The following is a 57671-nucleotide window of genomic DNA, read 5'->3' as shown; positions in this document are numbered from 1 at the left end:
GACACGCTGGTCGACCACATCTGGGCCTGGCGTGCCGACCACGGCGGTGCGGCCACCGGCTGGAACGTCAACACCGGCGCGACCGGCGTCGAGGTGAACGGCGACGACGTGCTCGCCACCGGGCTGTTCGTCGAGCACTACCAGAAGTACGAGGTGCTCTGGAACGGCAACCGCGGTCGCACGATCTTCTTCCAGAACGAGATGCCGTACGACGTGCCGGACAACGCCTCGTGGCAGAGCCCCACGGGCGCCGGGTACGCGGCCTACAAGGTCGCCTCCGGGGTGACGAACCACGAGATCTGGGGCGGCGGCGTGTACTGCTTCTTCAACACGAACCCGTCGGTGCACGCGGACCGCGCGTTCGAGACCCCGACCACCTCGGGCATCCGGGCGCACGGGCTCGTGACGGTCTCCCTCGGTGACACCGGGACGATCTCGAGCGTCATCAACGGCGTCGGTGGATCGGTGCCGACGCCCGCGGGCAACACCGCGCCGAACCGCGTCGCGTCGTACAACTGATGCGCGCCGCAGCAGCAACACGGCGACGGGTCGTCGCGCTCACCCTCGCCGGCGCCGCCGCGGTCTCCCTCGGCGCAACGCCCGCCCTCGGGGTCACGACGACCGCCGAGGCCGCCACGGGGCAGGTGGTCTGGTCCCAGGACTTCGACGGTGCCGCCGGCAGCGCACCGGACCGCTCGGTCTGGGCGAACGAGACCGGTGGAGGGGGCTGGGGCAACAACGAGCTCCAGACCTACACGGACTCGCGGGCGAACTCGGCGCTCGACGGGCAGGGCAACCTGGTCCTCACGGCGAAGCGGGAGGCCGACGGCTCGTACACGAGTGCCCGCCTGACGACCCAGGGGCGGTACACGCCCCGGTACGGCCGGGTCGAGGCGCGCATCCAGATCCCCCGCGGCCAGGGCATCTGGCCGGCGTTCTGGATGCTCGGTTCCGACCTGCCGCAGAGCGGCTGGCCGGCGTCCGGCGAGATCGACGTGATGGAGAACGTCGGCAAGGAGCCGGCGACCGTCCACGGGACCGTGCACGGCCCGGGCTACTCGGGTGGCCAGGGCATCACCGCCAGCTACCAGCACCCGCAGGGCTGGTCGTTCGCGGACACCTTCCACACGTTCGCGGTGGACTGGAAGCCCGGCTCGATCACCTGGTCGGTCGACGGTGTCGCGTACCGGACGGTCACGACCGCTGACACGAACGGGAACCCGTGGGTGTTCGACAAGCCGTTCTTCATCGTGCTGAACCTCGCGGTCGGTGGCAACTGGCCCGGGTACCCCGACGGGTCGACGTCGTTCCCGCAGCAGATGAAGGTGGACTTCGTCCGGGTGATCGACAACTCCTGAGCGAGGACGAGGCAGGACCGCAGCGGGGTCGTCGGCGCGAGCCGGCGGCCCCGCAGCCGTACCGGACAGCACGCACGACCGCTCGATAGACGGGGCACACGCGCCGTCAGCCGGACGTCACACGTCGCCGGTAGCGTCCGGGCATGGCACCCGAGCGCGGCAGCACCGAAGCCGGCGGCACCGACCGCAGCAGCACCGATCGCCGTCGCCTCGTCCTGCCCGGGCAGTACGGACCCCTGTTCGACGACGGCGGCCCCGCCCTGGTCGTCGAGGCCCGCGAGTTCTTCACCGCGCGCCCGGTGCACCGCGCCAAGGCACACCTCTGGCTGAGCGCCCTCCGGCACCGCGTCCGCGAGCTCGGCGACCGCGCCGAGCACGTGCAGGTCGACACCCTCCGGGAGGCGCTGGTCGGCCGCGACGACCTCGACGTGGTCGACCCGCCCTCCCGGACCCTCCGCGCCCAGGTCCGGCACTGGGGCCGCGGGACCGAGGTCCTGCCGAGCCGCGGGTTCGTCACCGACGAGGCCGAGTTCGCCGAGTGGGCGGCGCAGGGCACCGGACGGTTCCGGATGGAGACCCACTACGAGCGGGTCCGCCGGCGCGAGGGCTGGCTGATGCAGTCCGGCAAGCCGATCGGCGGGAAGTTCAGCCTCGACGACCAGAACCGCGAGCCGCCACCCCGGGGTGCAACGACGCTCGGACTGCCGGACCCCTGGTGGCCGACGGAGGACGACATCGACGACGAGGTCCGGCACGACCTCGACCGCTGGGAGCGCGACGGGGTGGCGAGGTTCGTCGGCCGCGACGACACCCGCCGCTTCGCCGTCACCGCGGACGAGGCCCGACAGGCCCTCGACGACTTCGTGCAGGTCCGGCTCGGTGACTTCGGCCCCTTCGAGGACGCCACGCTCACGAACGACTGGACGATGGCGCACTCGCTGCTCAGCGTCCCGATGAACCTCGGCGTGCTCGACCCGTTCGAGGTCGTCGAGGCCGCACTCGTCGCGCACCGCGACCACGACGCCCCGCTCGCGAGCGTGGAGGGCTTCGTCCGCCAGGTCGCCGGCTGGCGCGATTACGTCTGGCACCTCTACTGGTGGTTCGGCGACGACTACGGCGCCGAGGAGAACGCCCTCGGTGCGCACGAGCGGCTCCCCCGCTGGTGGCAGGAGCTCGACGCGTCGGAGATCGACGCCGTCTGCCTGTCCACCGCGATGGAGGGCCTGCACGACCACGGCTGGCTCCACCACATCCAGCGGCTCATGGTGCTCGGCAACTGGGCCCTGCAGCGCGGGTACGACCCGGTGCACCTGACCGAGTGGTTCACCGACGTGTTCGTCGACGGCACCGACTGGGTGATGCCCGCGAACATCATCGGCATGTCCCAGCACGCCGACGGCGGGATGGTCGCGACGAAGCCCTACGCGTCCGGCGGGCGGTACATCGACCGAATGTCGGACCACTGCGGTGGCTGCCGGTACGACCCCACGAAGCGGCTCGGCGAGGACGCCTGCCCGTTCACCGCCGGCTACTGGGCGTTCCTGTCGCGCACGGAACCGGCGCTGCAGGACAACCCGCGGATGATGCGGCCGCTCCAGCAGATGCGGCGGCTCACGGACCTCGACGAGGTGGTGGCCCAGGAGACGCGACGCGGCACGCCCTGACCGGCCGTCCGGTCCGTCGGGACCGTGTGACGGACGGGAGGCGCGGTGCGGCGCTGCCCCGCGCCTCCCGTCCGACGTCCGCTCACCGCCCGGACGGGGCACACCGGTAGGGTCGGCTCGTGGCCAGCAACGACGCATTCGACGACCGCTACGACCTGCGCGAGTTCGCGCCGACGACCGACGACCAGGGGGCGCCGACGCCGGAGACCGAGGCGTGGATGCGCGCCGTCGGGCTCGGGTTCCACGAGCCGCACCCCGACGCCGAGGGCGCTGCCCGCATGGCGTCGCACTTCCTCGAGGACCAGGAGACCTTCCTCGGCGCGTACCTGCGGGATCCCCTCCCCGGGTCCGTCGACGAGACGTGGCCGGCCGGCACGTTCACGTGGTTCCGCAAGCGGCTCAGCTGGGGCGACGGCGCCTCGATCGACACGCAGGCGATCTCCGCCGTGACCGTCCGACCCACCGAGCGTCGGCGCGGGATCCTCCGCCGGATGATGACCCGCGCCCTCGAGCGCGGCGTCGCCGAGGGGTACGCCGTCGCCTCGCTCACCGCGTCCGAGGGCACGATCTACCGGCGGTTCGGGTTCGGCTGCGCGATCCGCGAGCGCGCCGTCCGCGTCCGCCGCGAGCGCGCGCTCCCCCTGCTCGCCCCGACGACCGGCACCGTCGCCGTCGTCACGCCGGAGTGGCTCGCGGGCGGCGTCGGCCGCGCCGTCTTCGACCGGTTCGACGCCCGTACCCCGGGGTCCATGGTGCGCAACGCCGGCACGTGGCCGATCGTGTTCGGACTGCGTGACGGCGAGGGCAAGCCCGCGACCGACGTCCGCGCCGCGGTGCACCGGCCCGCCGGCGCGACCGCCGCCTCGGACGTCGACGGCTACGTGACGTGGCGCGTCAAGGAGGGTCGCGGCGGCACCGACACCGTGCTCGAGGTCGTCGACCTGGTGTACGCCACCGACGCCGCGTACCTGTCGCTGTGGGAGTTCCTGCTGTCGATCGACCTCAACGACGTCGTCCGGTACACCCGCTCGCGGCTCGACGACCCGGTCGTCGCGGCGCTCGGGGACAACCGCGCCTACGACGTCGAGCACGAGGAGGACCACGTCTGGCTGCGGGTGCTCGACGTGCCGGCGGTGCTGACCTCGCGTCCGTACGCGGTCGACGGGTCGATCTCGCTCGCGGTGTCCGACACGATGGGCTTCGCCGCCGGCACCTACCGTCTCGACGTCGTCGACGGACGGGGCACCGTGACCCGGACGGCCGACGACGACGGTGGCGAGGCGGACCTGCGGCTCGACGTGGCGGACCTCGGCGCGGTGCTCATCGGGTCGGTGTCGCCGGTGACGCTCGCGGCGGCGGGCCTCGTGCACGCGGACGACCCGGCGGCACCGGCGGTGTTCCGGTCGATGCTGGTGCCGGCGCGGGTGCCGCACGGGATCACGTACTTCTAGGCGACCCGGGAGGCGCGAGGACTCCGCCGGGAAGCCGGTCCTCGCACCTCCGGCGACGTCACTCCAGCAACGACTGCACGGCGTTCCAGAGGTCGAACTGCTTGCCGCCCGTGAAGAACGCTCCGGCGCGCTTGAAGCGGTACTCCGTGGCCCCGGGCATGCCCGCGCCCTGGAGCCGGACGAGGCCGACCGGGCGACCGTCGTCGGCGCTCGTCACGGTCCAGTCGGACGGGGCGCCGACCGGTGTGCCGTCGCAGGTCACGACGTACCGGTGCCCCGTGTCGGTCTCGACGTCGAACCGCGGCACGTGGTCGAGGTCGGCGTCGCGGTCCTGGGGTCGACCCTGCACCGTGACCGTGCTGATGTTCGCCTGCACCACCCTGGTCTCCTCCTGACCGGTCACCCTCGGCCGGCCTCAGGCCGGGTTCGCCTTGAGCAGCCGGGTCACGGCGATCATGGCGCCGCCCACCACCGCCGGGATGCCACCGCCGGGGTGCACCGACGCGCCGACGCGCCACAGCCAGGGCTTCCACGGGTCGTTGTACGACGGGCGGTGGAAGGGTCCGCTCAGCCACGGCGGACGCGCTGCCCCGTAGAGCGCGCCGTGGGGTTCGCCCCCGCCGCCGTAGTACTGCGGATCGAGCACGACCTGCTCGTCGAGCAGGTCCGTGAGGGGCCGGTCGAGTCCCATCGCGCTCGAGACCCGGTCGACCTCGCGTCGGACGAAGGGGTGCTCCACCGTGTACCGCCCGCCGTCCGCGGGGGCGGTGAGCAGGATGCCGAGGGTGCTGCGCGGGTTCGGGTACACCTCACCGGCGCGGTACTGGTTGACGAACACCATGGTGTCCGCCGGCTCGTCGCCCGCCTCGAGGCTCCGGTGGAGCGCGGCGGGCTTCGTGGGCAGCACGACGCTGTGCGTCGCGAGGGCGTCCGGCAGCTCCTCCCGCAGCACGCCGTACACCGCGACGGCCGAGCAGGAGAGGGTGCGGGCGCGTCGACGGGGAACGGTGGGGATCCGCGACGGACCCGTCAGCGTGGTCAGCCGGTCGGCGTCGAGTGCGCTGACGACCAGGTCGGCGCGGTGGTGCCCGACGTCGGTTGTGACGGACCCACGCTCGATGCGGGTGACGGCCTCGCCGGTGCGGACCTCGACCCCGGCCGCCTCGGCCAGCCGACCCAGCGCGAGCACGATCTCGTACACACCGCCGCGCGGCACCCAGGCCCCGGTCTCCGCCATGATCGCGGGCATGCTCGCGTAGAGGGCGGGGGTGCGCGACGGCGAGACGCCCGCGTTGAGAGTGTGGATCGCGATGATCTCGCGCAGCCCGTCCGGCAGCCACGGCAGGCTGTCGAGGTAGGCGCGCGTGGTGAGCCGCGAACCGTACACGGCCAGCAGCCTGCGGAGCGCGGGCAGCGCGGCCCGGTCGAGCGGGTCGGCGAGCAGCAGCTCGGTCACGTCGTCGGCGAGCGGCGCGTGCAGGTCGGCGAAGCGTCGCCACGCGGGGTACCACGGGTGGTCGGGTGCCACCGGCAGGGAGGTCTCCTCGCCGTCGTGGTAGTACCGGCCGACCTCGGGCATCCGCACCAGGTCGAGGCCGCCGACGTCACTCGTCCGGTCGGCGGGACGCGCGCCGTCGCCGAGTCGCCGCAGCAGCTCGTCCCACACCGCGGGGAAGGTCACCAGCGACGGCCCGGTGTCGATGCGGTCCGCCCCGAGCTGGATGCGGCGACTCTTGCCGCCGAGCTCGGCGGAGGACTCGAGCAGGGTGACCCGGTGCCCCGCGTGCGCGAGCAGCGCGGCGGCGGTCAGTCCGCCGATCCCGCCGCCGACCACGACGATCCGGCTCATGCGCGGCCTCCCAGGACGATCGAGACCATGAGCAGCACCCCGGCGAACGAACCCGCGATGTAGGGGAACGCGACCGACAGGCGGTAGAGGCGGTGCCCGGTCTCCGGTGTCGGGTCGCGCAGCAGGGACACCACGAGGATGCCGGCGATCAAGAGGTTGACGGCGGCCACGGGCACGCTCACCACGGCGAACAGCGCCGTGGAGACGAGCCACCACACCCCGCTCCAGACCGCGGTCCCGCGCGCGCCGAGCCGCACCGCGGTGGTGGTGATCCCCGCGTCACGGTCCTCGACGATGTCCTGGACCGCGTCGAAGGCGTGCTTCGCCACGCTCCACGCCATCAGCCCGAGGGCAGCGGGCCAGACGGGCGTCACCTCGAGGGCAGCGGGCACGATGACGAGCGGCAGCGCGTAGGCCGCGTTGCTCAGCGAGTCGAGGAAGGGCCGTGCCTTGAAGCGCAGCGGCGGTGCCGAGTAGAAGACGAAGACACCCACGTAGAGCAGGATCGCGACGTTCGCGAGCGGCGGCAGCGTGAGGGCGAAGAGGACGAGGAACGGGACGTTGACGGCCGCCACGGCCCAGGCGATGAGGCGGACCTCGGACTGACGGATCCGCGCGCCCTCGATGGAGCCCTTGCGCGGGTTGGCCGCGTCGGTGTCCTGGTCGTAGATGTCGTTGACGCCGTAGATGAGCAGGTTGAACGGCAGGGTCAGCCACAGGATCACCGGGAGTGCCCGGAGGTCGAACAGCGAGCCGGTCAGCCAGACGGCGACGAGCCCGGACCCGATCGTGTTGATCCAGAGCACCGGTCGCGAGATGTGGACGAGGCGGCGCACGGCCAGACCGAGCCCCGACGGTGCGGTACTCGACATCGTTCCACCACCGTCTGTCACGAGGTCGAGCGTACGCGCCGCGGGTCGGCACCGCGTGACGGTGCCCGGGCCACACTGGTCGGATGCGCATGATGCTGCTCACCGCAGGCACCCGAGGCGACGTGGAGCCGTTCACTGCGCTGGCACGGCACGCCGCCGCCTGCGGTCACGAGGTCCGGCTGGCACTGCCCGACGACGCCGTCGCACCCGCGGACGTGGACACCGTGCCCCTCGGCCTGGACGCCCGTCGGGTGCTCGCGCCTCCCGGACGCTCCCCGATCGCGATCGCACACCACGTGCGCTCCGAGGTGCGGCCCGCGATGCGGCGCATGTTCGCCGCCGCGGTGCGGGAGACCGTCGCCTTCGACCCCGACGTGGTGGTGCACCACCCGCTGATCCTCAGTGCCCCGATGGTGACGGACACGCTCGGCGTGCCCCGCGTGCTGGCGGAGTTCGCGCCCGTGGCGACCCCGAGCGCGCGCTTCCCCGCCGCCGGCGGCCCGACGGCCACCCGAGACCTCGGCTCGGGCAACCGGACCAGCTACGCCGTGCCGCGCGCCGCCGCACGCCTGTTCGACGCCGACGTCGCGCGTGCCGCCGCCGGGTTGCCGGGAGGTCGTGGTCCCGCCCGGCGGTCGTCCTCGCGAGCGACCCTGATGGCGGTCAGCCCCGCGCTGCTGCCGCGTCCGGACGACTGGCCGGAGCGCGTCCACCAGACGGGTGCCTGGTACGAGGACGGACCAGCCCCGACCGCCGACCCGGCCGTCGCCGCGTTCCTCGATGCCGGCCCCTTCGTCGTGGCGTCGCTCGGTTCGATGGCCTCGCTCGGTCCGTCGGCCGACGGGGAGGCATCGGCCCGCGGACGTGCGGTCGTCACGGCCGCCCGGTTCCACGGTCTCCGCGTGTTGCTCGTCACCGGGTGGGGCGGCCTCGCGCTGCCGTCGGAGTGCCGCGGTCCGGACGTGCTCGCGGTGCGCTCGGCACCGTTCGACGCGGTGTTGCCGGGTGCGGCCCTCGCGGTGCACCACGGCGGTGCCGGCACCTCCCACGCGGTCGCCCGGGCCGGGGTGCCCGCCGTCGTCGTGCCCGTCACGGCCGACCAGCCGTTCTGGGCCGCGCAGCTGCACCGGCAGGGGCTCGCCGCGGCGGCGGTCCCGCTGCGGCGCCTGTCGGCCTGGACGCTCGCTTCGGCGATGGGCGATGCCCTGTCCCGCCGCGAGCGGGCCGCGGAGGTGGGTCGGCTCGTGCGGCGGGAGCACGGCGTGCGGCGGGCGGTCGACGTGCTCGAGTCCCTCTGAGGCCCCGTCCCACCGTCCGTCCGCCGACCGCGGAGGGGTCAGCGGTCGAACAGGCCGCCGAGGAAGTCGTTCCCGAGGTTCGACGCCTGCTCGCCCAGGCCGGATGCCTGCTCGCCCAGGCCGGATGCCTGCTCGCCGAGGCCGCTCGCCTGTTCGCCCAGGCCGCCGAGGAACTGCTCGCCCTCGGCCGCGAAGCCCTCGACCCCGCCGCCGAGGTCGGCCAGGCCGAGGTCGCCGATGCCGGACGCGATGCCCTCGAAGTCGACGCCGAGGTCCGCGGCTCCGGCGAGCACCGGCGCGGCGGCCGCACTGACGACGGCACCACCGGCGACCGCCACGGCCAGGCCGCCGACCGCCATTGCACCGGCTCCGACCGCGGCGCCGCCGGCGAAGGCACCACCGCGCCCGCCCGTCGACCGGCCGGACCCGCCGAGCACACGACGGATGAGCCCGGGGCGGGACATCTCCCCGCGGGTCATCGCCCGGGCCATGCCGCCCGACGAGTCGTCGCGCAGGTGCTCGTGCGGCGGCAGCTCGGAGTTGAGTCGGTCACGGACCTGCTGCCGCTGCGCCGGCGTGAGGCGGGCGAACGCGTCGTGGTGGACCTGTTCGAGCTGGTCGGGGTTCGACGTGCGGAGCAGGTAGTCGTACTTCGCCAGCGCGACCTTGTCGGGGTCGGCCTGGCCGTGCTGCTGCGGTCGGCCACCGTGCTGCGGCTGCCCGTACTGCTGCTGGTGGGGTTGCTGCTGGCCGTACTGCTGCTGCTGGGGCTGCCCGTACTGCTGCTGCTGTCCGTGCGGGCGCTGCTGCTGCGAGCGGTCGTCGCCCGTCAGCTTGTCCGCGGCCGTGCGGACGATGTCACGCCAGTCGCTCCCGCCCGAGGACGGCTGCTGGTTGCCAGCGGCGGCGTTCCCCTGACCGCGCTGCTTCTGCATCTGCTTGTCGATGACCTTCGAGGCCATGCCGAGGATCCGGTTGAGGTTCGCCATGCACCAACCTTTGTGTCCACACATGTGAGCACTCAGCGACCCACCCGTGCCCGAGCCGCCGAACTCCTGCACATCTGCTGATCCCGCCCGCTCGCGGGTACGTGTCGAACCACGGTCCCGACGTCGAACCAGCCCCGGCGCGTGGTTCGACGTCGCATCCGTGGTTCGAACCACGTACACGCCCACGCCCGCGCACGCGCACGCGCCGGCGCCCGCGCACGCGCACGCCCCCGCGCGGCGGTCAGGACAGCACGCGCGCCAGGAACGCGTTGCGGAACCGCCCGGCCGGGTCGAGGCCGCGCGCGAGGGCTGCGAAGTCGTCGAGCCGCGGGTAGGCCTCGTGCAGTCGCTCCACGCCCGCCGCCGACACCTTGCCCCAGTGCGGCCGGGGGTCGAACGGCGCGAGGACCGCCTCGATCCGCTCGACCGCCGAAGCGACGGCCGCCGGGTCGCGCCGGAACGTGAAGTGCAGACCGACCGACCGTCGACCGGTCGAGGGCGCGAGCCAGGCGGTGTCCGCCGCGATCGTCCGGACCTCCGCGGCGATGAGCAGCGGTGCGAACACCGGCTCGAGCGGACGCAGGGCATCGAGTGCCGCGACGGCGTGCGCCGCGGGGATCAGGTACTCCGCCTGGATCTCCGCCCCGGTGGACGGCGTGAAGGTCGACCGGAAGTGCGGCAGCCGCTCGGCCCAGGGGCCGGGGACACCGCCCTGCTCGGTGACGCTCGCGGCGTCGTTCTCACCCGGGTGCACCGGTCCGTCGGCGCGGCGGGCACCGAGGGCGACGAGGTCGACCGCGGGCCCGGGCTCGTCGACGCGGTGCTTCGTCCACACCTGCCGGGCGCCGCGGTCGTCGAACGAGGTGAACATCGACACCGAGTAGGCATCGGACATCACGTCGTCGAAGTGGGCCGACACGGCGTCCCACGGCAGGTCGAGGTGCACGGTCGTGGCGACCTGGAACGTCGGCTCGATCGCGAGCTCGACCGCGGTGACGACACCGAGCGCCCCGAGGGCCACCCGGTGCGCGTCGAGGGCGTCGTCGGGCGACGAGGCGTCGACCCGGTCGACCGCGCCCGAGGCGCGGACGACGTCGAGACCGACCACGGCCTGCGCGAGCGAGGGGTTGCGGACGCCCGAGCCGTGCGTGCCCGTCGCGACCGCACCGGCGACCGAGATGTGCGGCAGGGAGGCGAGGTTCGCGAGGGCCCAGCCACGGGCCTCCAGTCCGGACGCCAGCTGACTGTGCGTCATCCCGGCCGCGACGCGCACGACCCGGCGCGTCTCGTCGATGTCGAGCAGCTGCGGGAGACCGGCGAGCGTGACCTGCACGGCGTCGGTGTCGGCGATCTCGTTGAACGAGTGCGTCGATCCGAGCGCCGTCAGGCGCGGCGTGGCCGCGACGAGCTGCTGGAGCTCCGCCACCGAGGTGGGGCGTTCCAGCGCGGAAGCACGGTAGGTGACGTTCCCCGCCCAGTTGGTGCGCGTCGTCGCGGCCACGGTCACGGTCCTAGAACCCGCGGTCGAGACGGTGCCACGCCTGCTGGAGGCGCAGCTCGTCGCGGAAGCCGCGGGCCGTGGTGTGCTCGTCGATGACGAGGAACTCGGTGCCGACCATGGTCGCGAGGTCCTCGACGACCTGCAGGCCGACGGCCGTCGTCATCACGGTGTGGTGCGCGGCGCCGGCGGTGAGCCACGCCTCCGCGGCGACGGGGAACGACGGACGCGGCTCCCAGACGGCACGGCCGACGGGGAGCTTCGGCAGGGCCTCGGTCGGGGGCACGACGTCGACGACGTTCGCGGTCAGGCGGAAGCCGTCGCGGGTGTCGGAGAGCGCGACCACCACGGCCTCGCCCGCGTCGGCCGTGAAGACCAGGCGCACCGGGTCGTCCTTGCCGCCGATGCCGAGCGGGTGGATCTCGAGCGTCGGCGTCGAGGTGGTGAGCGTCGGCGAGACCTCGAGCATGTGCGCGCCGAGGATCTTCTCCGCGCCCGGGGTGAGGTCGTACGTGTAGTCCTCCATCAGGGAGGCACCGCCGGGCAGCCCCGCGCCGGCGACGTTCATCGCGCGGACGAGGACGGCGGTCTTCCAGTCGCCCTCGGCACCGAAGCCGTAGCCGTCGGCCATCAGCCGCTGGACCGCGAGGCCGGGCAGCTGCTTGAGCGTGCCGAGGTCCTCGAAGTTCGTGGTGAACGCGGCGGAGCCGTTCTGCTCCAGCAGGGCGCGGAGGCCGAGCTCGATCGCGGCGCCGTCGCGGAGCGCGGCCCGGCGTGCACCGCCGTCGCGCAGGTCGTCGACGACGTCGTACTGCGCGTCGTACTCGGCAACCAACGCGTCGACCGCTGCCGTGTCCGCTCCTGCCGCTGCGACGGCGTCCGCGAGCTCGTTCACGGCCCAGGTGTTCACCTGCACGCCGAGCTCGATCTCCGCCTCGGTCTTGTCGCCCTCGGTGACGGCGACGTAGCGCATGTTGTCGCCGAAGCGCGTCAGCTTGAGCTCCCGGACGGCGGCAGCACCGGCCGCGGCGCGCGTCCAGTTCGCCACCCGCTGCTGCACGCGGGGGTCGGAGACGTGCCCGACGGCCGTCGCGTGCCGGACCCCGAGACGCGCCAGGGCGTACCCGAACTCGCGGTCGCCGTGCGCGGCCTGGTTGAGGTTCATGAAGTCGAAGTCGATGTCGCCCCACGGCAGCGCGACGTTCGCCTGCGTGTGCAGGTGCAGCAGCGGCTTCGTCAGCGCCTGGAGGCCGCCGATCCACATCTTCGCCGGGCTGAACGTGTGCATCCACGTCGTGACGCCGATCACCCGGTCGTCCGCACTGGCCTCGATGAGGGCACGGCGGATGCCGTCGGCGTCCTTGAGGACCGGCTTCCACACGAGCTTCACCGGCAGCGCGCCCGCGAGCTGCGCGTGCACGGCCTTGCTCTGCTCCTCCACCTGGCGGAGGGTCTCCTCGCCGTACAGGCCCTGGGAGCCGGTGAGGAACCAGACCTCGTAGCTGTCGAGGGTGGCCTGGGGGTTCACCTGCGTCATCGCATGGCTCCTTCGGGGTTCTGTCCGTAGACGTTCTGGTAGCGGTCGAAGAGTCGATCGACGTCGTCGGGGGCGATCGGCACGAGCTCGCCGCCCTGCTTGGCGATGTGCACCGTGCGTGCGACGTCCTCGCACATCACGGCGGCCTTCACGGCGTCCTTCGCGTCCTTGCCGATCGTGAACACGCCGTGGTTCTGCATCAGCACCGCGCGGGAGCGGTGGCCGCTGAGCGTGTCGACGACGCCGCGGCCGATCGAGTCGTCGCCGATGATCGCGAAGGGGCCGACCGGGATCGGTCCGCCGAACTCGTCCGCCATCGCCGTGATCACGCACGGGATCTCCTCGGCGCGGGCCGCCCACGCCGTCGCGTAGGTCGAGTGCGTGTGCACGACGCCGCCGACCTCCGGCATGTTCCGGTACACGAAGGCGTGCGCGGCGGTGTCGGAGGACGGGCCGTGCGCGTTGCCCCAGCCGTCCGCCGGGACGCCGTCGAGGGTGCAGACCACCTGGTTCTCCGGGGTCAGGTCGTCGCTCGACACCCCGCTGGGCTTGATGACGAACAGGTCGGTGCCGGGCACGCGCTGCGAGACGTTCCCGCCGGTCCAGATCACCAGGCCGTAGCGGACGAGCTCGCCGTGCAGGGCGGCGACGCGCTCGCGGGCCGCGGCGACGGCCGCCTTCGTCTCGTCGGTGGGCGCTTTGGTCATCGGGTCGGCTCCTTCTGGTCGGTCGCTGCTGTCTGCTCGGCCGGGAGGCGCGGCTCGGCCCCGTCGGTCGGCTCGCCCTGGTCGGCGGACACGTCCGGGTCGGTCGGCTCGCCCTGGTCCGTCGGTGCGCCGGTGCGGGTCGCCGCTGCCGCCACGTCCTGCACGGGCAGGGCCGCGCGGTACCGGCCGAGGTAGTCCTGGAACCCCTCGACGTCCCGCTGGTCGGGCTCGGCGACGTGGACGGCGTCCCCGCCGAACACCGTGTCGGCGAGGAAGTCCGCGAGCGACCGGTCGGTGTGCTCGAGGTAGGCGGCCAGGACGGCGATGCCCCAGGCGCCGCCCTCACCGGCGGTCTCCTCGAGGGCGACCGGCACGCGGAGCGCCGCGGCGAGCAGGCGCTGCGGTGCCCCGGGCGTGCGGAAGAGCCCGCCGTGCGCGGTCATCCGGTCGACGGCGACGTGTTCGCCGTGCAGGACCTCCATGCCGATCGCGAGGGTGGCGAAGGCGCCGTGGACCTCGGAGCGGACCAGGTTGCCGAGGGTGAACCGGGCGCCCGGTGTGCGGAGCAGCAGCGGTCGGCCGTCCTCGACACCGGTCACGGGCTCGCCGGCCAGGTAGTTGAACGAGAGCAGACCACCGGCGTCCGGGTCGGCGTCGGCCGCCTCGGCCAGGAGCGTCGCGTAGACGTCGTCGATGCTCGGTGCCGTGGTGCCGGCGCGCTCGCCCGCCGCCTCGGCGAACCGGCCGAACACGCGTGCCCACGCGGCGATCTCGCTCGCACCGTTGTTGCAGTGCACCATCGCGACGGCGTCACCCGTGGGGGTCGTGACGACGTCGAGCTCCTCGTGCGGGGTGGACAGCGCCCGCTCGAGCACGACCATCGCGAAGATGCTCGTGCCGACGCTGACGTTGCCGGTCCGGGGGGCCACCGCGTTCGTCGCGACCATGCCCGTGCCCGCGTCGCCCTCGGGCGGGCAGAACGCCACGCCGGGCTGCAGGGTGCCGGTCGGGTCGAGCCACGCGGCACCCTCGGCGGTGAGCGCACCCGCGTCCTCGCCGGCGACGAGCACGTCGGGCAGCAGTGCGCGGAGGTCGGGGACGCGCTCGCCGAGCAGGTCCTGCGTGGTCGCGAGCATGCCGACGTCGTAGTCGCGGCGGCCGGGCTCCCCCGGGGCGCTGTCGACCGGACCGGACTCGATCGGGAACATCCCGCTCGCGTCGCCGACGCCCAGGACGTCCTGGCCGGTGAGCATCCGGTGCACGTACCCGGCGAGGGTGGTGATGCCGGCGAGCTGGGCGACGTGGGGCTCCTCGTCCAGCACCGCCTGCACCAGGTGTGCGATCGACCAGCGCTGCGGCACGTTGAAGTCGAGCGCGTCGCTGAGGCGCTCGGCCGCGGGGCCGGTCGAGGTGTTGCGCCAGGTCCGGAACGGGACGAGCAACTCGCCGTCCTCGTCGAACGCCAGGTAGCCGTGCATCATCGCGGACACACCGGCGGCGCGGAAGGTCGTGGGGCGGACGCCGAACTGCCGCTCGACGTCGGCGACCAGGTCGGCGTAGGCCGCGCGGACCCCGGTCTCGACGGCGACGAGAGGGTAGGTCCACCGGCCGTCGACGTACTCGTTCTCCCACTCGTGGGAGCCGCTCGCGATCGGCCGGAGGTCCTCGTCGACCAGGACCGCCTTGATCCGGGTGGAGCCGAGCTCGATGCCGAGGGTCGTGCGGCCGTGTTCGACCTGCTGTCGGCGGTCGTCGCTCATGTGTCCTCCCGAGACCTCGTCGTCCTGCGTGAGCGCTCACATCCTGGCACGTGAGCGCTCACGCCTGCAACGCGACGGCGCGCCGCCCTGCTCGTACACGCCAGACCCTCCCGACGCCCGCCCGCCGCCCGCCCGCCGAACGTGCCGTTTCCGTCACCCTCGACGCCACCCGGCGACGGATCCCGCCCGCTCGACGATCCGCGCGCGGCGTGTCCGACCCGCTCGGCGCCCGCCGCCGCCCGCATCCCCGCACGCACGCCCGCCCGCTCAGAACCGTGGATCCGCCCGCCGAGCTCCCGCCGAACGGGCCGTTTCCGTCACCCTCGACGCCGCCCGGCGACGGATCCCGCCCGCTCGGCGATCCACACGCGGCATGTCCTGCCCGCTCGGTGCCGGACCCACTCCGCCCGCCTCGCCCGCATACCCGCACCCGCCCGGAACCGTGGGGCGCCGGCCGCCCTCCCACTGAGCGGGCCGTTCCCGTCACCCTCGACGCCGCCCGGCGACCGATCCCGCCCGCTCGGCGATCCACACGCGGCGTGTCCTGCCCGCTCGGCGCCGGACCCACTCCGCCCGACTCGTCCGTGCCGACCCGCCCGGGTCGTGCTCGCCGAGGTCCCACGACTCGCCGCTCGTGTGCGGTCGGGGTCCCGAGGAGCAGGGCGCGCGCCGCCGAGATGCCGTAATTGCGGAACCCGGGGAACGAGGACGACGGCGAGAACGAGCACGACGACGAGCGCGCCGCCCGCGGCCCTACGCGCCGACCGTGCTCTCGCGCACCACCAGGGACGGCGTCACCGACACCGACGCGGGCCGGCCACCGGCGACGAGCTCGAGCAGCGACCGCCCGGCGATCCGCCCGAGTTCGTCCAACCGCATGTCGACGGTCGTCAGCGGCGGACGACTCGCCAGCGCCACCACGTCCCAGTCGTCGTAGCCGGTCACCGCGACGTCACCGGGGACGCTCCGCCCGGTCTCGCGCAGCCGGTCGCACACCCCGCGGGCGATCTGGTCGTTGCCGCACACCACCGCGTCCACGTCTGCCGGAGCACGGTCGAGCAGGTCCACGGCCTGCCGCCCCCACCGCTCCGACCACTCGCCGTGCATCGGCTCCCCCACCATGCGGTCCCCGAGCACCGACCGGGCTCCGGTCGCACGGCTGACGGCGGAACGGGCGTCGGCCGGGCCGGAGACCACGGCCACCCGCCGCCGCCCGAGTGCCAGCACGTGCGCCGCAGCGTCGGCCGCGCCCCCGGCGTCGTCGAGGGTGACCGACACGTCCGACGCCGAGGTGGACGGGGTCAGCGCGTAGACGACCGGCACGGGGACGGGGACGTCGATCGGCGGGCGGGCGTCGGCGGAACGGCCGGTGACGATGATGCCGTCGACCCCGCGGGCGACGAGCGAGCGGAGGTAGTGGGCCTCGCGGACGTGGTCGTCGCGGGTGTCGGCGAGCAGGACCATGACCTCGCCGGCGGACAGGGCGTCCTCGGCCCCGAGCAGCACCGGCATCGTGAACCGTCCGAACGAGTCCGTCGTGACCATGCCCACGGTGTACGTGCGACCGGACGACAGCGCACGAGCCCGGGCGTCGCCGACGAACCCGAGCTTCTCGGCGGCGTCCTTCACCCGCGCTCGGGTCTCGTCGCGCAGCTGCCCCGTGTCGTTCAGGGCCTTCGAGGCGGTCCCGATCGACACCCCGGCGAGCGCGGCGACGTCGGTGATGCGGGCGGGGCGGCCACTGCGGTCCTGGGGCACGGCAACGTCCTTTCCGGTCGGTGGTCGCGGTCCGAGCATACGACCGGCGAGTCTTGTGCAGCCGCGCGGCCTGCCGTAGCGTCAGCTCCGGAAAGCGCTTTCCGCTCGGATCGCCGCTCGCCGGACGCAAGGAGGCGCCATGACCACCACGACCGCGACCGCCAGTGGTGCGCACACCGCGACCCCGGCCCTCCCGACCGAGGACGCACACCTCGCACTCCGCCCGCTGCCCGCCGGGCAGGCCCGCATCACCGGCGGCTTCTGGGCACTCCGTCAGGAGCGCAACGGGCGGGACGCGATCCGCAGCGGGTACCGGCAGCTCGAGGCCGCGGGCAACTTCCGCAACCTCCGCATCGCCGCCGGCGACGAGCAGGGCGAGGCGGTCGGCCCGATCTTCATGGACTCGGACGTCACGAAGTGGCTCGAGGCGGTGGCGTGGGAGTACGGCCGCGCCCCGGCCGACGACCTGCTCGAGCTGCAGCGCGAGGTCACCGCCCTGTACGGCCGAGCACAGGCCGAGGACGGCTACCTGGACTCGGTGCAGCAGGTCCGCGGCGCGGGCGAGCGGTACACGGACCTCGAGTGGAGCCACGAGCTGTACTGCGCCGGGCACCTGTACCAGGCGGCCGTCGCCCAGCACCGGGCCACGGGCGACACCGGGCTGCTCGAGATCGCGATCAGGAACGCCGACCACCTGGTCCGCACGTTCGGCGACGGCACCGCACCGGACGGCACGCCGAAGCTGCACGACATCGACGGCCACCCCGTCGTCGAGACGGGCCTCGTCGAGCTGTACCGCGAGACGGGCACCCGCGCCTACCTCGACCTCGCCCACTGGTTCGTCGACGCCCGCGGGCACGGCATCATCGAGCGCGCCGGCGGCGAGCCGACGTACTTCTCCGACCGGGTGCCGGCGCGCGAGGCGACCACCGTCGAGGGGCACGCCGTGCGCGCGGTGTACCTGGCAGCCGGAGCGGTGGACGTCGCGATCGAGACCGGCGACACCGAACTCCTCGCTGCGAGCGAGCGGCAGTTCGCCGACATGCAGGCGACGAAGGCGTTCATCACCGGTGGGCTCGGCGCGCGCTGGGACTGGGAGGCGTTCGGCGACCCGTACGAGCTCCCGACGGACCGCGGCTACGCGGAGACCTGCGCCGCGATCGGCGGGATCCAGTGGGCGTGGCGCCTGCTCCTCGCGACCGGGAAGCCCGTGTACGCCGACGCGATCGAGCGCCTGCTGTACAATGCGTTCCTGCCGGGCGTGAGCCTCGCCGGCACCGAGTACTTCTACGTGAACCCGCTGCAGCACCGCGACGCGGCCCACCGGGACGAGAACCGCTCCCCCGCGCACGGCCGCCGCGGCTGGTTCGACTGCGCGTGCTGCCCGCCGAACATCATGCGGACGTTCGCGAGCCTGGACGGCTACCTCGCGACGTCGACCGACGGCGGCCTGCAGGTCCACCAGTACGCCACCGCGGACCTCGGACCGGTGCGCGTCGAGACCGGCTACCCGCACGACGGCCGCGTGGTCGTCACGGTCACCGAGGGCGGCCCCCTGGCCCTCGGCCTGCGCATCCCCGCGTGGTCGGACACCACGACGGTCACGGGCGCGGGCGGCGAGGCCGTCCCGGCCCCCGGCACGCTCCACGTCGTCGAGCGCGAGTGGACCGCGGGCGACACCGTCGAGCTCCGCTTCGACACGAGCCCGCACCGGTACGTCGCCGATCCCCGCATCGACGCCGCCCGCGGACAGCTCGCGATCGAGCGCGGCCCGCTCGTCTACGCCGTCGAGCAGGCGGACCAGCAGGGCTTCACGGTCGACGACCTGACGGTCGACGCCACCGCGCCGATCACCGAGGAGCGCCGCGACGACCTGCTCGACGGCGTCGTCACGCTGCGCGTGTCCGGGTCCGCCCCGGCGCAGCACGAGCAGGCAGCGTGGCCGTACCGGCGGCTGGACGAGCCGGGAGGCGCGGATCGCGCCGGGGACGCGACCAGCGTCGTCGACGCGGCCGGCCCCGGCGACGCGACCACGGGCCTCCAGGCCGGGTCACCCGTCACCGCGACCGCCGTGCCGTACTACGCCTGGGCGAACCGCGGCGCAGCACCGATGCGCGTCTGGCTCCCGCTCCGGCACTGAGCCGGCTGCACGACCGCGGCCCACCGCGCGCCGGATCATGCGCTCCGGGTCACGCGCTCCGGCGCACCACCAGCTCCGGTCGCAGCAGCGCCTGGTCCATCGGCGCACCCTCGACGACCGCACGCACCGCCGTGAGCACCCGCTCCCCCATCGCCACGAAGTCCTGCCGCACCGTGGTGAGCGGCGGGGTGAAGTGCGCGGCCTCCGGGATGTCGTCGAAGCCCACGACGGCGATGTCGTCCGGCACGCGGAGCCCCTCGTCCGCGAAGGCGTGCAGGACCCCGAGCGCCATCTGGTCGTTCCCCGCGAACACCGCGTCGACGGCGTGCACGTCGATCGTCCGCGCCGCCGCGAAGCCGCTCGCCGGGGTCCAGTCGCCGTCGAGGACGACCGGCTCGAGGCCCGCCTCGCGCATGATCCGCTCGAAGGTGGCGCGGCGCACCTCGGACTCCTGCGACACCGCCGGCCCGGCGATGTGCACGATGCGCCGGTGCCCGCGGGCGAACAGGTGGTCCATCACGAGCGTCGTGCCGGCGGCCTGGTCGATCGCGACGGCGGCCACGCTCGGCGCCGCGGGGGTCAGGGCATCCCGCTGCACGGCGTTGGCGACGACGACCGGCACCGAGACCGGGATGGTCAGGGACGCGAGGGCGTCGAGCACGCGGTTGTCGGCGGCGACGAGCACGATCGCGGCGACGTCCTGCGCCAGCAGCGTGGTGAGCGCCCCGGACAGGTCGATCGGGCGCGGCTCGTCCGGCAGCGTGGAGAGCAGGACGTGGTAGCCCGCCGACCGGGCGGCCCGCTCGAAGCCGATCGCCGTGCTCGAGGGCCCGTACAGCGCGTCGCCGGCGGTGATGATGCCGAGCGCCCGGCTGCGTCCGCCGGCGAGTGCCCGGGCCGCGGCCCGCGGGCGGTAGCCGAGCGCCGCGACGGCATCCGTCACCTGCGACCGGTAGGCCTCGCGCACGGTCGGGTCCCCGTTGATCACCCGGGAGACGGTCTGGTGGGAGACGCCCGCGCGCTCGGCGACGTCGAAGATCGTCGGGGCCTTGCGGCGTCTGCCGCCGGTGCCCCCGAGCGCGGTCGTGGTCGTCACCTGGCCGAGCGTAGCGCCCGGTCCGCCCCGCGCGGCAACATCTCGGATCGGTCACGACGAGTTGACACCCCGCCACGGAACCCTCAGTATGTGAGCGCTCACACGAGCACATCCCACGGGGCACAGCAGCCCCGGCACCCGAGTGCGTCGATGTCGACGCGCAGGAACAGAGGTACTTCGATGATGAAGCGCAGGATCGTCGCGGGCGTCGCAGCCTTCGGCATCGCCATCGCACTGGCCGGCTGCTCCGCAGGCGGACGCGGCGCCACCGGCAGCGGTGACGGCGGCGGCGACAACAAGGGCGCCCTGGTCGGCGTCGCCATGCCGACCAAGGTCTCCGAGCGGTGGATCAAGGACGGCGACGCCGTCAAGAGCGACCTCGAGAAGGCCGGCTACAAGGTCGACCTCGAGTACGGCGACAACAAGGTCCAGCAGCAGGCCCAGCAGGTCAGCAACATGATCACCAAGGGCGCGAAGGTGCTCATCATCGCGTCGATCGACGGTGGCGCGCTCTCCGACCAGCTCGACCAGGCGGCGAAGGCCGGCATCAAGGTCATCTCGTACGACCGCCTGCTCACCGGCAACAAGAACGTCGACTACTACGTGTCGTTCGACAACTACAAGGTCGGCGTCGACCAGGCCACCTCGCTGCTCACCGGCCTCGGTGTGGTCGACGCGGACGGCAAGAAGACCGGCAAGAAGGGCCCCTTCAACATCGAGGTCTTCGCCGGCTCGCTCGACGACAACAACGCGGGCTTCTTCTTCAACGGCGCGATGGACACCCTCAAGCCGTACCTCGAGGACGGCACGCTGAAAATCGGCTCCGGCCAGGACCAGCTCTCGCAGGCCGCCACGCAGCAGTGGGACCCGGCGACCGCCAAGGCCCGCATGCAGAACCTCGTCGCGTCGACCTACTCCGGCGGCACGAAGCTCGACGGCGTGCTCTCGCCCTACGACGGCATGTCGATCGGCATCATCTCGGCCCTGCAGGGCGCCGGCTACGGCTCGGGTGACCGTCCGCTGCCGATCGTGACCGGCCAGGACGCCGAGGCCGCCTCGGTCAAGTCGATCATCGCGGGCCAGCAGTACTCCACCATCTACAAGGACACGCGCAAGCTCGCGAAGCAGTCCGTGACGATGGCCGAGGACCTGCTCACCGGCAAGACCCCCGAGACGAACGACGACAAGAGCTACGACAACAAGGTCAAGGTCGTCCCGACCTACCTGTTCCAGCCGACCGTCGTCACGAAGGACAACTACAAGGAAGTCCTCGTCGACTCGGGCTACTACACCGAGGCCGACCTCAAGTAGTCGCAACCATCCACAGGACTGGAGGCGCGGTGCGGCCCCGCACCGCGCCTCCGGTCCGTCTCCACCCGCGCGCACGCGCGGACGACGGAAAGGCGGTCCACATGGCGGACACCATCCTCGAGATGCGGGACATCACGAAGACCTTCCCCGGTGTGAAGGCGCTGCAGGGCGTCTCGATCGAGGTCGAGCGCGGCCAGGTCCACGCGATCTGCGGCGAGAACGGCGCGGGCAAGTCGACCCTGATGAAGGTGCTGTCGGGCGTCTACCCGCACGGCTCCTTCGACGGCGAGATCCTGCTCGACGGCAAGCCGGTGCAGTTCGGTGACATCAACGACTCCGAGAAGGCGGGCGTGGTGATCATCCACCAGGAGCTCGCACTCAGCCCCTTCCTGTCGATCGCCGAGAACATCTTCCTCGGCAACGAGCGCGTCAAGGGCGGGCTCATCGACTGGAACAAGACGAACCTGGAGGCCGCGGCGCTGCTCAAGCGCGTCGGGCTCAAGGACAACCCGGTCACCAAGATCACCGACATCGGTGTGGGCAAGCAGCAGCTCGTCGAGATCGCGAAGGCGCTCTCGAAGGAGGTCCGGCTCCTCATCCTCGACGAGCCGACCGCCGCGCTGAACGACGACGACTCGGAGCACCTGCTCGAGCTCATCCGCTCGCTGCAGGCCGAGGGCATGACGGCGATCATCATCAGCCACAAGCTCAACGAGATCAAGGCGATCGCCGACAAGGTCACGATCATCCGCGACGGCAAGACGATCGAGACGCTCGACATGCACGGCGACGACGTCTCCGAGGACCGGATCATCCGGGGCATGGTCGGTCGCGACCTGTCCAGCCGCTACCCGGAGCGCGAGCCGAAGATCGGCGAGGAGCTCCTGCGCATCGAGGACTGGACCGTCCACCACCCGCTCGACGGCTCCCGCGAGATCATCCACCAGGTGAACCTCGACGTCCGCGCCGGCGAGGTCGTCGGCATCGCCGGCCTGATGGGCGCGGGCCGCACGGAACTCGCGATGAGCGTCTTCGGGCACTCGTACGGCACCGGCATCTCCGGCACCGTCTACAAGCGCGGCGTGCCGATCAAGACGAACACCGTGACGCGGGCGATCGACAACGGCATCGCCTACGCCACCGAGGACCGCAAGCGGTACGGCCTGAACCTCATCGACGACATCAAGCGGAACATCTCCGGCTCGGCGCTCGGCAAGCTCGCTGACTGGGGCTTCGTGAACGCGTCGAAGGAGACCACGGTCGCCGGCGGCTTCCTGAAGAGCATGAACATCAAGGCGCCGAACGTCGACGCCGTGACGGGCAAGCTCTCCGGCGGCAACCAGCAGAAGGTCGTCCTGTCGAAGTGGATGTACGCCGACCCCGACGTGCTCATCCTCGACGAACCGACCCGCGGCATCGACGTCGGCGCGAAGTACGAGATCTACACGCTCATCAACGAGCTCGCCGACCAGGGCAAGGGCGTCATCGTGATCTCGTCCGAGCTGCCCGAGCTGCTCGGCATCTGCGACCGCATCTACACACTCTCCGAGGGCACGATCACCGCTGACGTGCCCCGCTCCGAGGCCACACCCGAGGTCCTCATGCAGTACATGACCCAGGAACGGGAGACCCCAGTCAATGAACGCGCTTAAGTCCGCCGCCGGCTACCTCACCGGGCAGCTCCGACAGATCGGCCTGTTCATCGCGCTGATCGTCATCGTCATCTTCTTCCAGGTGGCGACGAGCGGCATCACGCTGGCCCCGATCAACGTCTCGAACATCATCGTCCAGAACAGCTACATCCTGATCCTGGCGATCGGCATGGTGATGGTGATCATCGCCGGCCACATCGACCTGTCGGTCGGGTCGGTCGTCGCCTTCAGCGGCGCGATGGCCGGCGTGATGATCACTCAGTGGGGCATCCCGTGGCCCGTGGCGGCGCTCCTCTGCCTCGTCGTCGGTGCGCTCGTCGGCGCCTGGCAGGGCTTCTGGATCGCGTACTTCGGCATCCCGGCGTTCATCGTGACGCTCGCCGGCATGCTCGCCTTCCGCGGTGCCACCCAGATCGTGCTGCAGAACCAGCAGATCTCGCCGTTCCCGGAGGGCTTCCGCTCGCTCGGCTCCGGCTTCCTGCCGTCGTTCGGCACCACGGGCTACGAGCCGCTCACGATGATCCTCGGCATCGCGGCCGCCGCCGTCATGGTGATCTCCGCGTTCCGTGGGCGCATCACGCGCCGCAAGTACCAGCTCGAGAGCGAGCCGTTCGCCTGGTTCATCGTGAAGACGGCCTTCGGCGCCGCACTCGTGATCTACGTCGCGCTGCTGCTCGCCAGCTACAACGGCACGCCGATCGTGCTCGTCGTGCTCGGCCTGCTCGTGGTCGTCTACTCCGTGGTCATGCGCAGCTCGGTGTTCGGTCGCCACGTCTACGCGATCGGCGGCAACGCCCTCGCCGCGCAGCTGTCCGGCGTCAAGACCAAGCGCGTCACGTTCCTGCTCTTCGTGAACATGGGCGTCATCGCGGCCCTGGCGGGCGTGGTCTTCACAGGCCAGCTCAACCTGGCCGCCCCGGGTGCCGGCAACGGCTTCGAGCTCGACGCCATCGCGGCCGTGTTCATCGGTGGCGCCGCGGTCACCGGCGGCATCGGCACGGTGCCGGGTGCGATCGTCGGTGGTCTCATCATCGGCATCCTGAACAACGGCATGTCGATCCTCGGTGTCGGCACCGAGTACCAGTCGCTCATCAAGGGCCTGGTGCTGCTCGCCGCCGTCGCGTTCGACGTGTTCAACAAGCGCCGGGCGGCGTCCGCGCGCAAGTAGGGCTCTCCCCTCAGCCTCGAGACTCGGGCTGGGCGACACATCTCGCGCCGATCGGCGCAAGGACGGTCGCCCAGCCCGAGTCTCGTTGCGTCAGGACGTCAGGACGGCCCACCCGGCGGCCGGGAGGCGCAGGGTGCCGTCCCGCAGGTCGCCACCGCCCGCCTCGACCCGCGTCGCGTCGGCCGCGGGCACCTCGACGGGGTCGTCCGCCAGGTTCAGGGCGGTCACCACCGCGGCGTCGGCCGTCGCGGTGCGCAGGACGACCGCGGTGTTGGTCAGGTGGACGACGTCGGTGTGGGCGCGGTGCAGCCACGGGTTGCGCCGCCGCAGGGCCACGAGCGCCTCGACCGCGTGGGTCAGGTCGGTCGGCTCGGGCGGGGTCGACGGCAGCTCCGGTCGGACCGCGTCGTCGCCGCCCTCGCGCTCCTCCTTGACCGCGGTCCAGCCGTACTCGTCGCCGGCGTAGACGACGGGCGTGCCAGCGACGGTGAACAGCACCGCCGCCGCGTGCCCCGCGAACCGCTCCCCCACCGCGCTCGCGATGCGGGTGACGTCGTGGTTGCCGACGAAGGTCGTCGGGACGAACGTGCCCAGCAGGGCGTCGTGCCGTTCGACCGCGTGCGCGAGCTCGAAGCAGTTCCGGTCCGCGATGCCGTGCCAGACCGCCTGCCACAGCTCGTACTGCGTGGTCGAGTCCATCGTCGACGCCGCGACGACGGCCGCCGCGTCGCCGTGGATGACCTCGCCGCTGAACCACGCGTCGGGGAAGCGCTCCCGGACGCGCGGCAGCACTCGCGCCCAGAACGCCGGCGGTACCGCGTAGGCCGCGTCGAGCCGCCACCCGTCGATGCCGCGCCCCAGCCAGTACGTCATCACCTCGACCACCAGGTCCTCGGCGGCGCGGCCCTCGTGGTCGAGCGCGACGAGGATGTCGTGCCCCTCGAAGTCCCGGACCGGCACGGGGTCCCCGGCCTGCCAACCGGACCGCTCGACCGCGAAGAGCTCCGCGGTCGGGGCGTCCGGACCCTGCTCCTCGAGCGCACGGAAGGCGGGGTGCTCGCGCCCGACGTGGTTGAACACGCCGTCGAGCACGACCCGCACGCCGCGTTCGTGGGCTGCCCCGACGAGTGCGTCGAGGTCGGCGTCGTCGCCGAGCCGCGGGTCGACACGGAAGTGGTCGACCGTGTCGTACCCGTGCGTCGAGCTCGCGAAGACCGGGCCGAGCAGCAGCCCGTTCAGCCCGAGGTCGACCACGTGGTCGAGCCAGGGCACGAGCCGCTGGAGCCGGTGCTCGACGGCACGCTCGTCGACCGGGGTCCGCGGTCGGACGTCGGCGCCGACGGCCCCGAGCGGGTAGACGTGCCACCACATGACGTGCTCGACCCAGGCGGGCTCGTGCGGGCGGAGGGGATTCGGGTCCGGGTTCACCGCTCCGATGCTGCCAGCCGGGTCCGGGCTGTGCACAGGTCCGGACCCGGGGACCAGGATGGGGCGCATGGGACGATCGATCAGGACCGCCGAGGACGCGGCGGCGTCGGAGCAGGCACACGCGGAGCGCACCTGCGCATCGTGCGGCCGACGGATGCCGTCGTCGGCCCCGCACGACGCGAGGTACTGCTCGGCGGCGTGCCGGAAGCACGGCCTCGACGACACCGACCGCGCGCTCGAGCAGCGGATCGACGAGCTCCTCGCCGCCCGTGCACGGAGCGCGAGCATCTGCCCGTCCGAGGTCGCCCGGTCCGTCGCGCCGGACGACTGGCGTCCGCTCATGGAGCCGGCACGACGAGCGGCCCGCCGGATGGTGGCGCGGGGCGAGGTCGAGATCACGCAGCACGGCAGCGTGGTCGACCCGTCCACGGCGAAGGGTCCGATCCGGATCCGCCGCCCCCGCTAGGGAACACCTGTCGTCGGCGCGCGTTGCACCCGACGATGACGACCACCACAGAACCGATCCCCGCCCGCCCCGAAGCCCTCGTCGTGGGGGCCAGCGGCATCACCGGCTCCGCCCTCGTCGACCACCTGCTCGACCTCGGGTGGGCCGTGACCGCGCTCTCCCGCCGTCCGCTCCCCCGCGACGGCGTCCGGACCGTCCCCGCGGACCTGCGCGACCCGGACTCGCTCCGTGCGGCGCTGGCCGACGAACGCCCGACGCACGTGTTCTTCACCGCGTGGCAGCGACAGGACACCGAGGCCGAGAACATCCGGGTCAACGGCGGCATGGTCCGGGACCTGCTCGCCGCACTCGCGCACGCGCCACTCGAGCACGTCGCGCTCGTCACCGGCCTGAAGCACTACCTCGGCCCGTTCGAGGCGTACGCCGCCGGCGAGATGCCGGACACGCCCTTCCACGAGGAGGAGCCGCGCCTGGACACCCCGAACTTCTACTACGCGCAGGAGGACGAACTGTTCGCCGCCGCCGAGCGCCAGGGCTTCACGTGGTCCGTCCACCGCTCGCACACGGTGATCGGCCACGCGGTCGGCAACGCGATGAACATGGGCCTGACGATCGCGGTGCAGGCCACGCTCGCCAGGGAGCTCGACCTCGACTTCGTCTTCCCCGGCAGCGAGGCGCAGTGGAACGGCCTGACGGACATGACCGACTCGGGCATCCTCGCCGAGCACATGGTGTGGGCGGCGACCAGTCCCGAGGGGGCGGACGAGGCGTTCAACGTGGTCAACGGCGACGTCTTCCGCTGGCGGTGGATGTGGCCGCGGCTCGCTGCGCACCTCGGCGTCGACCCGGCACGGGTCGTCGGGTACGCGGACCGTCCGCGCCCGCTCGAGGAGCAGATGGCCCCGCACGAGTCGGCGTGGGCGGGCATCGCGGAGCGGCACGGACTCGTCGAGTCCGACATCGCGCGCCTGGCGTCCTGGTGGCACACCGACGCCGACCTCGGCCGCGCGATGGAGGTCGTGACCGACATGGGCAAGAGCCGCGAGGCAGGCTTCACGGCCTTCCGCCGCACCGAGCGGGCCTTCACCGAGCTGTTCGACCGCTACCGCGCAGACCGGCTCGTCCCGTAGTCGTACCCCGCTGGAACCGGTCGGGGTACAAAAACCTCCACCCCTGCCGCGAGCCGTCGACCGACGGGTGGTTGTCTCGAGGGCACAGGCGCCGGGGACCCTCGGCGGTTCCCGGAGGAAGGAAGCACCATGTCGCTCGGAGACAAGGCCAAGGACGTCACGCAGAAGGTCGCCGGCAGGGTCGAGGAGGCCGTCGGCCACAAGACCGACGACGCCGAGCTCACGCACCAGGGCCAGAAGGACCAGGTCATGGGCGAGGGTCGCCTCGACAAGGAGAAGGCCAAGGACGCGTTCGACGGCAAGTGATCGTCGATCACCCGTGACGCCCGCACCGCTCGTCGGTGCGGGCGTTCGTCGTTCCCGGCGGTTGTGGACGCCAGCGTCGGCGTCGGCGTCCGCTCAGAACGCGTAGCGGATGGTGCAGGACGGCAGGTGCTCGGCGACGAGCTCCCGGAAGCGCTCCACGAGTTGCCCCTTCATCCCCGACCGGTAGCGCACGTTGACGGCGCCGTTCTGCGACAGCTTCTGCTCCTGCAGGTCCGGACGCCAGAGGAGGTCCTCGGCCTTCGGGTGCCAGCCGAGGTTCACCTCGTGCAGGGGCTGGTTGTGGGTGAGGAAGATCACCTCGGCGGCGAGCTGCGCCTTCGCGGCCGGGGACAGCACGTCGTCGACCTGACGGAGCAGCTCGGCCCAGTCGGCCTCCCACGTCGGGGTGAGGATGACCGGCGAGAAGTTGAGGTGGACCTCGTACCCGGCCTCGACGAAGTCGTTCACCGCGGCGATGCGCTCGGCGATCGGGCTCGTCCGGATGTCCGTCACCTTCGCGGTCTCGTGCGGCATGAGGGAGAACCGGATGCGCGTGCGCCCCAGCGGGTCCCAGTCGAGCAAGTCGCGGTTGACGTACTTCGTGGCGAACGAGGCCTTCGCCGTCGGGGTCATCCGGAACAGGTCGCAGAGGTCGCGCACGTTGTCGCTGATCATCGCGTCGACCGAGCAGTCGCTGTTCTCGCCGATGTCGTAGACCCAGGCGTCCGGGTCGCACTGGTTCGGCTCGGTCTTCGGGCCCTGCTTGGCGATGTTCCTGGCGACGTGCTTCGTGATCTGCTCGATGTTCGCGAACACCGTCACCGGGTTCGAGTAGCCCTTGCGGCGCGGGACGTAGCAGTAGGCGCACGCCATCGCGCAGCCGTTCGCGGTCGACGGGGCGATGAAGTCCGCGGAGCGACCGTTCGGCCGGGTCACGAGGGACTTCTTGACGCCGAGCACGAGCGCCTCGGTCTTGATCCGCACCCAGCGCTGCACGTTCCGCTCGTCGCCGTGCACCTCGGGGATGTTCCAGTGCGAGGCGACGGGCACGATCTCGGCGTCGGGCCAGCGCCCGACCACCTCCCGCCCCCGCGGGAGCTGGAGGGCGGCGTCCTCGGCGTAGATCCGCTTGACGTCGAGCATCGGACGGGTGCGCGCTTCGGTCATCGACACCTGTCTACCGCCGACCACCGACGGTGCAGACTCGGGAGCATGACCGCCGAGCCCGACGACCACTTCTTCGTCGTGGACGGCCGCCGCTGGCGCCGGACCGACCCCGCGCTCCCGGAGGACGTCGCCGCGGCCCTCCGCTCCCACCTCGGTCGCGGTCGCAACGCGGTGAAGCGGGCGAAGCAGGCCGGCGGCGAGGGCGCCCTCGCCGCCGCACGGCACCGCAACGGCCTCGCGAAGCACGGCCTCGGCGAACGCGGCCCGGAGTGGTGGTCGCGCCCCGAGGCCGACCGGATCGCCGACGCCCGGCGTGCCCTGGCCGACCTCGACGCCCTCGACGCCCTCGACGCCCTCGACGCGGACGCTCCGTGACGACCACGATCCGGCAGCCTCGTCTGGACCGGGTCCTCACGGCCGTGGTGTTCGGCCCCGTCGTGGTCGGCACCGGGATCGTCCTGGCGTCGGTCGCGTTCGACCCGGGTGCCTCGGCCCGGGTCTTCTGCCTCGTGCTCGGTGCCGCCGTCGTCGCGCTCGGGACGGTCGTGTCGGTCCGGCTCCCCCGCGTCGCCGTCCGCCTGACCGAGGACCGACTCGAGTACGTCGGCTTCCTGCTGTCGTGGTCCGCGCCGCGGGCCGGCATCGACACCGTGCTCGACGACGCCTTCGTCGAGTGGCACGACGAACACGGCATCGACCACCGGCGGCAGATCGGGTTGCTGACCCGGGCGCGGGGGGACGACGGCTCGAAGACCGCACCGCTGTGGCGCTGGCGACGAGCGGGGTTGCTCCGAGTGCGCGCCTGGGCCGACGCCCGCGCCGTCTGATCCTTCCCGGACACGCGCGCGAGCTACGCCTCGGTGTGCCCCAGGTCCGGCTCGGCGAGCAGGCAGACCGTACGGGACGCCGCCGCGTGCAGCTCCAGGACGACGACCTCGTTCCGACCGGCACGGAGCACCGGACCCGGCACGGCCAGGGTCTGCTGGGGTCCCCGCGACCAGTACCGGCCGAGGCAGAAGCCGTTGACCCAGGCGACGCCCTTGCGGAAGCCGTCGAGCGACAGGTACCGGTCGTCGGCGGTCGCCAGCTCGAACGACCCCGCCGCGACCACCGGCCCGGCGAGCACGTCGCCGCCCGTCGGCGGGACGTCTGCCAGTGCCGACAGCGCTGCCGGGGCGATCGGGTCGAGGGCGAGCGGCGACGCGGACCACCGGGCGAGCGGCACGCCGTCGACGGCCACGCCGCCGATCAGGCCCTTCGGCTCGCCGATGCGGGGCCCGTAGTCGACGCGGCCCTGGTCCTCGACGAGGAGCTCGAGCGTGCCGACGACCGGCGGGAGGGCGATCGCCCGGTCGTGGTGCTCGCGTTCGAGGACGCCGACGACCACCCCGTCGACGGAGACGACCGCACGGTCGCGGACCTCGGTGCCGACGGTCAGGACGCCCCCGGTGGGCAGGTCGACCTCGGTCCGGTACAGCACGAAGCCGCTCGCGGCGCCGAGGGCGTCGAAGGTCGGCGGCTCGTCGTGCGTCGACCAGTCCGTGAGCGTGGGCAGCAGGGAGCGGAGCGACGCGACGCGGTCCAGGCGGACGGCGAGGTCACTGGCGGGGGTGACCCGTGCCTCCCGGCCGCTCGAATGATCATACGATTCAAGGCGACCCGAACCACCCTCCCGCATCGACTCGGGCAGCGGCGGGACGGGCGCGTAGCGCTCGATGACCGCGCGGAAGGCGTGGAACTTCGCCGTCGGGCGACCGGCCTCGTCGAGCGGGGCGTCGTAGTCGTACGAGGTCGCGATCGGCCGGTACACGCCCTTGTCGTTCGCGCCGTTGGTGAAGCCGAAGTTCGTGCCGCCGTGGAACATGTAGATGTTGACGGAGCCACCGGCGGCGAGCAGGTCGTCGAGGTCCGATGCCGACGCGGACGCCGGGGTGGTGTGGTGGTGCTCGCCCCAGCTGTCGAACCAGCCGTCCCAGAACTCCGAGCACATGAGCGGCCCGGTCGGCTGGGCCTGGCGGAGTCGCGCGAGCCGCGCGGTGGAGCGCGAGCCGAAGGAACCGGTCTTGTGGAGCGAGGGCAGCGACCCGTCCTCGAGCATCGAGTCCATCGGCTGGTCGACGCTCGTGAACGGGACGGTCAGGCCGATGGCCCGGTGCATCGCCTCGAGCTCCCGCAGGTAGGACGCGTCCGAGCCGTAGGCGCCGTACTCGTTCTCGACCTGCACGAGCACGATCGGCCCGCCCTGGTCGATCTGGCGCGGGACGAGCACCGGGGCGAGGTGCTCGAGGTACTCCCGCACGGCGGCGAGGAAGCCCGGCTCGTTCCGGCGGACCCCGACGGTGCCGTCGGCGAAGAGCCAGTACGGCAGCCCGCCGTTGGTCCACTCGGCGCAGATGTAGGGCCCGGGGCGGACGATGGCGTGCATGCCCTCGGCGGCGACCAGGTCGAGGAACCGGCCGAGGTCGAGGCCGCCGGTCAGGTCGAACACACCGGGACGGGGCGCATGGGCGTTCCAGGCGACGTAGGTCTCGACGGTGTTCAGGCCCATCAGCTTCGCCTTGCGGATCCGGTCCTGCCAGAGGTCCGGGTGCACGCGGAAGTAGTGGATCGCGCCGGACAGGACCCGGTGCGGCTCGCCGTCGAGCAGGAAGTCGGTCTCGCCGATGGCGAAGCGCATGAGGTGACTCGTTTCGTACGACGGGGCCGTGCGGACGGGATGTCCGCACGGCCCCGGTGGGGGTGTGACGGGGGTGCTACTTGGAGGTGACCGTGAAGCCCTGGTCGTTGCCGTACTTCACGAGGGCCTTCTGCCAGGCCTGCAGCCCGCTCTCGAGCGAGGTGCCCTTCTCGTACGACTGCCCGACGGTGTCGGCGTAGACGCTGTTCGCGTACACCTGGTACGGCAGGTAGGTGAAGTCGTTGGCCGAGGTCTTGGACGCGTCCACGAGCACCTCGTTGATCTGCTGGCCACCGAAGTACGACGGCTTCTCCTGCAGGAACGAGCTCGAGTCGAGGTCGGCGGTGGTCGACGGGAAGCCGCCGGACTCCATGAAGACCTTCGTCGACTCCTCGGAGGAGTTCAGCCACTTGAGGAAGCCCGCGGCGAGGGCCGGGTTCTTCGACTGCTTCATGACGACCTGGGAGCTGCCGCCGTTGCTCGCGGTCTGGGCCTGGCCGCCGTCGTAGGTCGGCATCGGGGCGACGCGCCAGTCACCGGCGGACTCCGGGACGCTCGCGATCAGGTTGCCGGGCATCCAGGCTCCGGTCACCATCGTGGCGATCTGGCCGTTGCCGAGCTGCTTGTACCAGTCGTCGGTCCAGCCGGTGGTCTTCGAGAGCAGGCCCTGCTCGACGAGCTGGTCCCACGTGCTCGCCCACTTCTTGGTGCCGGCGTCCTCGAGGTTGATGGTGATCTTGTCGCCGTCGGTGGTGAAGGGCGTGCCACCGGCCTGGGCGATCATGCTCGTGGTGAAGCCGGCGTCGCCGGAGTCCGCGGCGATGTACGCCTCGGGGTCGGCGGCGTGCAGCTTCTTCGCGGCGGCGATGTACTCGTCCCACGTCTTCGGCACGGCGATGTCGTACTTCGAGAAGACCTTCTCGTTGTAGAACAGCGCCATGGGGCCGGAGTCCTGCGGCAGGCCGTAGACCTTGCCGTCCATCGCGACGTTGCTCCAGGTGCCCTTCGAGAACTTGCTCTCGAGGTCGCCGAAGCCGTACGACGACAGGTCGACGAGCGAGTCGGACAGCGCGAACTGCGGCAGCGCGTAGTACTCGACCTGCGCGACGTCGGGGGCGCCCGAGCCGGCCTTGATCGTGTTCTGCAGCTTCGTGTACTGGTCGGCGCCGGTGCCGGCGTTGACGAGGTTGACCTTGACCTTCGGGTACTGCTTCTCGAAGGCGGCGACCTGCGCCTTGGCCGAGGGGGTCCAGGACCAGTAGGTCAGCGTCCCGCCGTCCTTCAGGGCCTTCGCGATGTCGTCGGACGAACCGCCCGCGGACGAGCCGCCGGAGGCGCAGGCCGCGAGGGCGATCGCGGCGGTGACGCCGATGGCGAGGGCGCTGAGCCCGCGCCGGATGCGCTTGTGCATTCGGGTGCCTTTCACTTCGTTGTGAAGAAGGGACTTCTTCGTGGAGAGGGGTGGTGCTGCTGCGTGTCGGTCGGAGGCGCGGGGCGGGCTGCCGGCGCGCCTCCCGTCCGGCGGGTCAGGCCTTGACGGAGCCGGCCGCGAGGCCGGACTGCCAGAAGCGCTGGAGGAAGAGGAACGCGACCACGATCGGGATGATCGTGAGGAGCGAACCGGTGACGACGAGGTTGTAGATCGGCTGCGCGCCGGACCCGGTGGCCTGCGCGTTCCACTGGTTGAGGCCGACCGTGAGCGGGTACCACTTCGGGTCGCTCAGCATGATGAGCGGCAGGAAGTAGTTGTTCCAGGTGGCGACGACCGCGAAGAGCAGGACCGTGACGACACCGGGCGTGAGCAGCTTCAGCGCGATGGTGAAGAAGATCCGGAACTCGCCGGCGCCGTCCATGCGGGCTGCCTCGATGAGCTCGGTCGGGATCGCGTCGATCGCGTACGTCCAGATGAGGTACATGCCGAACGGGCTGATGAGCGACGGCAGGATGATCGCCCACGGGGTGTTCGTCAGGCCGAACTGCGAGAAGAGCAGGAACGTCGGGACGGCGAGGGCGGTGCCCGGCACGGCGATGGCACCGAGGACCACGGCGAACACCGCGCGGCGACCCGGGAACTGGAACTTCGCCATGCCGTAGCCGGCGACGGTCGCGAGGAGCGTCGCTCCCCCGGCGCCGACGACGACGTACAGCAGCGTGTTGCCGAGCCACTGCATGAAGATGCCGTCGTTGTACGTCAGCGTGTCGACGATGTTCTGCCAGAGGTTGAAGTCACCGCCGAACCAGAGCCCGAAGGTCGACAGGAGCGATGCCTGCGTCTTCGTGCTGTTCACGAGCAGGTAGAACAGCGGCGCGAACGAGTAGACGACGAAGACGACCATCACGGCGGTCAGCAGACCGGAGCGCTTGACCTTGCGTCCGGCGACCGGCGCGCGGCCCCGACCCGGACGGGAGGCACGGGTCGCCCGGTCGCGCGGGTCGCGCTGCGTCGTGGTCGCCTCGGTGACCGTGGCCGGCGTGGTCGCGCCGGCGGCGGGCTGCTGCAGGGTGCTCATCGGTTCTCCTGGCGCGTTCCGCGGACCTGGACGACGTACGCGATCACGGCGGTGATGACACCCATGACGATGGCGACGGTCGCGGAGTAGTTGAACTGCTGGCCGCTGAAGGACAGCGAGTAGGCGTACATGTTCGGGGTGAAGGAGCTGCCGATGACGTTCGGGGCGAGCGTCTTCAGCAGGTTCGGCTCGTTGAAGAGCTGGAAGCTGCCGATGATCGAGAAGATCGTCGCGATGACCATCGGGCCGCGGAGGGCCGGCAGCTTGATCGAGAACACGGTCCGCATCGGGCCGGCGCCGTCGAGCTCGGCGGCCTCGTACAGCTCGCCCGGCACGACCCGGAGGGCGGCGTAGAAGATCAGCATGTTGTAGCCGAGGAACTCCCACGTGACCACGTTGCCGATCGACGTGAGGACCCAGCTCGCGCTGAACGGCTGGAGCAGGTCGATGCCGATGAGGTCGTTGGCCGCACCGGTCAGGCCGAACTGGTTGCCGTAGATGAAGCCCCAGATGAGCGCCGCGACGACACCGGGGACGGCGTAGGGCAGGAACACCGCGATGCGGAAGAACCCGGTGCCCCACAGGCGGGCGCTGTCGAGGGCGAGGGCGGCGACGAGGGCCAGCCCGAGCATGACCGGCACCTGGACGAGCAGGAAGAGCGTGACGCGGCCGAGGCCCTGCCAGAACGCGCTGTCCTGGAAGAGCTGCACGTAGTTGGCGAACCAGACGAACTGGTTGCCACCGACGAGCTGGTCGCGGAACAGGCTGAGCCAGAGCGCGTACCCGATGGGGACGATCAGCATGGCCACGAGCACCACGACGAAGGGGCCGACGAAGAGCCAGCCGGTGTACCGCCCCCGGGGCTTCGGGCGGCGAGCGGACGGCCGCGGGGCGGAGGCCGCCTCGGCCGGGCGCGCTGCGAGCGTGCTCATGTGACTCCCTTGTCTGCTGCGTCCGGGTCCTCCGGGTCGAGCGGCTGCGCTCGTCCGCGCGGTGGCGGCGATCCGGAGGGACGTCGATGTTGACGTCAACATCGAACGACGTCACCGTAGCATGGCAACGTCAACATGCGCTAGCGTGCGGGCATCCCGGTCGTCGTCCCCGCGACCGGCGGACCGGGGAGGAGCGTGCGTTGAGCACCGAGCTGACCGCTGCGCGACGCGCTCCGTCGATGGCCGCCGTCGCCGATGCCGCCGGCGTCTCCATGCAGACCGTCTCGCGGGTGGCGCGCGGCTTCGACAACGTCAGCCCGGAGACGCGCGAGCGGGTGCAGCGCGCCATGGACGAACTCGGCTACCGACCGAACCGGGCCGCGCGGGCCCTGCGGTCCGGACGATTCCGGACCATCGGCGTGGTCATGTTCACGCTCGCGTCCTTCGGCAACATGCGCACGCTCGAGGCCATCTCCGCCGCAGCGGCCGCCGCGGACTTCACCATCACGCTGCTCCCGATGGCGTCGCGTACCGGCGAGGGTGTCCGCTCGGCGCTGTCCCGGCTGCACGAGCAGGCCGTCGACGGTGTCGTGATCGTGATCGAGTCGCACATCATCGACACCGCCGAGGTGGTGCTGCCCGACGGCGTCCCCCTGGTCGTCGTCGACTCCACGGGCACCACCGACCGGCCGTCCATCGACATCGACCAGGCCGAGGGTGCCCGGCTCGCAACGCAGCACCTGCTCGACCTGGGCCACGAGACCGTCTGGCACGTCGCCGGTCCGGTCGGGTCCTACTCCGCCGACCGTCGGCTCGCCGCGTGGCGCGACACCCTCGAGCACGCCGGACGAGCGGTCCCCCCGGTCTTCACCGGCGGGTGGGCGAGCTCGGACGGGTACCGGGCAGGGCAGGAGATCGCGGCACGGCCGGAGGTCACGGCCGTCTTCGCGGTGAACGACCAGACGGCGCTCGGGGTGCTCCGCGCCGCGCACGAGGCCGGTCGGTCCGTGCCGGGCTCGCTCAGCGTGGTCGGCTTCGACGACTTCCCCGAGTCGGAGTCCTTCTGGCCGCCGCTCACCACCGTGCACCAGTCGTTCGACGAGGTCGGCCGCCGTGCCGTCGCGACGCTCCTCGCGCAGATCGAGGGCGCGCCGGCCGGACCGTCGACCGACCTCGTGCCGGTGCGCCTGGTGGAGCGCGCGAGCACGGCGCCGCCCGCCTGACCCTCCCCCGCTCCCGGCCGGGCACCGACCACCGCGGAGCAGACTGACGGCATGACCACGTTCACCTCCGTCACCGTGCTCGGCGCCGGCGTCCTCGGCACGCAGATCGCCCTCCAGACCGCTCGGCACGGCGTCCCCGTCGTCGTGTACGACATCAGCGACGACGCCGTCGCGGCCGGCCGGGAGCGTCTCGCCGGCATCGTCGAGCAGTACCTCGGCGACGTCGGCGAGGACGCCCGCCCCGACGCCGACGCCGCCGTCGCGCGGATCGACTTCGCCACCGACCTCGCGCAGGCCGTCGCCGCCGCCGACCTCGTGATCGAGGCGGTCCCCGAGCGGCTCGACCTGAAGCGCGACGTGTACGCCCGGCTCGCCGAGGTCGCACCGGCCGACACCGTCTTCGCCACGAACTCCTCGACCCTGCTGCCGAGTGCGATCGCCGACGCGACCGGCCGCCCGGACCGCTTCCTCGCGCTGCACTTCGCGAACCACGTCTGGCGGCAGAACACCGCCGAGGTGATGGGCACCGAGCAGACCGATCCGGCCGTGTTCGAGCGGGTCGCCGCCTTCGCCGAGGAGATCGGGATGGTGCCGATCCGCCTGCACAAGGAGCAGCCCGGCTACGTGCTCAACTCGCTGCTCGTGCCGCTGCTCGACGCCGCCGCCGGCCTGGTCCTCCGCGGGGTCGCGGACCCCGAGACGGTCGACACCACGTGGCGCATCGGCACCGGCGCCCCGATGGGTCCGTTCCAGGTCTACGACGTCATCGGCCTGCGGACGGCGTACGCGGTCGCCAGCGCGTCGCCGGAGCCGGGCGCGCAGGCGTGGGCGGAGCACCTGCGCACCGAGTACCTCGACCAGGGCAGGTACGGCGTCGAGTCCGGCGAGGGCTTCTACCGCTACCGCTGACGACGGACCCGCCCTCGGGGCGCGATCGCGCCGAGACGGACGGGAGGCGCGTGGCGGCCCTGCCACGCGCCTCCGGTCCGTCCTAGGCTCGCCGGGTGGAACTCGTCGCGCCGTCTCCCCGGTACTTCCCGTCCTTCGTCCGGTCCCTCCGCGAGTGGGACGGCGCCCACCAGGACGGTGCCGGCATCCGTGACGCCGCAGCCCTCACCGACCGGGCGGGCTTCGAGCGGTGGGTCGACCAGCTCCTCGCGGAGGAGACCGTCCCGGCCTCGCCGGCCCACGTCACCTGCACCTACCGGTGGATGGTCGACGGCGACGAGTACCTCGGCAGCATCGCCCTCCGGCACGAGCTGGACGACCGGCTCCGCGAGTACGGCGGCCACGTCGGGTACGGCGTCCGGCCGTCGGCACGCGGTCGGGGCCTGGCGTCCGCGGCGCTCGGCGGGACGGTCCGCCTGGCGGCCCAGCGCGGCATGCCCGAGGTGATGCTCACGCACGACGCGACGAACCCGGCGTCCGGACGCGTCATCGAGCACAACGGCGGCCGGTACGAGCGGACCGTGGTCGACGACGAGGGCCACCGCCTGCTGCACCACTGGATCCGCACCGGTGCACACGCGGCCGCGGACGTCGTCGACGTCGACATCGTCGGCGGGCCGGAGCCCCTGCGCGTCGGCCTGCACGACCACGACCCGGCGTGGGCGACCCGCTTCGTGGAGCACCGGGCGCGCATCGCCACCGCGCTCCCCGGACTGCACGTCACGATCGAGCACATCGGGTCGACCTCGGTCCCCGGCCTGGCGGCGAAGCCGATCGTCGACGTCGCGGTCTCGGTCCCCGACGTGACCGACGAAGCCGCGTACCTCGAACCGCTGCTCGCCGCCGGCTACGTCCTGCGCGTCCGGGAGCCCGGGCACCGTCTCGTCCGGACGCCCGAGCGCGACGCGCACGTCCACGTGTACGAGCACGGCGCCCGCGAGGTCGACGACTACCTGCTGCTCCGCGACCACCTGCGGCACGACGCCGCCGACCGGCAGCGCTACGAGGACGTCAAGCGCGGGCTCATGACCCGGTCGTGGGACGACTCGAACGCCTACGCCGACGCGAAGACCACCGTCATCGACGCGATCAAGGAGCGGGCTCGCACCGCGGACCACCCGTCCTGACCGTTCGGATCACCGCCCAGCGTCCGCCGGTGCCGGCCCCGGGATGGCGAGTCGGCGCTCGACGACGGCCAGCGCCACCTCCCGCAGCGGCAGTCCCGCCGAGCGGGCGTGCCCCCGCAACATCGTGAACGCCTCGTCGGGGTCCACCTGGTGGGTGTGGGCGAGGAACCCCTTCGCCTGCTCGATCACGATCCGGCTGTCCAACGCGCGCTGCAGCTGGTCCCGGGTGCGAGCGGCCTGGTCCGCGCTGCGCTGCTGCAGGATGCTGATCGACGCCACGTCGGTGAGCGCCCGCGCCGCCATCGCGTCCCGGTCGTCCAACCGGCCCGGCGCCCGCCGGAACAGGTTCATCGACCCCAGGACGGCCGTGTGGCTCCGCAACGGGATCGAGTGGACCGAGGCGAACCCGGCGCGTTCGGACTCCTCCGCGAAGTGCGTCCAGAGACGCCGCATCTCCTGCCGGTCCGCTACCGACACCGTGCGGCCCGTCTCGTACGACTCGATGCAGGGCCCCTCGCCGGCCTCGAGCTGGAGGAGCCCGAGGAACGCGCTCGCCTCGCTCGTCGACGCCGCGACCTCGAGCCGCCGCCGCGGGTCGGCGAGCAGGATCCCGACCGCGTCGACGGCGAAGATCCCGGCGACGTCGTCGACGAGGGTCTGCAGCATCTCCACCACGTCGTAGTCGCCGACGACCCTGCCGGTCGCGGCGAGGAACGCCTCGACGAGCCGACGCTCACGGGTCTCGGTCACGGGGCTCCTTCCCGGTGCGTCCGCGGGTGCGTGCCCGGTCGAGCTCCGCGTGGAGTCGTCTGCCGACGATCGTCACGGACGACTGCAGCACACTCTGCTCGTCCGGGGAGCGCACCGCCCGACCGCGACCGGCAGTTCGTCCGCAAGGTCCGGTTCCGGCTCGTCGTCCGCGCAGATCGGATGGTCGGCGGGTCCGGGCTGTTGTCACGTCCGCCCGCCTGCCCTACCGTGACGGCAGCAGCCCCAGACCCCGGCAGCGGAACGTCAGAACACGTCCTCGGAACCGTTCAGGGTGGTCCAGATGATGCACGACACAGGTACCCGGACACTCGGTCACCACCGGGTGCTCCGCACCACGTCCTCGCCGGCCGTCCGGCCCGACCCGACGTCCGCCGACTCCTTCCCGGGGTCCTCATGACGACCACCGCATCGCACCCACCGGTGTCCCGTCCCGCGAGCCCGGGGACCGGACGGTCCGACCAGGACGGTCCCACCACCGGCCGGCACGCCGTCCGGCTGGAGGCGTCCGGGGACCACCCGGACGCTGTCATCGACGAGGTCGGCGGCCTCTACGACGGTCACGGCTGGGCGGCGCACGCGACCGACCAGCCGTTCACCTACCGGTACACCGCCGTCGGCGACGCCGCGGTGACGCTGCGTCGGTCCCGCATCACCGGGTACATCCGCGGTGCGATCCCGTGCACCGACGACTACATCGTGCAGTGGCTGACCGAGGGCACCGGCGTGCCGGACGTCCGGCGTGACCGGGTCCCGATGCAGATCGGCGTCCCGATGCTGTTCCCCACCGACCGCGAGTTCGTCTTCGAGTACCAGGACTACGACCAACGGCTCGTGCACCTCTCCCGCGAGCTCGTCGACGACGTCGCCGCCGAGCGCCACCGGACCGGCGCCGTCGGCAGCCTGCAGTTCGACCACCTCCGCACGCTGGACCCGGCGGCCGTGGCGAGGTGGCGGAACCAGATGACGCTCCTCGCCCGCGAGCTCCGGAACGGCGTCGGGACGCTCCTCTGGCACACCCTCACTCGAGACGCGGCCGCGGCCTTCCTCGACCTCTACCCGCCGGCGGCACCCGAGCTCCCGGCGGTGGTGCTGCTGCCGCGCCGGGCGCGGCTCCGTGCCGCCGTCGAGTTCGTGCACGAGCACCTCGACCAGCCGCTCACCGTCTCGGAGATCGCGCAGGCGGCCGGCCTGAGCATCCGTGCCGTGCAGGAGTCGTTCCAGCGGGACCTCGGCACGACGCCGATGGCGTACCTCCGTCGGGTGCGACTGGAGTGCGTCCGCCTCGAGCTCCAACGTGGTGACCCGTCGAACGCCAGCGTGCAGGAGATCGCGCGGCGCTGGGGGTTCTCACACCTCGGGCGCTTCTCGGGCGAGTACCTGCGCCAGCACGGTGAGTACCCGCGCCAGACGCTCCGACGCTGAGCCGCTGCGCCGCTGCACCCCCGGACGCCGCGTCAGCCGCTGTGGTCGCGCGCCCGCTCCGTCCCGGCGGGTGCGTCCCCGCGGTCGCGGTCGTCCGCCATCCGCCGGGTGTCCACCGCCGGCCAACCGTCCATCGACGCGAGGAAGTCGTCGACGAACCCGCCCAGCGCGCCCGCACCGACCGCCCCGTCCGCATCGCTCGTCCCGGTCATGCGCAGCACTGTAGGCAGCACCCGTCGCCGTCACACGGCGAGTGCGGAGACCGGACACCGGGAGGGTGGCCCTACGATCGGGTCGTGACCGTCCTCGTCCGTCCCGTGACCGCCCGCGACGAACCGCAATGGTGCGCGCTCTACGCCGGCTACCGCGCGTTCTACCGGCTGCCGGACGACCCCGCCGCGGTCCGCACCACGTGGCAGTGGGTCTCCGGACGCGAGCACGGCCTGCTCGGCCTGGTCGCCGAGGACGCCGACGGTCGGCTCCTCGGGCTCGCCGACCTCCGACGGTTCGCCCGACCGTCGTCGGCGACCACCGGGCTGTACCTCGACGACCTCTTCACCGCGCCGACAGCGCGCCACCAGGGTGTCGCGACGGCCCTCCTGCACGAGGCCGCGGCGGTCGCTGCCGCCGAGGGCGCGAGCGTCGTCCGCTGGATCACCGCCGAGGACAACACCACGGCGCGTGCGGTCTACGACCGCGTCGCCGCCGCGACGCCGTGGGTCACCTACGACATGCGCCCGTCGGCGGTCTGACGCCGAGGCGGACGGGAGGCGCGTGGCGGCCCCGCACCGCGCCTCCCGTCCGACGCGTCCGCACCGTCGGCCCGGACCGTCCACGGTCGGGCAGCCGTCCGCCGGCCGGGCACGAGCGAAGGGCGCCGGTCCGCTCGCGCGGACCGACGCCCTCCGTGCTCACTTGACGCTCACCGGAGCGCGCGCCGAGGCGTCTGCACGCCGACCGTGGTCGGCGGTCGGTTCAGCCGATCGACACCGCGGTCCAGGAGACCGGCGGCAGCTCGATGGTGATCGTGTCGCCCTCGCGGCGGACGGTCTCGTTCGTCCTGAGCGCCACCCGCTCGCGGTTCCCGAGGTCGTTGACCGCGTGGAGGTCGTCGTCCCAGATGCCCTCGGCACGGACGTCGCCGTCGACCTGCAGGCCGGCGAGGTCGATCGTGACGGAGGTCGTCTCGGTCTGGTGGCGGTTCACGAGGAACACCGCCGCCTTGCCGTCCTCGACGGTGGCGGCCGAGTCGACCACCGGGACCTCGCCGTGCTTGCCGCCGTCGACGGTGTCGCCCGAGGCCTTGACCTGCAGCGACGTGCCGTTCGCCAGGCGCGACGTCAGCGAGAACGGGAAGAACGTGGTCTGGCGCCACGCCGGACCACCGGGCTCGGTCATGATCGGGCCGATGACGTTGACGAGCTGCGCGATGCTGGCGGAGGCCACGCGGTCCGCGTGCCGGAGCAGCGAGATGAGCAGGCCACCGACGACGACCGCGTCGGCGACGGTGTAGACGTCCTCGAGCAGACGCGGCGCGACCGGCCAGTCCTGCAGCTCGAAGGTCTTCTGCTGCTCCTCCCACTTGCTGATCGACCAGACGTTCCACTCGTCGAAGGAGATGTCGATGCGCTTGTCCGACTTCTTTTGCGCCTGCACGTGGTCGGCCGCCGTCGTGACCGTCTTGATGAAGTGGTCCATGTTGACGCCGGAGGCGAGGAACGACGTCAGGTCGTCGCCCTCCTCGTAGTAGGCGTGCGCGGAGATGTAGTCCACGTCGTCGTAGGTGTGCTCGAGGACGGTCCGCTCCCACTCGCCGAACGTCGGCATCGACGCCCCGGAGGACCCGCAGGCCACGAGCTCGAGGTCGGGCTGGATCTGCCGCATCGCCTTGGCGGTCATCGCCGCGAGCTTGCCGTAGTCCTCGGCGTTCTTGTGGCCGAGCTGCCACGGGCCGTCCATCTCGTTGCCGAGGCACCACATCTGGATGGCGAAGGGCTCCTGGCGGCCGTTCGAACGGCGGTACTCGCTCAGGGCGGTGCCGGCGTCGATGTTCGCGTACTCGAGGAGCTCGATGGCCTCCTGCGTGCCACGGGTGCCGAGGTTGACGGCGAGCATCATCTCGGAGCCGACCGCGTCGAGCCAGTGCTGGAACTCGTGCAGGCCGACCTCGTTGGTCTCGGTGGAGTGCCAGGCCAGGTCGAGACGGCGCGGACGCTGCTCGACGGGGCCGACGCCGTCCTCCCACTTGTAGCCGGAGACGAAGTTGCCGCCCGGGTAGCGGATCGCGGAGACGCCCAGCTCCTTGACGAGCTCGACGACGTCCTTCCGGAAGCCGTGCTCGTCGGCGGTCTCGTGGGCCGGCTCGTGGATGCCGTCGTAGACGTGGCGGCCGAGGTGCTCGACGAAGCCGCCGAAGAGCCGACGTCGCACCGGCCCCACGGTGAACGCGCTGTCGAGGACGAGGTGTGTGCGAGGCATGGATCTCCTTTGATCTGCTGGGGGCTCGTGCGGACATGATCGGCCCGGTACGAAAGTGAGCGCTCACGTCTCCCTGAACGCTAGCGGGTTTCCACCGTGCGCGGAAGCCGGGACGCAGCCCGGCCGTGACGTTCACGAAAGGGGTGGCGGACCCCCGGGTCCGGCGCTACTGTGAGCGCTCACGGAGCAATGACCGCTCCGCTCGGCCCGTCCCGATGGAGTGATGCCATGCCGATCCGATCCGTTGTACCCACCCCGCAGTCCCGCGGCAGCGCGTTCACCCGACGGACCCTGCTCGCCGGCGCAGCCGCCGGTGCCGCGGTCCTGCCGCTCGCCGCGTGTTCCAGCCCGATCGCCGCCGGCATCGCCGGAGCCCCGCTGAACCCGGAGACGCTCGTCTTCTGGAACCTGTTCGGCGGTGGCGACGGCCTCCGCATGCAGTCGATGGAGGCCGGGTACGCGAAGCAGCACGGTGGTTCCTCGTCCCTGCAGGCGACGACCTTCGCGTGGGGCAACCCGTACTACTCGAAGGTCACACTGGCCACCGTCGGGAACAAGCCGCCGGACGTCGCGATCGCCCACCTCACCCGCGCCAAGCCGCTGTGGGACGGCGACCTGCTCGACCCGATCACCGAGGACGACCTGGCGAGCGTCGGCCTGAGCGCCAGCGACTTCAACCAGAAGGCGTGGACCGCGCAGAAGACCGACGGCAAGAACATCTGCATCCCGCTCGACACGCACCCGTTCGTGCTCTTCTACAACGTCGACGTCTGCCAGAAGGCGGGCCTGATCGACGGTGACGGCAAGCTCAAGGACCTGAACGGGCTGGAGAACTTCGAGGCCGCGATGGCCGCCGTCGCGAAGGTGACCGGCGGTACCGCGCTGAACGTGGCGAACGTCGTGCCGGAGACCGCAACGCCGTGGCGCTTCTTCTGGACGATGTACAACCAGATCGAGGGCGCGACGCCGTTCATCAGCGACGGCGGGGCGAAGCTCACCGTCAACGAGGACGCGTACAACAAGGTCACCGACATGACCCAGAAGTGGGTGGGGAACGGCTGGCTGAACAAGGCGCTCGACTACGCGACCGCCCAGTCGCTCATGTTCGACGGCAAGGCCGGGTTCTTCATGCAGGGCGAGTGGGAGATCAGCACCGCGCAGTCGATCAAGGGCCTGAAGTTCGGCATGGTGCCGATCCCCCAGCTCTTCGACAAGCCCGCCACCCAGGCCGACTCGCACACGTTCATCCTGCCGAAGAAGGACCGGACGCCCGAGCAGCGCAAGGCGCACATGCTCTTCATCAAGCAGATGCTCGAGCAGAGCCTGACCTGGGCCGAGGGCGGACACGTCCCCGCGTACATGCCGACCTTCGACAGCGCCGCGTACAAGGACCTGAAGCCGCAGTCCAACTACGCCGCAGCCGCCGAGACCGCGGTCTTCGACGACCCCGCCTGGTACGGCGGATCCGGGTCGACGTTCGAGGGCATCGTCGGCGCCCAGCTCGCCCTCGTCCAGCAGGGCAGCAGCTCCCCCGCGCAGGCGCTCTCGGCCATCAAGGGCCAGCTCGCCACCTACCTGAACACCCCGAGCCCGCTGTGATCGCGCGCTCGCTCCACGTGGACCCCGCACGAGAGGCACGATGACGTGACCGCTGCACCAGTTCTCACCCGACCCACGGACGCCGCGATCGTCACCCGGCGCGCGCGTCCCCGCGTGAACTCGACGAACCGCGGACAGGGCCGCACCGGGTGGCTGTTCCTCGCCCCGTTCGGCCTGTTCTACGCGGCCTTCCTGCTCGGCCCGACGGTGTGGATGCTCATCACGAGCTTCTTCAACACCTCGACCGTCCGCACCGGACTCGGCACCTTCGCCGGCTTCGCGAACTACGCCGAGATGCTCGGGCGCAGCGACTTCTGGTCGTCGCTCTGGCACACGCTGCAGTTCACGCTGTACACGACCCCGCCGCTGGTGATCCTGGCGTTCGTGTTCGCCGTGCTGACGAACCGGATGAACCGCGGACAGTGGTTCTTCCGCCTGGCGTTCTTCCTGCCGTTCATCCTGCCGTCGGCCACGATCTCGCTCATCTGGGTGTTCATCTTCACGCCGGCGACCGGCCTCTGGGCGAGCCTGCAGACCGCGCTCGGCATGACGCCCGGCTCGGGCATGCTCTCCAGCCCGAACACCGCCATGATCGGCGTCGCGATCGCCACCGTCTGGTGGACCCTCGGGTTCAACTTCGTGCTGTACCTGGCCGGCCTGCAGGAGATCCCCCGCGAGCTCTACGAGGCCGCCGCGGTCGACGGCGCGTCGAACTGGCAGCAGATCAAGTCGATCACGCTCCCGCTGCTCGGCCGCACGACGACGCTGGTCATCCTGCTGCAGATCATCGCCAGCCTGAAGATCTTCGACCAGGTCTACCTGATGACGAACGGCGGCCCGGGCATCTCGACCCAGGTCTCGCTCCAGCTCATCACCGGCGTCGGCTTCACCGACAACCGCCTCGGTGCGGCGTCCGCCGCATCGGTGCTCCTGTTCATCGTGATCGTCGCGATCGCGGTCATCCGGCAGCTCGTCGAACGCGCCGCCGCCAAGCGAGAGATCGGTGCCTGACGTGACCGCCACCGAGAGCATCACGACGTCCCGTCCGCGGAAGCTCCGCTCCGGGGTGTCCGCCGCCGCGCCCGCCAACGCCGCGAAGATCGGCGTCTCCGGCAAGGGCTTCAACATCGCGGCCGCGATCATCCTGACGGTGTTCGCGATCATCTGGCTCATCCCGAGCCTGTTCGCCCTGAAGACGTCGCTGTCCGACAACGGCGTCGCCGCGCTCGGCGCCAACTCGATCCTGTCGAACTGGAACCCGACGCTGCACTCCTACGCGTCGCTGTTCCAGGCCGGCGACATCTGGAACTGGTACCTCGCCAGCGGCATCACGAGCCTGATCACCGCGGCCCTGACGGTGCTGTTCGCGTCGATGGCCGCGTTCGCGCTGTCCCGCCTGGTGTTCCGCGGCCGGAACGTCGCGTTCCTGCTGATCATCCTCGGCATCATGATCCCGACGCAGGTCCTGATCATCCCGATCTTCCAGGAGCTCAACGCCGTCGGCCTGCTCAACACCTACTGGTCGGTGATCTTCCCGCAGGTGCCCGCCGTGATCGCGGTGTTCATCTTCAAGCAGTTCTTCGACGGGATCCCGAAGGAGCTCGAGGAGGCCGCGCGCATCGACGGCGCGGGCATGTGGAAGATCTACTGGTCGGTCATCCTGCCGCTGTCGCGTCCGGTGATCGCCGCGGTGACGATCCTGACCTTCGTCGGTGTGTGGAACAACCTGCTCCTGCCGCTGTTCGTGCTGTCGAACCCGGACCTCATGACGATCCCGGTCGGGCTCGCCACGGTCCAGGGCAGCTTCGGCCAGCGCTACGCCGACATCCAGGCCGGGGCGATCCTGGCGGCGCTGCCGCTGATCATCCTCTACCTGATCTTCCAGCGGCAGATCGTGGAGGGCGTGACGGGCTCGGGCCTCAAGGGCTGACGCCACCACACGACGGACGGGAGGCGCGGTGCCGGCTGGTACCGCGCCTCCCGTCCGTCGTGTGGTCGTTCGAGAAGGCGTACCTGGTCGAAGCGGGCGTACCGGGTGCGTCTGGACGGCCGGGTACGCCCGGAACCATCAGACATCGCACTTGCTCTGGGAAGGAACGGGCGCGGGTCAGGGCGGGTCGAGGCGTGTGCGGAGCAGGCAGAACTCGTTGCCCTCGGGGTCCTGGAGCACGTGCCAGGACTCCTCCCCGGTCTGCCCGACGTCGGCCGGACGCGCGCCGAGGGCCAGCAGCCGCTCGAGCTCGGCGTCCTGGTCCTGGTCGACCGGCGAGAGATCGATGTGCAGCCGCAGCGGCTGGGCCTTCGCGTGCTCGACCTTCGACAGGATGATCGTCGGCGTCGCGCCGCCGAAGCCCGACGCGGGCCCGATCTCGACGCCGTCGTCGTCCTTGCCGAGTTCGACGTAGTCGAGCACCGCGCACCAGAAGCGTGACAGCTCCTCGGGGTCACGAGTTCGCTCAGTCGGCTGCTCATGCCCGCACGCTACCCGGACGGGGTCAGGCCGGGACGACCTGTCGTGCGTCGTGCTTCCAGAAGCCGGAGAAGGTGATCCGCGACTTCGGCAGGCCCGCGCGGTGCAGGTGTCGGCGGCCCTCGGTGGCCAGCGTCGACTCCCCCACGACGAAGGCGTACCCGCGATCGTCGACCGGCACGTACCGCTGGAGTTCGGCGAGCGCCGCGCGTCCCGGGACGGCGTGCTCGGTGTCCTCGCGCACGATCCAGGTCACCTGCACGCCGGCCGGGGCGTCGAGGACCCGGACGTCGGCCGCGGTCGGGACCTCCTGGATGATCCGGCCGACGGCGTCCCGCGGGAGCGATGCGGCGATCCCCACGACGCCGGGGAGCCCGGTCTCCTCGGCGACCACGACGACCTCGCTGACGTCGTCGGGGCAGTCGAAGATGCAGCCCTGGTCGAGCATCGCGAGCTGGTCGCCGGGCCGGGCGCCGCACGCCCAGATCGCCGCACGGCCCTCGGGCTCGCCGTCGGAGCCGCAGTGCACGACGAAGTCGACGTCGAGTTCACCGACCTCGGGACGGAAGGCGGCGACGGTGTAGTTCGCGCAGTGCGGTCGGACGTCCTCTGGGATCGCGAGGAACGAGGGCCACCAGCGACGACCGTCGAGCTCCGGCATGCGGAAGCCGTCCTGGTCGGGACGCGGGAGGAACAGGCGGAACCAGTGGTCGAACCCGAGGAACGGGAACTCGTGCAGGTCGGCCCCGGTGACGGTCACGCGCTGGATCGACGGGCTGTGCCGCACGGAGCGGAGCACCCGGGCACGGAACAGCCGGGGCGCCTCGGGCATGAGCCGCGGGATCTTCGCCATGAGGGAAGGCTAACCTAATATGGCTTCCGTGCCACTCCCCGAACCCGTCCTGACGCCCGCACGGGCCGCCCGGACCGACACCGCCCCGCGTGTCGACGGCGTGCACCGGACCGCGGTCCGGCGTCGCCTGCTGGTCGTCGCGGTCCTGGTGGTCGCACTGGTCGCCGCCGCGGTCGCGAGCATGCTGTTCGGCAGCAACCGCCTCGGCGTGGACCAGGTGGTCGCGGGGCTGACCCGGACGGGGTCGAGCACCGCCGAGGCCGTGGTCTGGGGATCGCGCATCCCGCGCACGCTCATCGGGGCGGCTGTGGGCGCGGCGCTCGGGATCGCGGGGCTGCTCATGCAGGGGCACACGCGGAACCCGCTCGCCGACCCCGGCCTGTTCGGGGTCTCCTCGGGCGCCGGGCTGGCCGTCGTGCTCGGCGTGTACGCCTTCGGCGTGACGAGCACCGGTGCGACGGTCTGGTTCGCCCTGGCCGGCGCGGTCGTCGCGAGCGTCGTCGTCTTCTCCGTCACGGTGGCCGGCAGCGGGACCGCGAGTCCGGTGCCGCTCGCCCTGGCGGGTGCGGCGGTGTCCGCGCTCCTCGGTGCCGTGACGTCGTTCATCGTGCTCACCGACCAGGACTCCCTCGACGCCTACCGCCTGTGGGTCGTCGGCTCGCTCGCGGCCCGGCAGCTCGACGTCCTCGCCGCGGCCGCCCCCTTCCTGCTCGTCGGTGCCGTGCTGGCGGTGTGGAACGTCCGGGCGCTCGACGCGCTGGGGCTCGGCGCGGAGCTCGCACGGGGGCTCGGCGAGAACGTGCTCGTCGCGCGGCTCGTCGGCCTCGGCGGCATCACGCTCCTGGCGGCCGGCGCCACCGCGGCCGCCGGCCCGATCGGCTTCGTGGGCCTGACCGTGCCGCACGTCGCCCGGGCCCTGGTCGGCACGGGTCACCGCTGGACCCTCCCCGTGTCGGCGCTGGTGGGTGCCGCCCTCGTGCTCGTGGCCGACGTGGTCGGACGGCTCGTCGGCGGGTTCTCCGAGGTCGAGGTCGGCATCGTGCTCGCCGTCCTGGGCGGCCCCGTCTTCGTCGCCGTCGCCCGCCGCCGATCGCTGGTGTCCCTGTGAGCGCGGCGACCGGCACCCCGCGCACGACGGGGCAGCGCGACGCGGCACCCGAGCACACCGCCCCCGGGCGCCGCGGGGTCCGTCTCGGTCCGATCGGCCTGGCCTGGCGCCCCCGCGTGCTCGGGTACACCGTCGGGGCGGTCGCCCTCGCGCTGGTCCTCGTGGTGCTCGGCGTCGCCGTCGGCAGCACCTGGATCGCGCCCGGGACCGTCGTGCGCGCGCTCGTCGGCGCCGAGGGCGGACCCGACGGCTTCATCGTCACGACGCTGCGACTCCCCCGGGTCCTCACCGGCGCCCTCGTCGGCCTGGTGCTCGGCACCGCCGGGGCGCTGACCCAGACCGTCACCCGGAACCCGCTCGGCACCCCGGACATCATCGGCGTCACCTCGGGCGCGAGCGTCGGTGCCGTCGCCGCGATCGTGGTCGGTGGCGGCACGTACTCGGTCTCGTCGGCCGTGCTGAGCGGCGGCATCCCGGTCGCCGCGACCATCGGCGCCCTCGTCGCCGCGGCCGCCGTGTACGGCCTCGGGTGGCGCGGCGGCGTGCAGAGCTACCGGCTCGTCCTCGTCGGCATCGGCGTGAGCGCGACGCTCGACGCCGTCACGAGCTACCTGCTCGTCCGCGCGAAGATCACCGTGGCGACCGCGGCGTCGCAGTGGCTCGTCGGTAGCCTGTCGAGCACGTCGTGGTCGACCGTGTGGCCGCTGGTCGTGGTCGCCGCCGTATGCGTCCCGATCGCCCTCGCCACGAGCGCCGCGCTCGGCATCGGCCAGCTCGGCGACGAGGTCGCGACGGGTGTCGGCCTCGGCGTCCAGCGGCACCGGCTGCTCGTCATCGCCCTCGCCGTCGTGCTCACCGCCGCCGCCGTCGCGGCCGCCGGTCCGATCGGCTTCGTCGCCTTCGTCGTCCCGCAGGTCGCCCTGCGCCTGGCCGGGACGAACCGGCCGCCGCTGCTGCTCGCCGGCGCCCTCGGGACGGTCCTCGTCCTGGTCGCTGACCTGCTCGCCCGCTCGGCCTTCCCCTGGCAGGTCCCCGTCGGGATCGTGACCACGGTCGTCGGCGCCCCGTACCTGATCTGGCTCCTCGTCCGCCACCGCAAGGAGATGTCCCGATGACCGCCGCCACCACGAATCGACGCGATGCGCGCGTCCCGGGCGCCGACGCGACCACCCGCCGGACGGGCGGCGACGACGCGTCCGGCACGGTCCCTCCCGTCCTCGAGGCCCGCGGCCTCTCCGTCGGCTACGACCGCGAGCCGGTCCTCCGCGACCTGGACCTGCGCATCGAGCGCGGCAGCGTGACGACGTTCCTCGGGGCGAACGGGTGCGGCAAGTCGACGCTCCTCAAGGCCTTCGGCCGTGTCCTCAAGCCACAGGCCGGCGAGGTCCTGCTCGACGGCGTCCCCATCCGCCGGGAGCCGAACCGCGCGGTCGCCCGCCGCCTCGCGATCCTGCCGCAGACGCCCGTCGCCCCGGCGGGCACGAGCGTGCTCGACCTGGTGATGCGCGGGCGGAACCCGCACCAGTCGTGGGCGAAGCCGTGGACCGCCGAGGACGCCGACGTCGCCGAGCAGGCCATCGCGGCGACCGGCCTGACCGCCGTCGCCCACCGCGACGTCGCGAGCCTCTCCGGTGGCCAGCGGCAGCGCGCCTGGATCGCCCTCGTCGTGGCGCAGCAGGCCGAGACCCTGCTGCTCGATGAGCCGACCACCTACCTCGACCTCGCGCACCAGCTCGACGTGCTCCGCCTGGTCCGGCGGCTCAACCGCGAGCAGGGGTCGACGGTCGTCATGGTGCTCCACGACCTGTCGCTCGCGGCGCGGTACTCCGACCGGCTCGTGGTCCTGCACGACGGCGGCGTCGTGGCGGACGGCACGCCGCACGAGGTCCTGACGCCGACGCTGCTCGAGACGGCGTTCGGGCTGCACGCCAGGGTGGTCGCGGACCCCGTGACGGGTGCGCCGATGATCGTGCCCGAGGCCGACGAGCACGACTGAGCCCGAACGCGGGCGACGCCGGGGCTGGTCGAACACACAGACTTAGGTTAGGCTCTCCTAACGTGAAGATCCCCCGCCGCGGCTCCCTGCGCGCCGCCCTCGTGACCTCCGTGGCCGTCTCGGCCCTCCTCCTCACCGGTTGCTCCGGAGCGAACGGCTCCGACGACGCCCGGACCGGGGACGGCACCGACACCACCTCGGCCGCCGCAGGACCCTGGTCCTACGAGGACGCCACCGGCAAGACCGTCGAGACCGAGGCGACGCCGAAGCGGGTCGTCGTCCTCAACGACCTCGCCATCTCGTTCATCGAGTACGGCCTCCGACCGGTCGGCACCTTCGGACAGCTGACCATGGCGAAGGACGCCCGATTCGAGGGGCTCGACACCGACGGCATCACGCAGCTCGGCGAGGCGTACGGCGACATCGACCTCGAGGAACTCGCGGCGCTCAAGCCCGACCTCGTCGTCACGTCGGTGTACCCGAAGGACGAGCAGGGCACCCTCGACGACACCCAGCCCGGCTACGGCTTCAAGGACAAGGAGCAGGAGCGGCAGATCCAGGCGATCGCGCCGGTCGTCCAGGTGGAGTGGGGCGGCAAGGGCGAGGACGTGATCGAGGAGATCGCCGACCTGGCCGAGTCGCTCGGCGCCCCGGAGTCGAAGGTCGAGGCCGCCGAGCAGCGCTTCGACGCCGCCGAGGACACCCTCGAGCAGGCAGCGAAGCGGAGCGACGTGTCCGTCGTCTCGATGTACGCGGACGGCTCCGGCGCCTACGTCACCCGTCCGGCCGACGAGCCGACCCTGCAGATGTACTCGTCCTTCGGGGTCGACTTCGTCCAGCCGAAGCCGAAGGGCTTCTACTGGGGCATCTACTCGTGGGAGAACGCGGGCCAGATCACCGGCGACGTCCTCCTGCTCTCGCAGCAGGGCTACCAGGTCGCGGACCTCGAGAAGCAGCCGACCTTCGCCGACAACCCGGCGCTCGCGGCGGGTCAGGTCCACAGCTGGACCTTCCCGGCGCTCGACTACGCGTCGCAGGCCGACTACATGACGAAGCTCGCGGGCTGGCTCGAGGACAGCAAGAAGGTCTCGTAGCGATCCGAGGACGGACGGGAGGCGCGGTGCCGGCTGGCACCGCGCCTCCCGTCCTTCCCGGTGTCGGTACCGTCAGCCGACCGGCAGCGCCGCGTTCACCGCCGTCTGGGCCTGCCGCCAGACGTCGGCACGTGACCCGGCGTACGTGCCGCCCTGACCGCTGCCCAGGTACCGCAGGTTCGTCTTCCCACCGTCCGTGTTGCCCTGCCAGTACGCGGTGACCGCCCGCGAGGTCCCGCCCACGAGCCAGACCTGGTCGGCCGCGTCGGTCGTACCGGTCTTGCCGAACAGCGTCGCGCCGTCGAGGGTCTGCCCGCCGGTCGCCGTCCCGCCGCGGAACGCCCCCTGCATCACCGCGAACGCCTGCGCGGCGACGGGCGCCGACACCGCCTGCGTGCAGGAGCGCGGCTGCCCGCCGAGCGCGGTGCCGTCCGGACCCGTGAGCTGGTCGACGACGACGGGGGCGCAGTACACGCCGCCGTTCGCGATCCCGGCGTAGGCGGCCGCCATCGTCAGCGGTGCGATGCTCGTCGTGCCGAGGATCGCCGCCGGGTTGGCGGGTAGCTCGCCGCCCGTCGCCGGGTGCACCCCCAGTCGGGCTGCGGTGTCGCGGATGTCGCAGAGGTCGAGCTGCGACGCCATGTCCGCGTAGGCCGCGTTCACCGACTGCGCCGTCGCCGACCGCACCGAGTACGGACCGGTCTGGCCCGGCGAGTCGTTCTTCGGGTCGTACGGTTCGTCGAGCGTGATCCGCTCCCCGCACTGCGTCCACGTGCTGCGTGCCTTCCGCGTGCCGTCGACGACCGCGTCCGCGCTCCGGCCCGACTCGAGCCACTGCAGCAGGGTGAACATCTTGTACGTCGACCCGACCTGGAACCCCGTCGACCCGCCGTTCGACTCGTCCGTCGCGTAGTTGAGCGAGGTGGCGGTCGCCGGGGCCGCGGCGGAGCGGTCGTAGTCCTTGTTCTGGGCCATGGTGAGCACCCGGCCGGTGCCCGTCTCGACGGTGTTCAGCGTCGCACCGAGGGCGAGCCGGCTCTCCGTGGCCGGGTCACTCCGGTCGAGCAGCTCCCGCTGCTGCGTGTTCAGGTCGAGGTCGAGCGTCGTCTGCACCCGGTACCCGCCCGTCCGCCACGCGGCAGCGCGTGCGTCGGGGTCGGCGCCGAGCTGGGGCAGGTCCCGGGCGACCTGCTCGGCGTACGCGCAGGCGAACTCGGCGCCGCGGACCGCCGACTCGCAGCCCTGCTGCGGCGCGGTGAGCCGGACGTAGTCGGCGGGTCGGGACGCGAGCGCCGACGCGAGGTCCGCATCGCTGAGGTGACCCTGCTCGTGCATCGAGCGGAGGATGACGTCCCGGCGGGCCTGGTTGTCGGCGTGGTGCGCGGGCGTCGACAGGTCACGCCGCTCCGGCCACTGCACGATGGCGACGAGGGACGCGGCCTCGGCGGGGCTCAGGTCGGTCGCGTCCTTGCCGTAGTAACGCTGCGAGGCGGCCTGCACGCCGTAGGTCTGGTCGCCGAAGTACGCGATGTTCAGGTACGCCGCCAGGATCTCGTCCTTCGAGTACGTCTTCGCGAGCCCGATCGCGAGCTTGACCTCGGCCAGCTTCCGGTCCGGGCTCTTCCGGGTCGCCTCGCGGTACCCGGCCTCGCGTTCCTCGGCGGTGGGCAGCTCGCTGGCCTGCTGGATCTTGATGTTCCGCACGAGCTGCATCGTCAGGGTCGAACCGCCCGAGCCGCCCTTCCCACCCGACGCGACGACGCTGACCACCGAGCGCACGAGGCTCGTCGCGTCGACGCCGCCGGTCTCGCGGAAGCGCTTGTCCTCGCCGTCGATCGCGGCGTGCTCGAGCGTGTCGCTGATCTGGTCGAGCGTCAGCTCCTGCCGGTTCTGGTCCCACACGTCGACCAGGTGCACCGGCTGGCCACCCCGGTACGCCCAGATCTCGTTCCGCTCCGGCAGGTCGCCGATCTCGATGTACTCCGGCATCGAGTCGAAGACGTCGATCACCGATGTCGTCCCCACCCCGGCGACCGCGAGCACCGGGGTCACCCCGACCCCCACCAGCAGTCCGGCGAGCACGCTGCCGCCCACGAAGCCGAGTGCGGCCCCCGTCACCCGTCGCATCGCCATGTCGTCCCCCTCGTCGTCGCGCCCCCGGTGGTCCGGCGGCGTCCCGGTGACCCTCCCAACGCTCCTCGGGCGTCCGCCCGGGGTTCCCCGGGGAGGACCGGCGTGCGGGCTGGGAGACGACCGAGTCGGCACGGATCGTTACCGACGGTGCCGCCGTCGTCACCGTGCCGTGACCGGCTCGTGACCGGGTCGTGACCGTGGGCCGACCGTCCGGGTACCGACGGTGCCCGTCGGGGCACCCGGCAGTGCCCGTCGGTACGACTAGCCGAGCCGCTCGAGCGCCACCCGGGTCGCCGCCGCGACGAGGGCGTCCGAGGGCTCCGCGGCCGCGCGGTCGTGCGACGTGAACACCACGAGCACGATCGGGTCGCGTCCCGCCGGCCGCGCGACGGCGATGTCGTTCCGCACGCCGTACGAGGCGGTGCCGGTCTTGTCCGCGACGGACCACCCGCCGGGCACCCCGGCCCGGATCGTGCCGTCGCCGGTGGTCGTGCCCGCCATCGACGACAGCAGGAGCGCACGGTCGTCGGCGTCGAGCGCGTCGCCGACGAGGACGGCGCGCAGGTCCGCCGCCGACCGAGCGGGCGTCGTCGTGTCGCGCTCGTCGCCCGGCACGGCGGTGTTGAGCTCCGGCTCGACCCGGTCGACGCGCGTCACGTCGTCGCCGATGCCGAGGAGCCACCGCGAGACCCCGTCCACGCCGCCGAGTCGATCGACGAGCAGGTTCGCCGCGGTGTTGTCGCTCTCCCGCACCGCGGCGTCGACGAGCGCCCGGACCGTCATGCCCTCGTCGACGTGCCGACTCGTGACCGGGGCGTACTCGAGCAGGTCGTCGCGACCGTAGTGCACGACCTCGTCGAGTCCCGCGGCGCTCGTGGCGTCGAGCACCGCGGCCGCGATGAACGCCTTGTTCGTCGACGCGAAGGCGAACCGTTCGTCGGCGCGGTACCCGATCGAGCTGCCGTCGGCGGTGTCGATCACCACGACGCCGAGGCGCGCGTCGGACTGCTGTTCGAGGGCCGCGAAGGCGCGGGTCGTCGCGGCGTCCGTCGTCGGGGCCGCCGGGGGCGGGCTGCCCTCGGCCGTCGCCGCTGCGCTCGCCCGGTCGGTGGTCGGTGCGTCCCCGGGCCCGCCGGCGCTGCAGCCGGCCAGCGCCAGCGCCGTCGACACCGCGATCGTCGCCAGGACCGTCCTCGTCATCCGCACGCCGCCAGCATGCCGAACAGTCGGGGGACGAACCTGAAGATGCTCTCGAAGAAGGTGCACCGAGTGCATCGATGCACCTAGTGTTGTCAGACGTGACCACCACGACCGACCGCCGCTCCGCCCTCAAGGCGAAGCACCGTGCGGCGATCCTGCAGGCCGCCCGCGACCTCATCGACGACCGCGGAGGACGTGGGTTCAGCGTCGACGACCTCGCCGCCCGCGCGGACATCGCCCGGCGGACGGTCTTCAACCACTTCGCGTCGCTCGACGAGGTCCTGCTGGCCGTGTGCGAGCAGGAGCTGTCCGTCATCATCGACCGGTTCCTGGCCGACATGGCGCGCACGCCGGTCGGCGACGGCAGCCGGGCGTCGATGTTCGAGGAGCTCGAGTCCGCGGCGCGCGGGGCCGACCTGGCCCCGGCGATCTCCGGCATGTACCGGATCATCGGCGAGCCGGGCAAGGAGGACCCGAAGGCCGCCGTGCTCACCCAGACGGCGTTCTCCCGGGTCACCGACCGGCTCCGCGACGAGGTCGCCCGCCGCCACCCCGGTGCCGACCCGCTCGACACCGCGCTGCTCGTCGACTCGCTCATGAGCGGCATCGTCGTCATCGCCGACCACTGGCTCACGCACGACGGACCCGACCTCACCCCGGACGCACTGCGCGCGTGGGACGACCTGCTCGGTCGGCTCGTGCACAGCGTCCGCTCCGGCTACATGCCGTCCCACTGACACCACCGACGCTCTCCCGCGGGGTCCACCGGCGCACCCCGCACCGCACCAGCACCACCCACGAAAGGACGGGGCACCCGCAATGGCCGGTCTCCTCTACCGTCTCGGACGGTTCTCCGCACGACGAGCCTGGTCGGTGGTGATCGCCTGGATCGTCATCATCGGCATCGCGGGCCTCACGTACGGCCTCTTCGCCGGCACGATCTCGTCGGCGATCTCCATCCCGAACACCAAGACGAGCCAGGTGCAGGACCAGCTCGCCGACAAGTTCCCGTCGGCGAACGGCGGCAACGGGTCGATCGTCTTCGAGACCACGGACGGCGGGGCCTTCACCGACGCGCAGAAGACCGAGGTCACGTCGTTCCTCGACGGGCTGAAGGACCTCGACGGCGTCAAGGACGTCCGCGACGGCTTCGCCACCCAGGACCAGCTCGACGAGCAACGGCAGAAGATCACCGACGGCCGCGAGCAGATCGCCGACGGCCGGAAGCAGATCGAGGACGGTCAGGCGCAGCTCGACGCGCAGAAGGCCCAGCTCGAGTCCGGCAAGCAGCAGATCGCGGACGCCCAGGCGCAGCTCGACGCGCAGAAGGCACAGGCACAGGCACAGGCCGCCGGAGCCGCCGCGTCGAGCGCTGCCGCACAGGCGCAGGCACAGGCCGGCCAGCAGCAGCTCGCCCAGGCGCAGGCGCAGGCGCAGATCGACGCGCAGCAGCAGCAGATCACCTCGGGTGAGCAGCAGATCCAGGCCGCCCAGCGGGAGATCGACGCCAACACGACGAAGCTCGACGACAGCGAGCGCGAGCTCGAGCAGGGATCCGACCTGCTCGCACTGTCGAAGGGCATCCGCTTCGTCTCGACGAACGAGTCCGCGGCGATCGGCACCGTGCAGTTCACCACGTCGACGAACGAGGTACCGGCGGAGACCAAGGACGCCATCACCAGCAAGGCCGACGACGCGGGCATCGACGGCGTCGACGTGTACGTCTCGCAGGACATCGCCCAGGGGGTCCCCTCGATCCTCGGACCGGGCGAGGTCATCGGCCTCGTCGTCGCCGCGATCGTGCTCTTCCTCATGCTCCGCACGGTGATCGGTGCGGCCGTCCCGATGCTCTCCGCGGTGCTCGGCGTCGGCGTCGCCTCGCTCGCCGCCCTGTCCTTCTCGAGCCTCGTCGAGTTCATCTCGGTCACGCCGGTGCTGGGGGTGATGCTCGGCCTGGCGGTCGGCATCGACTACTCGCTGTTCATCATGAACCGGCACCGCACGCAGCTCAAGGCCGGCATGGGCGTGCACGAGTCGATCGGGCTCGCGAACGGCACCTCCGGCAACGCCGTCGTGTTCGCCGGTGCGACCGTGATCGTCGCCCTGCTCGCGCTGAACATCACCGGGATCCCGTTCCTCGGCCTGATGGGTACCGTCGGCGCGGTCGCGGTCCTGTTCGCCATCCTCATCGCGACCTCGTTCACCCCGGCGCTCATGTCGCTGCTCGGCATGCGCCTGCTCCGGAAGAAGGAGCGCGCGCGCATCGGCGACACGGGGTCGATCCGGGTGCCGAACAAGCCGATGTCGACCTGGCGCGCCGTGATCACGCTCGTGGCCGGTGTCGCCGTGCTCGGGACGATCGCGCTCCCCGCGACCCAGATGCGGCTCGGGCTGCCGACCGGCGCGTCCGAGGCGACCGATTCGTCGCAGTACGAGGCGTACAAGGCGCTCGAGCGCGAGTTCGGTGCCGGTCAGAACGGGCCCCTGCTCGTCGTCGCCGACCTGCCGAAGGCGATCGCGGAGGA

Annotated in this window: 50 protein-coding genes and 1 pseudogene (2 of these 51 cut by a window edge); 28 read left to right on the top strand and 23 right to left on the bottom strand. The window is 72.1% G+C overall.

The features are described from left to right. The 4 genes from Cus16_RS13260 to Cus16_RS13245 form a co-directional block, all read left to right on the top strand. Window positions 1–519, top strand: partial view of a hypothetical protein gene (locus tag Cus16_RS13260; protein ID WP_069713126.1) — the 3' end only. 1251 nt of this gene lie to the left of the window's left edge; only the last 519 of its 1770 coding nucleotides appear in the window; its start codon lies beyond the left edge, outside the window; the stop codon is at window positions 517–519. Then, complete coding sequence (locus Cus16_RS13255; protein WP_069713125.1) at window positions 519–1358, top strand: family 16 glycosylhydrolase; 840 nt, start codon at window positions 519–521, stop codon at window positions 1356–1358. Before Cus16_RS13260 ends, Cus16_RS13255 begins: the two co-directional genes overlap by 1 nt. A 143-nt stretch (window positions 1359–1501) precedes the next feature. After that, window positions 1502–3022 carry a cryptochrome/photolyase family protein gene (locus tag Cus16_RS13250; protein WP_069713124.1) on the top strand — a complete coding sequence of 507 codons (1521 nt, stop codon included), beginning with the start codon at window positions 1502–1504 and terminating at the stop codon, window positions 3020–3022. A 119-nt stretch (window positions 3023–3141) separates the two neighbouring features. Beyond that, window positions 3142–4473: a GNAT family N-acetyltransferase gene (locus Cus16_RS13245; protein ID WP_069713123.1), complete on the top strand. Its 1332-nt coding sequence runs from the start codon at window positions 3142–3144 to the stop codon at window positions 4471–4473. 58 nt (window positions 4474–4531) lie between these two features. Here the strand turns inward: Cus16_RS13245 and Cus16_RS13240 are convergent, their stop codons facing one another. Genes Cus16_RS13240 through Cus16_RS13230 form a run of 3 tightly spaced genes read right to left on the bottom strand, consistent with a single transcriptional unit; the run spans window position 4532 to window position 7194 of the window. Further along, complete coding sequence (locus Cus16_RS13240) at window positions 4532–4852, bottom strand: hypothetical protein (protein WP_069713122.1); 321 nt, start codon at window positions 4850–4852, stop codon at window positions 4532–4534. Between the two features lie 36 nt (window positions 4853–4888). Continuing rightward, window positions 4889–6322 carry a phytoene desaturase family protein gene (locus Cus16_RS13235; protein WP_069713121.1) on the bottom strand — a complete coding sequence of 478 codons (1434 nt, stop codon included), beginning with the start codon at window positions 6320–6322 and terminating at the stop codon, window positions 4889–4891. Further along, window positions 6319–7194 carry a UbiA family prenyltransferase gene (locus Cus16_RS13230; protein WP_069713120.1) on the bottom strand — a complete coding sequence of 292 codons (876 nt, stop codon included), beginning with the start codon at window positions 7192–7194 and terminating at the stop codon, window positions 6319–6321. Before Cus16_RS13230 ends, Cus16_RS13235 begins: the two co-directional genes overlap by 4 nt. 83 nt (window positions 7195–7277) lie before the next feature. Between Cus16_RS13230 and Cus16_RS13225 the strand changes: the two genes are divergently transcribed. Beyond that, window positions 7278–8492, top strand: coding sequence for a glycosyltransferase (locus Cus16_RS13225; RefSeq protein ID WP_069713119.1), 1215 nt, complete (start codon window positions 7278–7280; stop codon window positions 8490–8492). Between the two features lie 38 nt (window positions 8493–8530). Here Cus16_RS13225 and Cus16_RS13220 read toward each other — a convergent pair whose 3' ends face one another. From Cus16_RS13220 to Cus16_RS13195, 6 genes are all read right to left on the bottom strand, one after another. After that, complete coding sequence (locus Cus16_RS13220; RefSeq protein WP_069713118.1) at window positions 8531–9481, bottom strand: hypothetical protein; 951 nt, start codon at window positions 9479–9481, stop codon at window positions 8531–8533. Between the two features lie 241 nt (window positions 9482–9722). Further along, window positions 9723–10982 (bottom strand): FAD-binding protein, encoded by a 1260-nt coding sequence (locus Cus16_RS13215; RefSeq protein ID WP_069713139.1) that lies wholly within the window; start codon window positions 10980–10982, stop codon window positions 9723–9725. Between the two features lie 10 nt (window positions 10983–10992). Beyond that, window positions 10993–12516 carry an L-arabinose isomerase gene (araA, locus tag Cus16_RS13210; protein ID WP_069713117.1) on the bottom strand — a complete coding sequence of 508 codons (1524 nt, stop codon included), beginning with the start codon at window positions 12514–12516 and terminating at the stop codon, window positions 10993–10995. Next, on the bottom strand, window positions 12513–13223 hold the full coding sequence (locus Cus16_RS13205; RefSeq protein ID WP_069713116.1) for an L-ribulose-5-phosphate 4-epimerase: 711 nt from the start codon (window positions 13221–13223) through the stop codon (window positions 12513–12515). Before Cus16_RS13205 ends, araA begins: the two co-directional genes overlap by 4 nt. Beyond that, a complete protein-coding gene (locus Cus16_RS13200; RefSeq protein WP_069713115.1) occupies window positions 13220–14983 on the bottom strand; it encodes a xylulokinase in 1764 nt (587 codons plus the stop codon). The genes Cus16_RS13205 and Cus16_RS13200 overlap by 4 nt, the downstream gene beginning before the upstream one ends. 753 nt (window positions 14984–15736) lie before the next feature. Next, window positions 15737–16741 carry a LacI family DNA-binding transcriptional regulator gene (locus Cus16_RS13195; RefSeq protein WP_141718989.1) on the bottom strand — a complete coding sequence of 335 codons (1005 nt, stop codon included), beginning with the start codon at window positions 16739–16741 and terminating at the stop codon, window positions 15737–15739. A 139-nt stretch (window positions 16742–16880) separates the two neighbouring features. Between Cus16_RS13195 and Cus16_RS13190 the strand changes: the two genes are divergently transcribed. Next, window positions 16881–18881: a glycoside hydrolase family 127 protein gene (locus Cus16_RS13190; RefSeq protein WP_069713113.1), complete on the top strand. Its 2001-nt coding sequence runs from the start codon at window positions 16881–16883 to the stop codon at window positions 18879–18881. A gap of 49 nt (window positions 18882–18930) precedes the next feature. Here the strand turns inward: Cus16_RS13190 and Cus16_RS13185 are convergent, their stop codons facing one another. Beyond that, window positions 18931–19977 carry a substrate-binding domain-containing protein gene (locus tag Cus16_RS13185; RefSeq protein ID WP_069713112.1) on the bottom strand — a complete coding sequence of 349 codons (1047 nt, stop codon included), beginning with the start codon at window positions 19975–19977 and terminating at the stop codon, window positions 18931–18933. Window positions 19978–20157: 180 nt separating this feature from the next. Here Cus16_RS13185 and chvE point away from each other — a divergent pair, with 180 nt between their 5' ends. From chvE to mmsB, 3 genes are all read left to right on the top strand, one after another. Beyond that, window positions 20158–21288, top strand: coding sequence for a multiple monosaccharide ABC transporter substrate-binding protein (chvE, locus tag Cus16_RS13180; protein ID WP_069713111.1), 1131 nt, complete (start codon window positions 20158–20160; stop codon window positions 21286–21288). 101 nt (window positions 21289–21389) lie between these two features. Further along, window positions 21390–22940, top strand: coding sequence for a multiple monosaccharide ABC transporter ATP-binding protein (gene mmsA, locus Cus16_RS13175; RefSeq protein WP_069713110.1), 1551 nt, complete (start codon window positions 21390–21392; stop codon window positions 22938–22940). Beyond that, window positions 22927–24108, top strand: a complete 1182-nt coding sequence (gene mmsB / locus Cus16_RS13170) for a multiple monosaccharide ABC transporter permease (RefSeq protein ID WP_069713109.1) — start codon at window positions 22927–22929, stop codon at window positions 24106–24108. The genes mmsA and mmsB overlap by 14 nt, the downstream gene beginning before the upstream one ends. Window positions 24109–24198: 90 nt before the next feature. Here the strand turns inward: mmsB and Cus16_RS13165 are convergent, their stop codons facing one another. Further along, window positions 24199–25536 (bottom strand): alpha-amylase family glycosyl hydrolase, encoded by a 1338-nt coding sequence (locus tag Cus16_RS13165; protein ID WP_141718988.1) that lies wholly within the window; start codon window positions 25534–25536, stop codon window positions 24199–24201. Between the two features lie 67 nt (window positions 25537–25603). Here Cus16_RS13165 and Cus16_RS13160 point away from each other — a divergent pair, with 67 nt between their 5' ends. From Cus16_RS13160 to Cus16_RS16440, 3 genes are all read left to right on the top strand, one after another. Then, window positions 25604–26002, top strand: coding sequence for a DUF3253 domain-containing protein (locus Cus16_RS13160; RefSeq protein WP_069713108.1), 399 nt, complete (start codon window positions 25604–25606; stop codon window positions 26000–26002). Window positions 26003–26037: 35 nt separating this feature from the next. Next, on the top strand, window positions 26038–27132 hold the full coding sequence (locus Cus16_RS13155) for an SDR family oxidoreductase (RefSeq protein WP_069713107.1): 1095 nt from the start codon (window positions 26038–26040) through the stop codon (window positions 27130–27132). Between the two features lie 129 nt (window positions 27133–27261). Continuing rightward, window positions 27262–27438: a CsbD family protein gene (locus tag Cus16_RS16440; protein WP_141718987.1), complete on the top strand. Its 177-nt coding sequence runs from the start codon at window positions 27262–27264 to the stop codon at window positions 27436–27438. Between the two features lie 93 nt (window positions 27439–27531). On the opposite strand, the gene Cus16_RS13150 is transcribed toward Cus16_RS16440, so the two are convergent. Then, the gene (locus Cus16_RS13150) at window positions 27532–28605 is read right to left on the bottom strand and encodes a spore photoproduct lyase family protein (RefSeq protein WP_083263972.1); all 1074 of its coding nucleotides are present in this window, start codon (window positions 28603–28605) and stop codon (window positions 27532–27534) included. A gap of 45 nt (window positions 28606–28650) precedes the next feature. Between Cus16_RS13150 and Cus16_RS13145 the strand changes: the two genes are divergently transcribed. Next, window positions 28651–28980: a biopolymer transporter Tol gene (locus tag Cus16_RS13145; RefSeq protein ID WP_069713106.1), complete on the top strand. Its 330-nt coding sequence runs from the start codon at window positions 28651–28653 to the stop codon at window positions 28978–28980. Further along, the gene (locus tag Cus16_RS13140) at window positions 28977–29432 is read left to right on the top strand and encodes a hypothetical protein (RefSeq protein WP_069713105.1); all 456 of its coding nucleotides are present in this window, start codon (window positions 28977–28979) and stop codon (window positions 29430–29432) included. Before Cus16_RS13145 ends, Cus16_RS13140 begins: the two co-directional genes overlap by 4 nt. A 23-nt stretch (window positions 29433–29455) precedes the next feature. Here Cus16_RS13140 and Cus16_RS13135 read toward each other — a convergent pair whose 3' ends face one another. From Cus16_RS13135 to Cus16_RS13120, 4 genes are all read right to left on the bottom strand, one after another. Beyond that, complete coding sequence (locus tag Cus16_RS13135) at window positions 29456–31282, bottom strand: glycoside hydrolase family 35 protein (protein WP_069713104.1); 1827 nt, start codon at window positions 31280–31282, stop codon at window positions 29456–29458. Window positions 31283–31358: 76 nt separating this feature from the next. Then, on the bottom strand, window positions 31359–32693 hold the full coding sequence (locus Cus16_RS13130; RefSeq protein ID WP_141718986.1) for an ABC transporter substrate-binding protein: 1335 nt from the start codon (window positions 32691–32693) through the stop codon (window positions 31359–31361). A gap of 115 nt (window positions 32694–32808) precedes the next feature. Continuing rightward, window positions 32809–33792, bottom strand: a complete 984-nt coding sequence (locus Cus16_RS13125) for a carbohydrate ABC transporter permease (protein ID WP_069713102.1) — start codon at window positions 33790–33792, stop codon at window positions 32809–32811. Further along, window positions 33789–34724, bottom strand: coding sequence for a carbohydrate ABC transporter permease (locus Cus16_RS13120; protein WP_069713101.1), 936 nt, complete (start codon window positions 34722–34724; stop codon window positions 33789–33791). Before Cus16_RS13120 ends, Cus16_RS13125 begins: the two co-directional genes overlap by 4 nt. Window positions 34725–34963: 239 nt before the next feature. On the opposite strand from Cus16_RS13120, the gene Cus16_RS13115 reads away from it, so the two are divergent. The 3 genes from Cus16_RS13115 to Cus16_RS16910 all read left to right on the top strand — a co-directional run bounded on the left by Cus16_RS13115 (window position 34964) and on the right by Cus16_RS16910 (window position 38022). Next, window positions 34964–35947, top strand: coding sequence for a LacI family DNA-binding transcriptional regulator (locus Cus16_RS13115; protein ID WP_083263963.1), 984 nt, complete (start codon window positions 34964–34966; stop codon window positions 35945–35947). Window positions 35948–35998: 51 nt separating this feature from the next. Then, window positions 35999–36856, top strand: a complete 858-nt coding sequence (locus tag Cus16_RS13110) for a 3-hydroxyacyl-CoA dehydrogenase (protein WP_069713099.1) — start codon at window positions 35999–36001, stop codon at window positions 36854–36856. 95 nt (window positions 36857–36951) lie between these two features. Then, window positions 36952–38022 carry a GNAT family N-acetyltransferase gene (locus Cus16_RS16910; protein ID WP_083263962.1) on the top strand — a complete coding sequence of 357 codons (1071 nt, stop codon included), beginning with the start codon at window positions 36952–36954 and terminating at the stop codon, window positions 38020–38022. Between the two features lie 9 nt (window positions 38023–38031). Here the strand turns inward: Cus16_RS16910 and Cus16_RS13100 are convergent, their stop codons facing one another. After that, window positions 38032–38772 carry a GAF and ANTAR domain-containing protein gene (locus Cus16_RS13100; RefSeq protein ID WP_069713098.1) on the bottom strand — a complete coding sequence of 247 codons (741 nt, stop codon included), beginning with the start codon at window positions 38770–38772 and terminating at the stop codon, window positions 38032–38034. 414 nt (window positions 38773–39186) lie between these two features. On the opposite strand from Cus16_RS13100, the gene Cus16_RS13095 reads away from it, so the two are divergent. Beyond that, a complete protein-coding gene (locus tag Cus16_RS13095) occupies window positions 39187–40215 on the top strand; it encodes a helix-turn-helix transcriptional regulator (protein ID WP_069713097.1) in 1029 nt (342 codons plus the stop codon). A gap of 32 nt (window positions 40216–40247) precedes the next feature. Here Cus16_RS13095 and Cus16_RS13090 read toward each other — a convergent pair whose 3' ends face one another. Further along, a complete protein-coding gene (locus tag Cus16_RS13090; protein ID WP_069713096.1) occupies window positions 40248–40427 on the bottom strand; it encodes a hypothetical protein in 180 nt (59 codons plus the stop codon). 84 nt (window positions 40428–40511) lie between these two features. On the opposite strand from Cus16_RS13090, the gene Cus16_RS13085 reads away from it, so the two are divergent. Further along, window positions 40512–40967 (top strand): GNAT family N-acetyltransferase, encoded by a 456-nt coding sequence (locus tag Cus16_RS13085; protein ID WP_069713095.1) that lies wholly within the window; start codon window positions 40512–40514, stop codon window positions 40965–40967. Window positions 40968–41190: 223 nt separating this feature from the next. Here Cus16_RS13085 and Cus16_RS13080 read toward each other — a convergent pair whose 3' ends face one another. After that, entirely contained in the window at window positions 41191–42693 is a 1503-nt protein-coding gene (locus Cus16_RS13080; protein WP_069713094.1) for an alpha-N-arabinofuranosidase, read from the bottom strand. 228 nt (window positions 42694–42921) lie between these two features. Here Cus16_RS13080 and Cus16_RS13075 point away from each other — a divergent pair, with 228 nt between their 5' ends. The 3 genes from Cus16_RS13075 to Cus16_RS13065 are packed head-to-tail and all read left to right on the top strand — an operon-like array spanning window position 42922 to window position 46222. Next, on the top strand, window positions 42922–44292 hold the full coding sequence (locus Cus16_RS13075) for an extracellular solute-binding protein (RefSeq protein ID WP_069713093.1): 1371 nt from the start codon (window positions 42922–42924) through the stop codon (window positions 44290–44292). Between the two features lie 45 nt (window positions 44293–44337). Beyond that, window positions 44338–45303, top strand: coding sequence for a carbohydrate ABC transporter permease (locus tag Cus16_RS13070; protein WP_141718984.1), 966 nt, complete (start codon window positions 44338–44340; stop codon window positions 45301–45303). Continuing rightward, window positions 45296–46222: a carbohydrate ABC transporter permease gene (locus tag Cus16_RS13065; RefSeq protein WP_223246620.1), complete on the top strand. Its 927-nt coding sequence runs from the start codon at window positions 45296–45298 to the stop codon at window positions 46220–46222. Before Cus16_RS13070 ends, Cus16_RS13065 begins: the two co-directional genes overlap by 8 nt. Before the next feature lie 177 nt (window positions 46223–46399). Here Cus16_RS13065 and Cus16_RS13060 read toward each other — a convergent pair. Continuing rightward, a pseudogene (locus Cus16_RS13060) lies at window positions 46400–46738 on the bottom strand (VOC family protein); the annotation flags it as partial. Between the two features lie 49 nt (window positions 46739–46787). Continuing rightward, window positions 46788–47615 (bottom strand): siderophore-interacting protein, encoded by an 828-nt coding sequence (locus tag Cus16_RS13055; RefSeq protein WP_069713091.1) that lies wholly within the window; start codon window positions 47613–47615, stop codon window positions 46788–46790. Between the two features lie 28 nt (window positions 47616–47643). On the opposite strand from Cus16_RS13055, the gene Cus16_RS13050 reads away from it, so the two are divergent. The 4 genes from Cus16_RS13050 to Cus16_RS13035 all read left to right on the top strand — a co-directional run bounded on the left by Cus16_RS13050 (window position 47644) and on the right by Cus16_RS13035 (window position 51813). Next, window positions 47644–48723, top strand: a complete 1080-nt coding sequence (locus Cus16_RS13050; RefSeq protein WP_223246619.1) for a FecCD family ABC transporter permease — start codon at window positions 47644–47646, stop codon at window positions 48721–48723. Further along, a complete protein-coding gene (locus tag Cus16_RS13045; RefSeq protein ID WP_223246618.1) occupies window positions 48720–49838 on the top strand; it encodes a FecCD family ABC transporter permease in 1119 nt (372 codons plus the stop codon). The genes Cus16_RS13050 and Cus16_RS13045 overlap by 4 nt, the downstream gene beginning before the upstream one ends. Beyond that, window positions 49835–50719 carry an ABC transporter ATP-binding protein gene (locus tag Cus16_RS13040; protein WP_069713090.1) on the top strand — a complete coding sequence of 295 codons (885 nt, stop codon included), beginning with the start codon at window positions 49835–49837 and terminating at the stop codon, window positions 50717–50719. Before Cus16_RS13045 ends, Cus16_RS13040 begins: the two co-directional genes overlap by 4 nt. 62 nt (window positions 50720–50781) lie before the next feature. Further along, entirely contained in the window at window positions 50782–51813 is a 1032-nt protein-coding gene (locus tag Cus16_RS13035) for an ABC transporter substrate-binding protein (protein WP_069713089.1), read from the top strand. A 72-nt stretch (window positions 51814–51885) separates the two neighbouring features. Here the strand turns inward: Cus16_RS13035 and Cus16_RS13030 are convergent, their stop codons facing one another. Together Cus16_RS13030 and bla are read right to left on the bottom strand one after the other, a co-directional pair. Next, window positions 51886–53946 (bottom strand): transglycosylase domain-containing protein, encoded by a 2061-nt coding sequence (locus Cus16_RS13030; protein ID WP_069713088.1) that lies wholly within the window; start codon window positions 53944–53946, stop codon window positions 51886–51888. Window positions 53947–54207: 261 nt separating this feature from the next. Continuing rightward, window positions 54208–55146, bottom strand: coding sequence for a class A beta-lactamase (gene bla / locus Cus16_RS13025; protein WP_069713131.1), 939 nt, complete (start codon window positions 55144–55146; stop codon window positions 54208–54210). A gap of 98 nt (window positions 55147–55244) precedes the next feature. On the opposite strand from bla, the gene Cus16_RS13020 reads away from it, so the two are divergent. Continuing rightward, window positions 55245–55883, top strand: a complete 639-nt coding sequence (locus Cus16_RS13020; RefSeq protein WP_189319598.1) for a TetR/AcrR family transcriptional regulator — start codon at window positions 55245–55247, stop codon at window positions 55881–55883. A gap of 82 nt (window positions 55884–55965) precedes the next feature. Further along, window positions 55966–57671 carry the 5' portion of an MMPL family transporter gene (locus Cus16_RS13015; protein WP_069713086.1) on the top strand. The gene runs 976 nt beyond the window's last position, so only the first 1706 of its 2682 coding nucleotides appear in the window; the start codon lies at window positions 55966–55968; its stop codon lies beyond the right edge, outside the window.

Source organism: Curtobacterium sp. ER1/6 (assembly GCF_001742745.1).
In the GTDB taxonomy this organism is placed as follows: domain Bacteria; phylum Actinomycetota; class Actinomycetes; order Actinomycetales; family Microbacteriaceae; genus Curtobacterium; species Curtobacterium citri.
This window is presented reverse-complemented; position numbering and strand designations above follow the sequence as displayed.

Coding starts and splice junctions, on each gene's coding strand:
- Cus16_RS13250 (WP_069713124.1), top strand. CDS start 1,502: ATGGCACCCGAGCGCGGCAGCACCGAAGCCGGCGGCACCGACCGCAGC.
- Cus16_RS13130 (WP_141718986.1), bottom strand. CDS start 32,693: ATGCACAAGCGCATCCGGCGCGGGCTCAGCGCCCTCGCCATCGGCGTC.
- Cus16_RS13135 (WP_069713104.1), bottom strand. CDS start 31,282: ATGCGCTTCGCCATCGGCGAGACCGACTTCCTGCTCGACGGCGAGCCG.
- Cus16_RS13125 (WP_069713102.1), bottom strand. CDS start 33,792: ATGAGCACCCTGCAGCAGCCCGCCGCCGGCGCGACCACGCCGGCCACG.
- Cus16_RS13075 (WP_069713093.1), top strand. CDS start 42,922: ATGCCGATCCGATCCGTTGTACCCACCCCGCAGTCCCGCGGCAGCGCG.
- bla (WP_069713131.1), bottom strand. CDS start 55,146: ATGACGAGGACGGTCCTGGCGACGATCGCGGTGTCGACGGCGCTGGCG.
- Cus16_RS13115 (WP_083263963.1), top strand. CDS start 34,964: ATGGCCGCCGTCGCCGATGCCGCCGGCGTCTCCATGCAGACCGTCTCG.
- Cus16_RS13190 (WP_069713113.1), top strand. CDS start 16,881: ATGACCACCACGACCGCGACCGCCAGTGGTGCGCACACCGCGACCCCG.
- chvE (WP_069713111.1), top strand. CDS start 20,158: ATGATGAAGCGCAGGATCGTCGCGGGCGTCGCAGCCTTCGGCATCGCC.
- Cus16_RS13220 (WP_069713118.1), bottom strand. CDS start 9,481: ATGGCGAACCTCAACCGGATCCTCGGCATGGCCTCGAAGGTCATCGAC.
- Cus16_RS13145 (WP_069713106.1), top strand. CDS start 28,651: ATGACCGCCGAGCCCGACGACCACTTCTTCGTCGTGGACGGCCGCCGC.
- Cus16_RS13150 (WP_083263972.1), bottom strand. CDS start 28,605: ATGACCGAAGCGCGCACCCGTCCGATGCTCGACGTCAAGCGGATCTAC.
- Cus16_RS13090 (WP_069713096.1), bottom strand. CDS start 40,427: ATGACCGGGACGAGCGATGCGGACGGGGCGGTCGGTGCGGGCGCGCTG.
- araA (WP_069713117.1), bottom strand. CDS start 12,516: ATGACGCAGGTGAACCCCCAGGCCACCCTCGACAGCTACGAGGTCTGG.
- Cus16_RS16440 (WP_141718987.1), top strand. CDS start 27,262: ATGTCGCTCGGAGACAAGGCCAAGGACGTCACGCAGAAGGTCGCCGGC.
- Cus16_RS13120 (WP_069713101.1), bottom strand. CDS start 34,724: ATGAGCACGCTCGCAGCGCGCCCGGCCGAGGCGGCCTCCGCCCCGCGG.
- Cus16_RS13200 (WP_069713115.1), bottom strand. CDS start 14,983: ATGAGCGACGACCGCCGACAGCAGGTCGAACACGGCCGCACGACCCTC.
- Cus16_RS13095 (WP_069713097.1), top strand. CDS start 39,187: ATGACGACCACCGCATCGCACCCACCGGTGTCCCGTCCCGCGAGCCCG.
- Cus16_RS13080 (WP_069713094.1), bottom strand. CDS start 42,693: ATGCCTCGCACACACCTCGTCCTCGACAGCGCGTTCACCGTGGGGCCG.
- mmsB (WP_069713109.1), top strand. CDS start 22,927: ATGAACGCGCTTAAGTCCGCCGCCGGCTACCTCACCGGGCAGCTCCGA.
- Cus16_RS13235 (WP_069713121.1), bottom strand. CDS start 6,322: ATGAGCCGGATCGTCGTGGTCGGCGGCGGGATCGGCGGACTGACCGCC.
- Cus16_RS13040 (WP_069713090.1), top strand. CDS start 49,835: ATGACCGCCGCCACCACGAATCGACGCGATGCGCGCGTCCCGGGCGCC.
- Cus16_RS13230 (WP_069713120.1), bottom strand. CDS start 7,194: ATGTCGAGTACCGCACCGTCGGGGCTCGGTCTGGCCGTGCGCCGCCTC.
- Cus16_RS13160 (WP_069713108.1), top strand. CDS start 25,604: ATGGGACGATCGATCAGGACCGCCGAGGACGCGGCGGCGTCGGAGCAG.
- mmsA (WP_069713110.1), top strand. CDS start 21,390: ATGGCGGACACCATCCTCGAGATGCGGGACATCACGAAGACCTTCCCC.
- Cus16_RS13030 (WP_069713088.1), bottom strand. CDS start 53,946: ATGGCGATGCGACGGGTGACGGGGGCCGCACTCGGCTTCGTGGGCGGC.
- Cus16_RS13205 (WP_069713116.1), bottom strand. CDS start 13,223: ATGACCAAAGCGCCCACCGACGAGACGAAGGCGGCCGTCGCCGCGGCC.
- Cus16_RS13155 (WP_069713107.1), top strand. CDS start 26,038: ATGACGACCACCACAGAACCGATCCCCGCCCGCCCCGAAGCCCTCGTC.
- Cus16_RS13055 (WP_069713091.1), bottom strand. CDS start 47,615: ATGGCGAAGATCCCGCGGCTCATGCCCGAGGCGCCCCGGCTGTTCCGT.
- Cus16_RS13255 (WP_069713125.1), top strand. CDS start 519: ATGCGCGCCGCAGCAGCAACACGGCGACGGGTCGTCGCGCTCACCCTC.
- Cus16_RS13225 (WP_069713119.1), top strand. CDS start 7,278: ATGCGCATGATGCTGCTCACCGCAGGCACCCGAGGCGACGTGGAGCCG.
- Cus16_RS13110 (WP_069713099.1), top strand. CDS start 35,999: ATGACCACGTTCACCTCCGTCACCGTGCTCGGCGCCGGCGTCCTCGGC.